This is a genomic window from Streptomyces sp. NPDC041191 (assembly GCF_055591945.1).
In genome coordinates this window covers 262087-315933 of the sequence record NZ_JBVIZC010000010.1, presented here as the reverse complement: position 1 = coordinate 315933, position 53847 = coordinate 262087, and the positions used below count along the sequence as shown (strand labels likewise).

53 protein-coding genes are annotated in these 53847 nt (G+C 73.5%); 27 read left to right on the top strand and 26 right to left on the bottom strand.

The genetic code is table 11. The features are described 5' to 3' along the window. Positions 1-65: 65 nt before the first annotated feature. Both ACZ6AQ_RS21685 and ACZ6AQ_RS21680 read right to left on the bottom strand, forming a co-directional pair. Complete coding sequence (locus tag ACZ6AQ_RS21685) at positions 66-803, bottom strand: Mut7-C RNAse domain-containing protein (protein WP_468761452.1); 738 nt, start codon at positions 801-803, stop codon at positions 66-68. A 128-nt stretch (positions 804-931) separates the two neighbouring features. Beyond that, positions 932-1783 carry an NAD(P)H-binding protein gene (locus ACZ6AQ_RS21680; RefSeq protein ID WP_468761450.1) on the bottom strand — a complete coding sequence of 284 codons (852 nt, stop codon included), beginning with the start codon at positions 1781-1783 and terminating at the stop codon, positions 932-934. Between the two features lie 162 nt (positions 1784-1945). On the opposite strand from ACZ6AQ_RS21680, the gene ACZ6AQ_RS21675 reads away from it, so the two are divergent. Continuing rightward, the gene (locus ACZ6AQ_RS21675; RefSeq protein WP_468761448.1) at positions 1946-2395 is read left to right on the top strand and encodes a GNAT family N-acetyltransferase; all 450 of its coding nucleotides are present in this window, start codon (positions 1946-1948) and stop codon (positions 2393-2395) included. On the opposite strand, the gene ACZ6AQ_RS21670 is transcribed toward ACZ6AQ_RS21675, so the two are convergent. Then, positions 2383-3006: a GNAT family N-acetyltransferase gene (locus ACZ6AQ_RS21670; RefSeq protein WP_468761446.1), complete on the bottom strand. Its 624-nt coding sequence runs from the start codon at positions 3004-3006 to the stop codon at positions 2383-2385. The two genes, ACZ6AQ_RS21675 and ACZ6AQ_RS21670, sit on opposite strands and share 13 nt — an antisense overlap. A 14-nt stretch (positions 3007-3020) precedes the next feature. Beyond that, positions 3021-3989, bottom strand: coding sequence for a DUF6597 domain-containing transcriptional factor (locus tag ACZ6AQ_RS21665; protein ID WP_468761443.1), 969 nt, complete (start codon positions 3987-3989; stop codon positions 3021-3023). 72 nt (positions 3990-4061) lie between these two features. On the opposite strand from ACZ6AQ_RS21665, the gene ACZ6AQ_RS21660 reads away from it, so the two are divergent. Both ACZ6AQ_RS21660 and ACZ6AQ_RS21655 read left to right on the top strand, forming a co-directional pair. Further along, positions 4062-4640 (top strand): TIGR03086 family metal-binding protein, encoded by a 579-nt coding sequence (locus tag ACZ6AQ_RS21660; protein ID WP_468761442.1) that lies wholly within the window; start codon positions 4062-4064, stop codon positions 4638-4640. Positions 4641-4766: 126 nt separating this feature from the next. Next, a complete protein-coding gene (locus ACZ6AQ_RS21655; protein ID WP_468761440.1) occupies positions 4767-5738 on the top strand; it encodes an ABC transporter substrate-binding protein in 972 nt (323 codons plus the stop codon). 12 nt (positions 5739-5750) lie between these two features. On the opposite strand, the gene ACZ6AQ_RS21650 is transcribed toward ACZ6AQ_RS21655, so the two are convergent. Both ACZ6AQ_RS21650 and ACZ6AQ_RS21645 read right to left on the bottom strand, forming a co-directional pair. After that, positions 5751-6152 (bottom strand): MerR family transcriptional regulator, encoded by a 402-nt coding sequence (locus ACZ6AQ_RS21650; protein WP_388699171.1) that lies wholly within the window; start codon positions 6150-6152, stop codon positions 5751-5753. A gap of 519 nt (positions 6153-6671) precedes the next feature. After that, positions 6672-7289 carry a hypothetical protein gene (locus tag ACZ6AQ_RS21645; protein ID WP_468761438.1) on the bottom strand — a complete coding sequence of 206 codons (618 nt, stop codon included), beginning with the start codon at positions 7287-7289 and terminating at the stop codon, positions 6672-6674. 269 nt (positions 7290-7558) lie between these two features. Here ACZ6AQ_RS21645 and hemL point away from each other — a divergent pair, with 269 nt between their 5' ends. From hemL to ACZ6AQ_RS21605, 8 genes are all read left to right on the top strand, one after another. Then, positions 7559-8866 carry a glutamate-1-semialdehyde 2,1-aminomutase gene (gene hemL, locus ACZ6AQ_RS21640; RefSeq protein ID WP_468761436.1) on the top strand — a complete coding sequence of 436 codons (1308 nt, stop codon included), beginning with the start codon at positions 7559-7561 and terminating at the stop codon, positions 8864-8866. Positions 8867-9012: 146 nt separating this feature from the next. Continuing rightward, a complete protein-coding gene (locus tag ACZ6AQ_RS21635; protein ID WP_468761518.1) occupies positions 9013-9675 on the top strand; it encodes a histidine phosphatase family protein in 663 nt (220 codons plus the stop codon). 203 nt (positions 9676-9878) lie between these two features. Beyond that, a complete protein-coding gene (locus ACZ6AQ_RS21630) occupies positions 9879-11189 on the top strand; it encodes a polysaccharide deacetylase family protein (RefSeq protein WP_468761434.1) in 1311 nt (436 codons plus the stop codon). Positions 11190-11266: 77 nt separating this feature from the next. Continuing rightward, positions 11267-11872: a TlpA family protein disulfide reductase gene (locus tag ACZ6AQ_RS21625; protein WP_388699057.1), complete on the top strand. Its 606-nt coding sequence runs from the start codon at positions 11267-11269 to the stop codon at positions 11870-11872. A 4-nt stretch (positions 11873-11876) separates the two neighbouring features. Then, positions 11877-12614, top strand: coding sequence for a cytochrome c biogenesis CcdA family protein (locus ACZ6AQ_RS21620; protein ID WP_468761432.1), 738 nt, complete (start codon positions 11877-11879; stop codon positions 12612-12614). 5 nt (positions 12615-12619) lie between these two features. Beyond that, complete coding sequence (gene resB, locus ACZ6AQ_RS21615) at positions 12620-14440, top strand: cytochrome c biogenesis protein ResB (protein WP_468761430.1); 1821 nt, start codon at positions 12620-12622, stop codon at positions 14438-14440. Further along, on the top strand, positions 14437-15513 hold the full coding sequence (ccsB, locus tag ACZ6AQ_RS21610) for a c-type cytochrome biogenesis protein CcsB (protein ID WP_468761428.1): 1077 nt from the start codon (positions 14437-14439) through the stop codon (positions 15511-15513). Before resB ends, ccsB begins: the two co-directional genes overlap by 4 nt. A gap of 46 nt (positions 15514-15559) precedes the next feature. Then, a complete protein-coding gene (locus tag ACZ6AQ_RS21605) occupies positions 15560-16093 on the top strand; it encodes an SRPBCC domain-containing protein (RefSeq protein ID WP_468761426.1) in 534 nt (177 codons plus the stop codon). A gap of 12 nt (positions 16094-16105) precedes the next feature. Here the strand turns inward: ACZ6AQ_RS21605 and ACZ6AQ_RS21600 are convergent, their stop codons facing one another. From ACZ6AQ_RS21600 to ACZ6AQ_RS21585, 4 genes are all read right to left on the bottom strand, one after another. Beyond that, a complete protein-coding gene (locus ACZ6AQ_RS21600) occupies positions 16106-17659 on the bottom strand; it encodes an ABC transporter substrate-binding protein (protein WP_468761424.1) in 1554 nt (517 codons plus the stop codon). 4 nt (positions 17660-17663) lie between these two features. Continuing rightward, positions 17664-19727 (bottom strand): hypothetical protein, encoded by a 2064-nt coding sequence (locus ACZ6AQ_RS21595; protein ID WP_468761422.1) that lies wholly within the window; start codon positions 19725-19727, stop codon positions 17664-17666. A gap of 109 nt (positions 19728-19836) precedes the next feature. Then, on the bottom strand, positions 19837-20289 hold the full coding sequence (locus tag ACZ6AQ_RS21590) for a nucleoside deaminase (protein ID WP_468761420.1): 453 nt from the start codon (positions 20287-20289) through the stop codon (positions 19837-19839). 400 nt (positions 20290-20689) lie between these two features. Beyond that, positions 20690-20857, bottom strand: a complete 168-nt coding sequence (locus ACZ6AQ_RS21585; RefSeq protein WP_468761418.1) for a hypothetical protein — start codon at positions 20855-20857, stop codon at positions 20690-20692. Between ACZ6AQ_RS21585 and ACZ6AQ_RS21580 the strand changes: the two genes are divergently transcribed. Further along, entirely contained in the window at positions 20850-21158 is a 309-nt protein-coding gene (locus ACZ6AQ_RS21580; RefSeq protein WP_468761416.1) for a hypothetical protein, read from the top strand. The two genes, ACZ6AQ_RS21585 and ACZ6AQ_RS21580, sit on opposite strands and share 8 nt — an antisense overlap. Before the next feature lie 19 nt (positions 21159-21177). Here ACZ6AQ_RS21580 and ACZ6AQ_RS21575 read toward each other — a convergent pair whose 3' ends face one another. Then, the gene (locus ACZ6AQ_RS21575) at positions 21178-21807 is read right to left on the bottom strand and encodes a flavodoxin family protein (protein ID WP_468761414.1); all 630 of its coding nucleotides are present in this window, start codon (positions 21805-21807) and stop codon (positions 21178-21180) included. 148 nt (positions 21808-21955) lie between these two features. Here ACZ6AQ_RS21575 and ACZ6AQ_RS21570 point away from each other — a divergent pair, with 148 nt between their 5' ends. Next, positions 21956-22891: a DMT family transporter gene (locus tag ACZ6AQ_RS21570; protein WP_468761413.1), complete on the top strand. Its 936-nt coding sequence runs from the start codon at positions 21956-21958 to the stop codon at positions 22889-22891. Here ACZ6AQ_RS21570 and ACZ6AQ_RS21565 read toward each other — a convergent pair. Beyond that, entirely contained in the window at positions 22788-23678 is an 891-nt protein-coding gene (locus ACZ6AQ_RS21565) for a LysR family transcriptional regulator (RefSeq protein WP_468761411.1), read from the bottom strand. The genes ACZ6AQ_RS21570 and ACZ6AQ_RS21565 overlap by 104 nt on opposite strands. A 79-nt stretch (positions 23679-23757) precedes the next feature. After that, a complete protein-coding gene (locus ACZ6AQ_RS21560) occupies positions 23758-24135 on the bottom strand; it encodes a PLD nuclease N-terminal domain-containing protein (RefSeq protein WP_468761409.1) in 378 nt (125 codons plus the stop codon). A 90-nt stretch (positions 24136-24225) separates the two neighbouring features. Here ACZ6AQ_RS21560 and ACZ6AQ_RS21555 point away from each other — a divergent pair, with 90 nt between their 5' ends. The 3 genes from ACZ6AQ_RS21555 to ACZ6AQ_RS21545 are packed head-to-tail and all read left to right on the top strand — an operon-like array spanning position 24226 to position 27288. Next, complete coding sequence (locus tag ACZ6AQ_RS21555) at positions 24226-25683, top strand: menaquinone biosynthesis decarboxylase (protein WP_468761407.1); 1458 nt, start codon at positions 24226-24228, stop codon at positions 25681-25683. Next, a complete protein-coding gene (gene mqnP, locus ACZ6AQ_RS21550) occupies positions 25680-26582 on the top strand; it encodes a menaquinone biosynthesis prenyltransferase MqnP (RefSeq protein WP_468761405.1) in 903 nt (300 codons plus the stop codon). The genes ACZ6AQ_RS21555 and mqnP overlap by 4 nt, the downstream gene beginning before the upstream one ends. Before the next feature lie 31 nt (positions 26583-26613). Then, positions 26614-27288 carry a UbiX family flavin prenyltransferase gene (locus tag ACZ6AQ_RS21545; RefSeq protein WP_388699017.1) on the top strand — a complete coding sequence of 225 codons (675 nt, stop codon included), beginning with the start codon at positions 26614-26616 and terminating at the stop codon, positions 27286-27288. Here the strand turns inward: ACZ6AQ_RS21545 and ACZ6AQ_RS21540 are convergent. Continuing rightward, positions 27285-27413, bottom strand: coding sequence for a hypothetical protein (locus tag ACZ6AQ_RS21540; protein WP_468761520.1), 129 nt, complete (start codon positions 27411-27413; stop codon positions 27285-27287). The two genes, ACZ6AQ_RS21545 and ACZ6AQ_RS21540, sit on opposite strands and share 4 nt — an antisense overlap. A gap of 125 nt (positions 27414-27538) precedes the next feature. Here ACZ6AQ_RS21540 and ACZ6AQ_RS21535 point away from each other — a divergent pair, with 125 nt between their 5' ends. Next, on the top strand, positions 27539-27994 hold the full coding sequence (locus tag ACZ6AQ_RS21535; RefSeq protein WP_388699014.1) for an Lrp/AsnC family transcriptional regulator: 456 nt from the start codon (positions 27539-27541) through the stop codon (positions 27992-27994). A 73-nt stretch (positions 27995-28067) separates the two neighbouring features. Then, complete coding sequence (gene mqnE / locus ACZ6AQ_RS21530) at positions 28068-29231, top strand: aminofutalosine synthase MqnE (RefSeq protein WP_388699010.1); 1164 nt, start codon at positions 28068-28070, stop codon at positions 29229-29231. A gap of 50 nt (positions 29232-29281) precedes the next feature. Here mqnE and ACZ6AQ_RS21525 read toward each other — a convergent pair whose 3' ends face one another. Both ACZ6AQ_RS21525 and ACZ6AQ_RS21520 read right to left on the bottom strand, forming a co-directional pair. Beyond that, on the bottom strand, positions 29282-30148 hold the full coding sequence (locus tag ACZ6AQ_RS21525) for an AraC family transcriptional regulator (RefSeq protein WP_468761403.1): 867 nt from the start codon (positions 30146-30148) through the stop codon (positions 29282-29284). Positions 30149-30245: 97 nt separating this feature from the next. After that, positions 30246-30779, bottom strand: a complete 534-nt coding sequence (locus tag ACZ6AQ_RS21520; protein ID WP_468761401.1) for a GNAT family N-acetyltransferase — start codon at positions 30777-30779, stop codon at positions 30246-30248. A gap of 126 nt (positions 30780-30905) precedes the next feature. On the opposite strand from ACZ6AQ_RS21520, the gene ACZ6AQ_RS21515 reads away from it, so the two are divergent. The 3 genes from ACZ6AQ_RS21515 (at position 30906) to ACZ6AQ_RS21505 (ending at position 33694) form a co-directional block, all read left to right on the top strand. After that, entirely contained in the window at positions 30906-31172 is a 267-nt protein-coding gene (locus ACZ6AQ_RS21515) for a DUF4229 domain-containing protein (RefSeq protein ID WP_388699166.1), read from the top strand. A gap of 402 nt (positions 31173-31574) precedes the next feature. Further along, entirely contained in the window at positions 31575-32936 is a 1362-nt protein-coding gene (locus ACZ6AQ_RS21510) for a dicarboxylate/amino acid:cation symporter (RefSeq protein ID WP_468761399.1), read from the top strand. 113 nt (positions 32937-33049) lie between these two features. Further along, positions 33050-33694, top strand: coding sequence for a TetR/AcrR family transcriptional regulator (locus ACZ6AQ_RS21505; protein WP_388698997.1), 645 nt, complete (start codon positions 33050-33052; stop codon positions 33692-33694). Positions 33695-33784: 90 nt separating this feature from the next. Here ACZ6AQ_RS21505 and ACZ6AQ_RS21500 read toward each other — a convergent pair whose 3' ends face one another. The 3 genes from ACZ6AQ_RS21500 to ACZ6AQ_RS21490 form a co-directional block, all read right to left on the bottom strand. Then, positions 33785-34033, bottom strand: a complete 249-nt coding sequence (locus ACZ6AQ_RS21500) for an SCO4226 family nickel-binding protein (RefSeq protein WP_468761397.1) — start codon at positions 34031-34033, stop codon at positions 33785-33787. Positions 34034-34065: 32 nt separating this feature from the next. After that, positions 34066-34728: a pyridoxine/pyridoxamine 5'-phosphate oxidase gene (locus ACZ6AQ_RS21495; protein ID WP_468761395.1), complete on the bottom strand. Its 663-nt coding sequence runs from the start codon at positions 34726-34728 to the stop codon at positions 34066-34068. 237 nt (positions 34729-34965) lie between these two features. Further along, entirely contained in the window at positions 34966-35613 is a 648-nt protein-coding gene (locus tag ACZ6AQ_RS21490; RefSeq protein ID WP_388698988.1) for a TetR family transcriptional regulator, read from the bottom strand. Between the two features lie 379 nt (positions 35614-35992). Here ACZ6AQ_RS21490 and ACZ6AQ_RS21485 point away from each other — a divergent pair, with 379 nt between their 5' ends. The 3 genes from ACZ6AQ_RS21485 to ACZ6AQ_RS21475 all read left to right on the top strand — a co-directional run bounded on the left by ACZ6AQ_RS21485 (position 35993) and on the right by ACZ6AQ_RS21475 (position 40276). Next, positions 35993-36793 (top strand): VOC family protein, encoded by an 801-nt coding sequence (locus ACZ6AQ_RS21485; RefSeq protein WP_468761393.1) that lies wholly within the window; start codon positions 35993-35995, stop codon positions 36791-36793. Positions 36794-36978: 185 nt separating this feature from the next. Further along, a complete protein-coding gene (gene afsK, locus ACZ6AQ_RS21480) occupies positions 36979-39405 on the top strand; it encodes a protein serine/threonine kinase AfsK (protein WP_468761391.1) in 2427 nt (808 codons plus the stop codon). 316 nt (positions 39406-39721) lie between these two features. After that, positions 39722-40276, top strand: a complete 555-nt coding sequence (locus tag ACZ6AQ_RS21475; protein ID WP_468761389.1) for a hypothetical protein — start codon at positions 39722-39724, stop codon at positions 40274-40276. Between the two features lie 209 nt (positions 40277-40485). Here the strand turns inward: ACZ6AQ_RS21475 and ACZ6AQ_RS21470 are convergent, their stop codons facing one another. Together ACZ6AQ_RS21470 and afsR are read right to left on the bottom strand one after the other, a co-directional pair. Next, entirely contained in the window at positions 40486-40701 is a 216-nt protein-coding gene (locus ACZ6AQ_RS21470) for a hypothetical protein (protein WP_468761387.1), read from the bottom strand. A gap of 215 nt (positions 40702-40916) precedes the next feature. Beyond that, on the bottom strand, positions 40917-43973 hold the full coding sequence (afsR, locus tag ACZ6AQ_RS21465) for an SARP-family global regulator AfsR (protein ID WP_468761385.1): 3057 nt from the start codon (positions 43971-43973) through the stop codon (positions 40917-40919). A 584-nt stretch (positions 43974-44557) separates the two neighbouring features. Between afsR and ACZ6AQ_RS21460 the strand changes: the two genes are divergently transcribed. Continuing rightward, a complete protein-coding gene (locus tag ACZ6AQ_RS21460; RefSeq protein ID WP_468761383.1) occupies positions 44558-46123 on the top strand; it encodes an APC family permease in 1566 nt (521 codons plus the stop codon). 119 nt (positions 46124-46242) lie between these two features. Here ACZ6AQ_RS21460 and ACZ6AQ_RS21455 read toward each other — a convergent pair whose 3' ends face one another. The 3 genes from ACZ6AQ_RS21455 to ACZ6AQ_RS21445 form a co-directional block, all read right to left on the bottom strand. Then, positions 46243-46455 carry a hypothetical protein gene (locus tag ACZ6AQ_RS21455; protein WP_468761381.1) on the bottom strand — a complete coding sequence of 71 codons (213 nt, stop codon included), beginning with the start codon at positions 46453-46455 and terminating at the stop codon, positions 46243-46245. 111 nt (positions 46456-46566) lie between these two features. After that, positions 46567-47037: a carboxymuconolactone decarboxylase family protein gene (locus ACZ6AQ_RS21450; RefSeq protein WP_388692488.1), complete on the bottom strand. Its 471-nt coding sequence runs from the start codon at positions 47035-47037 to the stop codon at positions 46567-46569. A gap of 257 nt (positions 47038-47294) precedes the next feature. After that, on the bottom strand, positions 47295-48038 hold the full coding sequence (locus tag ACZ6AQ_RS21445) for a GNAT family N-acetyltransferase (RefSeq protein WP_468761379.1): 744 nt from the start codon (positions 48036-48038) through the stop codon (positions 47295-47297). Positions 48039-48240: 202 nt separating this feature from the next. Between ACZ6AQ_RS21445 and ACZ6AQ_RS21440 the strand changes: the two genes are divergently transcribed. Then, positions 48241-50826, top strand: coding sequence for a bifunctional FO biosynthesis protein CofGH (locus ACZ6AQ_RS21440; protein ID WP_468761377.1), 2586 nt, complete (start codon positions 48241-48243; stop codon positions 50824-50826). A 135-nt stretch (positions 50827-50961) separates the two neighbouring features. Here the strand turns inward: ACZ6AQ_RS21440 and ACZ6AQ_RS21435 are convergent, their stop codons facing one another. Then, a complete protein-coding gene (locus ACZ6AQ_RS21435) occupies positions 50962-51987 on the bottom strand; it encodes a helix-turn-helix domain-containing protein (protein ID WP_468761375.1) in 1026 nt (341 codons plus the stop codon). 259 nt (positions 51988-52246) lie between these two features. Between ACZ6AQ_RS21435 and ACZ6AQ_RS21430 the strand changes: the two genes are divergently transcribed. Further along, complete coding sequence (locus ACZ6AQ_RS21430) at positions 52247-53401, top strand: ADP-ribosylglycohydrolase family protein (RefSeq protein WP_468761373.1); 1155 nt, start codon at positions 52247-52249, stop codon at positions 53399-53401. A 183-nt stretch (positions 53402-53584) separates the two neighbouring features. Here ACZ6AQ_RS21430 and ACZ6AQ_RS21425 read toward each other — a convergent pair whose 3' ends face one another. Further along, entirely contained in the window at positions 53585-53785 is a 201-nt protein-coding gene (locus tag ACZ6AQ_RS21425) for a DUF397 domain-containing protein (RefSeq protein ID WP_388692496.1), read from the bottom strand. Positions 53786-53847 lie beyond the last annotated feature (62 nt).

Here is a 53847-nt window from a genome sequence, read left to right as displayed (position 1 = left end):
CCCGAGGGCGAGCCGGCGGGCGCGGTGCTCCGGGGCCCGTCCGAGGTCCCGGTGCCGGACGCTCCCTAGCGTGCGGCGGTCCCGCCGAACTCCCGTACCGCGTCGGTGACGATCGCCTCCAGGCGGGCGTGGTGGGCGCCGCGCCAGTAGATCCGGTCGCACTCCACGCACCGGGCGAACACGTCGTACGTCTTCTCGGTGCCCTGTTCGAGGCGTTCGCGCACCGCGTCCTTGTCGGCGCCGCTCAGTTCCCCGTTGCACGCCGTGCAGCGGGTCCACGGCGCGAGCGGCGGCGCGAACCGTTCCAGGACGTCCCGGAGCTGTTCCTCCGGGCGGTCGCTGTAGACGTACGCGCCCGCCCACAGCTCCCGGCGGCGCAGCAGCCCCCGGTCCCGGGAGAGCATGACGCGCTGCTCCCGGGCGGAGAGGGCGGCCAGGGCCGGGTCGCCGATGTCCTCGCTCTCGTAGGCCGCGTCCACACCGAGCAGACGCAGCCGCCGGGCGAGGGTGCCGAGGTGCACGTCGAGCAGGAACCGGAGCGGGGCGCCGGGGACCCGCTGGGGGCGGGTGACGCTCTCCACCTCGACCGTCTCACCCGCGTCCGGGACGTGCGAGGTGTCGACGGGCCGCCCGTCGACCAGGAGCCGTCCGGCCTCGGTGAGGGGTACGCCCAGTGATTCCACGACGTGGCCGAGCGAGGAGGAGCCGTCGGTGATCACGGGGGTGCGGCCCGAGCGCCGTTCCGCCGAGACGAAGAGCCGCAGGCCGGGGGCGAAGCTGATGTGGATCTCCGGTCCGTTCACGGGGACAGGATGGCACCGGGGCCGGGCGGACGGCCAGGGATTTCGCCTCGCCCCGGCCCGGCTCGCCCTGTCCCGTCCCGTCTCGTCCCCGGGCGGGGAGGACGGGGCGAGGAGGCCGGAGGGCGCCGTCAGGGGCGGAACGCCTTCGCGTGGTCGGCGGCCCAGGTGGCGAAGGTGCGGGCCGGATGGCCGGTCAGTTCCTCGACGGTGCCGGTCAGGGGAACCGGTCGGCCGTCGTGGGAGGCCCAGTGGGAGAGGAGGGCGTCCGCGAACGCTTCCGGTATGTGGGCGGCCGTCGACTCCTTCCATGTCCCGGGCGCGACGGCGGTGTACGGCGCGGGGCGGCCCGTCGCCCCGGCGACGACCGCCAGTTGTTCGGTGAAGTCCAGCGATTCGGGACCCGTCAGCAGGTACGAGGAGCCGCGCAGCCGGGGCTCGGTGAGGACGGCGAGGGCGGCCTCGGCGACATCGCGCTCGTGGATCGGGTCGCTGTGGGCGTGCGGGTACGGCAGGGCCGGTCCGTGGCCGCTCCGGAGGGCGGGGGCCCACTGGAGGGCGTTGGTGGCGAAGGCGCCCGGCCGGAGGAGGGTGACCTCGAAGCCTCCGGCCCCGGCGGCGGCCGTCAGGGCCCGCTCGGCCATGAGGTGGGAGGCGGCGATCGCGTTCCCGGCGGCGTCCGGGGCGAGGACGGAGCTGGAGGAGAGGAGGACGACGTGCTCGACGCCGGTGGCTCGGGCCCGCTCGGCGAAGGCGGCGGCGTGTGTGGGGTCGGCGTACAGGAAGACGGATTCGGCGCCCTTCAGGGCGGTGTCGAAGGTGGCCGGATCGGAGAGGTCGCAGCGCACGGTGGCGGTTCCGGCGGGCGGGGACAGGCCGGCGGGGTCCTTGGAACCGGCCCTGGCGTCGATGCCGGCGGAGGCGAGGAGGCCGAGCAGGGCGGTGGCGACGCGGCCGCGGCCGCCGGTGACGAGAACGGTCATGGGGGTCCTTTCCGGAAGGGGGCGCCGGTGGAGGAGGGGCGCTGCCGACGGGCCGCGCGCCGTGAATCCACTGCGTCACGAATAGGTTGTGTTACGCAGATAACGATTCGTGACGAGGTCGCTGTTCGTCAACCCCGAAAAAACCTGGGGTACCGTCCCGGCATGAAGATCACCGACCTCGCACCGGAGGACCCCCGGCTGGAGAGCGACCTCCTGCCGGTGCTCTCCGAACTCCGCCCCCACCTCACCCCGGAACTCTTCCGGGAGGTCTACGGGGCCGGGCACGCCCAGGGGCTGCGGTTCAGCGCGGCCTACGCGGACGACGGCCGCTGCGTCGGTGCGGCCGGCTGGCGGATCGTCGTCAACACCAGCTCCCTGCGCAGCCTCTACGTCGACGATCTGGTGACGGCCGCAGCCGACCGCTCCACCGGCGTCGGGCACGCCCTCCTCGCCCACCTGGAGACCCGTGCCCGCGCGGCCGGCTGCCATGAACTCAACCTGGACTCGGGCACCCACCGCACCGGCGCCCACCGCTTCTACCTGAGGGAACGCTTCGACATCGTGGCCTTCCACTTCACCCGGCCGCTCACCGCGCCGGATCAGACCCCCTGATCCGGACCCGCCAGGCCGAACCGCCAGTCGTTGCACCGCATCGGACGGCCCGGCGGGTACGCGAGGTCCCGCTCGCCGCGCAGCTCGAACCCGGCCCCGCGGCACACCGCGTTCGAAGCGGCGTTGTCCGTCGACGGAAACGCGTGCAGGAAGCGGCGGAGGCCCGCCGCCCGTGCCCCTGCGGCCTCCATGTCCTCCGCGACCCCCGCGCCCTCCGCGACCCCCGCGCCCTCCGTGACCTTTGTGCCCTTCACGACCTCCGAGACCTCCGCGATCACCGCGCGCGCGGCGGCCGTCGCCACGCCCCGGCCCTGGAAGCCCGGCAGTACGGCCCACCCGGTCTCGTACACCGGTTCGTCGTCCCAGGTCCGCGGCCAGAAGCCGACGCTGCCCGCCGTGACCTCCTCCGGGAGCAGTACGACCCGGAACATGCGGCCCGCGTCCGGGGCGCCCGCGCTCATCCCCACGTACCGCAGGTGGCGCCGCGCGAGCTGTTCCCCGGTCTCCGGGCCGCCGAGGTGGTCCGTCAACTCCGGTGCGTTCAGGGCTCGCAGCAGACCGTCGTCCTCCGCGGACCAGGGTTCCAGGCGTACGCGTGTGGGCTCGTCCATGCCCGTACGGTAGGTCAGGGCTCCGACAACGCGCGGGCGTACGCCGTCGGCGGCACCCCGATGGTCGCCGTGAAGTCCCGTACGAGGTGGGCCTGGTCGCTGTAGCCCAGCTCGGCCGCGAGGGCCGCCCAGTCCGGGGGACCCGCCGCCCCGGCGGCCCCGGCGCGTTCCAGGGCCTCGTGCGTCCGGTAGCGCAGGATCACCCACTTCGGGCCGACCCCGACGTGGTCGGCGAAGAGGCGCTGGAGCGAACGCGGCGACAGGCCCGACGCGGAGGCGAGCCGGGACACCTTCCGGATCGTACGGTCCGCGCGGATCAGGTCCACCAGCTCCACGGCCCGGTCGGCGGCCGGATCGGGGACGGGGCCGTGGGCCAGGAGGAAGGCGTCGAGCGCCGCCACGCGCGCGTGGTCGTCGTCGGGGGAGAGGACGGAGGCCAGGACGTCGGGACTCGCGCCCCCGCTTTCGCTCCCACCCGGGAACGCGTCCGCGCCTTCACCCGCGCCCGGGAACGCGCCCGCGTCGTCACCCTCGTCCCCACCCGGGAACGCGCCCCCGCCCCCACCCGCCTCCGGGAACACCCCGTTCAGCGGGACCCTGCGGCCCGTCCACGCCGACGCCGGCCACGCGGGCGCGAAGGGGCGGAAGCCGCCGGGGCGGAACTGGATTCCGCAGACCCGGCCCGCCCCCGCCAGCTTCCGGGTGGACAGGCCGAGTCCGATCCCCGAGACCTCGGCCGACGAACGCGCGGTTTCCGCCGGGGCGCCGAGGGGGCCGTACCGCTGGAAGACGACGTTCACCGACGGGTGCGGGACGAGGTGGGCCGCGTACGGCTCGGACAGCTCCCAGTCGATCAGCCAGTAGTGCTCCAGGTAGGGCCGCAGTTCCGGCGCCGGTACGTGCCGGCGGAAGCGGACGCGGGAGAACAGTCCGGCGGGGTCGACGATGCCCCGGGTGTCCCGGCGGGGAGCGGAATCGGGCATGGTCCGCATGCTAGGCGCGTGCCGTCGCGTTTCTTCAAGACCCGCCCGCGCGCGCCTCCTAGCGTCGGTTCCATGACGAATGACGCCACACCCCGCATCGGTGACCTGCTCCGCATCGCGGCGGCCGACGCCGTCCCCGTGGTCGGGGGCACCGACGACGCGTCGCTCGGCGCACCCACGCCCTGCGCCGAGTACGACGTGCGTGCCCTGCTCAACCACCTCTTCAACGTCGTCGTGAACTTCCAGGTCCTCGCCGCCAAGGGGACGCCCGACTTCTCGGAGACTCCGGACCGGGTCTCCGGGGCCGACTGGCGCGAGCTGTTCGGGACGGAGACCGGGAAGCTGGTCGAGGCGTGGTCGGCGCCCGGCGCCGACGAGGGCACGTCCGGTGCGATGGGGCTGCCCGCGCGGACGGTCGGCGCCATGGTGCTGCTCGATCTGACCGTGCACGCCTGGGACCTGGCCCGGGCCACCGGCCGGACCTTCGAGCCCGACCCCGTCGTGGTGGCGGAACTGGCCGGGGAGGTGGAGCGGATGGCGCCGATGGGCCGCGAGATGAAGGTCTTCGGGGAGGCCGTCGAGCTGCCGGAAAGCGCCACCGCCTTCGAGCGCCTGCTCGCGACGACGGGCCGCGACCCGCGCGCCCGGTGAGCCCGGGACCGGCGCGCCGGCCGCCCCTCCCCGGCCCGGTGCGCGCCCACAGGCCCTCTTGTGCGGACCGCACAACCGTTCCAAGGTGACGGAAGAGGGAGATTCCGGCCGGGGAGGGAGCGGCGCATGTCCGGAGCACAGGCATGGGAGTTCACGGACGACAGGGGCGAGGAGCTGCGGGCGGACCACGTGCCGAGGCGGGTGGTCGCGTACGTACGGGCCGGGGCCGCCCTGTACGACCTGGGGGTGACGCCGGTCGCCGTGTACGGCTCCGGGCACGACGGCGACACGCCCGACCCGGCGAAGGCGGGCATCCTGGAGGCGGTCGGCGTGCCGTACCTCGGCCCCGGCCGGGGCCTGGACGAGGAGGGCCTGGGGGCGCTGCGGCCGGACCTCGTGGTCGACGTGACGTACGACGGGAAGGACCCGTACGCGCTGGACGGGGGGCTCGCCGCACGGATCGGGGTGCCGCTCGTCGTGCTCTCCGTCGGCGGCGGGTCCGGCCTGCGGGACATTCTCGGCCGGTTCGACGCGCTGGCCGCCGGCCTGACGTTCCTGGGGCCGCACGCCGAGCACGGGGAGGCGGGGGGACGGAAGGCCGCCGGTCCGCACACCGCGCACCCGGAGGGCGTCGGCCCGGAAACCGTCGGCCAGGAAACCGGGTACCCGGTGACCGCGAGCCCGGCGACCGGGCTCGGCCGGGGAGCCGCGCTGGCGGAGTTCGCGTCGGCGGAGGCCGCGCTCCGGGAGGCCGTCGTACGGACCGGGCTCGGGGTGCTCGCCCTCTCCGGGGCGGGGCCCGACGAGGTGCACCTGGCCCGCCCTCGGGCGTGGCCCGAGCTGGCGTGGCTCTCCGGGATCGGCGTCCGGATGATCGACCCCGGTCCCGGACCCGGGGCGAACTGGCTCACCACGGACTGGGAACGGCCGGCCGGACTCCGCCCGGATCTGGTCCTCTTCGACAACCGGGGGCACGCCACGCCCCCGTACGGCCTCCCGTCCGGGGTGCGGCTCGTCCCCTGGAACCCGGAGACCCCGCCCAGCCCCGCCGCGTACGCCCGGTTCCTCCGCGACCTCGCGGAGGTACTGGCGCCCTGACTCCGCTTCCGGTCAGGCCGGGGCCATCGCGAGGCGGGAGCGGAGGGACCGGGCGAACTCCTCCGCGCGGGCGAGCTGCGTCTGGAGTTCCGCGACCCGCTCGGCGGCGGCCTGCTCGTAGCGGTGGACGCGGGACACGAGCGCGGTCCGCTCGTCCGGGTCGAGCGCGGTGTCCGTCCCCGGCCGGTCGGCGGCCAGCAGGTCCATCGCCGTGAGGAGTTCACGGGACTCGTCGAGGGTGAAGCCGAGCGGCGTCATCCGGCGGACCACCATGAGCCGGGCCACGTCCTCGTCCGTGTAGAGGGGGAAACCGCCCGGCGAGGCCGCCGAGGGGGCGACCAGGCCGCTGTCCTCGTACTGCCGGATGGTGCGCAGGGGCAGCCCGGTCCGTGCGGCGACCTCGGAGATCTGCATGGGCTCGCCGGCCGTTCGTACTCCGCTCACGCGTCAGGTCCTTCCTCGTACGGGGCTCCCACAGGGCGTAAGGCGCTCCCATCGGGGGATGAGCACTCCGTGAGGAGGCGCTTCCGCGAGGGAGCGAGCCCCTCCCGGGGGCGCGGCTTCCACGTATGACATCCCATTCGTCCTAACTTCATCACTTATGCGCGCGAGAACGGCGGCGAAACGCCTGCTCGTAGACCGTCCGCAGGAGAATCCGTAGGCCGTCGGCGGGAGAACGGGAGAAGCCGTGGACCGTCGGCGGGAAGAAGGGGCGGAACGCGGACGGGACCCGCGGGACCGTCCGGGCCTCAGGGCGGCCCGGGACGAGAGGCCGGCCTCGGGGTCCTCGGGGGACGGCGGGGGAGCCTCAGGGGCGTCCGGGACGGCGAGCGGTTCTCCCCGGAACCGAAGCCGGAGCCAGCGCCGGGGCCAGGGCCGGAGTCAGCGCCGGCACCGGGGCCAGGCCCGCGCCCGGGCCCGCGCGGTCCCGGCTCAGGGCCACACCAGGCAGTACGGCTGGTGCCCCGCCTCGTGCAGCCGGTGGCTGAAGTCCTGCCATTCGTGGAGGAGCCGGTAGACGTCGAAGGCGTCGCGGGGGCCGCCCCGGTCGGGGACGGTGGACCAGATGAAGGCGGCGGCGCCGACCGACTCCTCGCCGATCGCGCGCAGGGGGTCGACGACGGTCATGGGCAGCTTCACGACCGCGTAGTCGGGGTGCAGCACGACCAGTTCCAGCGGGGGCACCTTGTGCAGGGGCATGCCCTGGATGCCGGTGAGGACCATGGCCGCTATGGTCTCCGGCTTGATCTTGGTGAACATGCCGCCCATGCCCAGCTCGTCGCCGCCCAGCTCCTCCGGGCGCATCGAGATGGGGACGCGGGCCGCCGTGGCGCCGTCGGGCGCTCCGAAGTACTTGTACGTCACCCCCAACCGGCTCCTCCCGCTTTCCGTGGCCGTTCCGTCCGGAGAGCCCGGACCTCCCGGCCGGGCCGGCTTGCCCGGATTTCCCGGGACCGGGTCCTCGGTCCGCCGGCGCCGGTGCCTTCCCCGCCGGGCAGACTCCGGACCCAGGTCTCCCGTCCCCTCGCCCGGTCCGCCACCGCGATGCATATCTCCACCCGACTGCTTTTTCTCGGCAGCACGACTCCGCCGCGCAACCCGATCATCGTGTCAGTGACCTCCCCCACGCACCCGCGGCGAAACACCCGTCCGCGAGAACGCCGTGGCCTCTGACACCATGGAATCCGTGAGTCATCCCTATGACGCCCCAGTTTCGCAGACGCGGAGGGCGGGCGCCCCGGCGTAACGCACAGGATGTCCACGCCGTCCCTCCGTTCCCGATGTCGTGACCGACGTCGTTCTCGCAGGTCAGGATCACAGTGCCGTATTCATACGAAGCCCCAGTCTCACAGACGCTTTTCGACCGCGCTTCCCTCGTGACGCCCGGCGGCGTGAACTCACCGGTGCGTGCCTTCCGGGCGGTGGGCGGAACGCCCCGGTTCATGGTGTCCGGTTCCGGTCCGTACCTCACCGACGCGGACGGGCGCGAGTACGTCGACCTGGTCTGTTCGTGGGGGCCGATGATCCTCGGCCACGCGCACCCCGAGGTCACCGCCGCCGTGCGGGAGGCCGTGGAGCGCGGCACCTCCTTTGGTACGCCCGGCGAGGGCGAGGTCGCGCTCGCCGAGGAGATCGTCGCGCGGATCGAGCCGGTCGAGCAGGTGCGCCTGGTCTCCTCCGGCACCGAGGCGACGATGTCCGCGATCCGGCTCGCGCGCGGGTTCACCGGGCGCGCGAAGGTCGTCAAGTTCGCGGGGTGCTACCACGGCCACGTGGACGCGCTGCTCGCCGCGGCCGGCTCGGGCGTGGCCACCTTCGGCCTGCCGGACACGCCCGGTGTGACCGGCGCGCAGGCCGGTGACACGATCGTGCTGCCGTACAACGACCTGGAGGCGGTGCGGGCGGCGTTCGCCGCGCACCCGGGTGAGATCGCCTGTGTGATCACGGAGGCGTCGCCGGGCAACATGGGCGTCGTCCCGCCGGCCGAGGGCTTCAACCAGGGCCTGGCGGACCTGTGCCGGGAGAACGGCGCGCTGTACATCTCCGACGAGGTGATGACCGGTTTCCGCACCTCGCGGGCCGGCTGGTACGGCGTCGACGGCGTGCGGCCCGACCTGATGACCTTCGGCAAGGTCATGGGCGGCGGCTTCCCGGCCGCCGCGTTCGGCGGCCGCGCCGACGTCATGGGGCACCTGGCCCCGGCCGGGCCGGTCTACCAGGCGGGCACCCTCTCCGGGAACCCGGTCGCCACCGCCGCCGGCCTCGCGCAGCTGCGGCTGCTCGACGACGCCGCGTACGAGAAGGTGGACGCGGTCTCGCGGGAGATCCAGGGCCTGGTCACCGGCGCGCTGGCCAAGGAGGGCGTGGCGCACCGGCTGCAGACCGCCTCCAACATGTTCTCGGTCTTCTTCACCGCCGACGAGGTGCGCGACTACGACGGGGCGAAGCGGCAGGAAGCTTTCCGCTTCAACGCCTTCTTCCACTCGATGCTGGCCGACGGGGTGTACCTGCCGCCGTCCGCGTTCGAGTCCTGGTTCGTGTCGACCGCGCACGACGAGCGGGCCGTCGAGCGGATCGCCGCCGCCCTGCCGGCCGCCGCCCGCGCCGCCGCGGAGGCCACGGCATGAGCGACGCGACGAACGGGCGCACCGGGGAGAAGCACCTGAGCGGGACCGGGCGCCCCACCGGCACCGAGGTCGCGACCGGCTCCGCGACCACGCCCGAGGACCGGGTCCGGGCGAAGAGCGACGACGACGTCACCGTCGTCCACCTGATGCGCCACGGCGAGGTGCACAACCCCGACGGCGTCCTCTACGGGCGCCGCCCCGGCTACCACCTCTCCGACCTCGGCCGGCGGATGGCGGACCGGGTCGCGGAGCACCTGACCGAGCGCGACATCACGTACGTCGTCGCCTCCCCGCTGGAGCGGGCGCAGGAGACGGCGGCGCCGATCGCCGCGTCCCACGGCCTGGACCTGGACAGCGACCCGCGTCTCATCGAGGCGGCCAACGTCTTCGAGGGCAAGACCTTCGGCGTGGGCGACGGGGCGCTGCGCAAGCCGGCGAACTGGAAGCACCTGACCAACCCGTTCCAGCCGTCGTGGGGCGAGCCGTACGTCGAACAGGTCGTCCGCATGATGGGCGCGCTGGACGCGGCGAAGGACGCGGCCCGGGGGCACGAGGCGGTCTGCGTCAGCCACCAGCTCCCGATCTGGATCGTCCGCAGCTTCGTGGAGAAGCGGCGCCTCTGGCACGACCCGCGGCGGCGGCAGTGCACGCTGGCCTCGCTGACGTCGTTCACGTACCGGGGGGACACGATCGTCTCGGTGGGGTACAGCGAGCCGGCCCGGGACCTCGTCCCGGCGCACCTCCTCGCGGGCGCGAAGCCGGCCAGGGGGAAGTCGGCCGCGGGGAAGTCGAAGGCTTTCGGCGCGTAGGACGTTCTCCGGCGCTTTCCGCACGGCACTGGACAGCGCCGCGGAGAAGGGCCACAGTTCGGGGCGTTCGGATGATGTTCCTGTCATTCGAACGCCCTGAAATCTTTGTGCCCATTCCCGGAACCTCCGTGTTCCTCCTCGCATCTCACTGATTGTCGGTTTGGATGACGTTTAGGTCATACGTCAGCGCGAATGGGGAAGACATGCGCGAAATCAGTGGGATCTCTCGAAGGGGGCTGCTCGGGGCGGGCGTTGGTGCCGCGGCGGCCGTGGGCGTCGCGGCGTGCAGCACCTCGAAGAAGGACAATACGGGTCATCCCGGACCCAACAGGCCCGGCGACGCCACGACGGGCTCCGGCACCCCCGCCCCGACGAAGGACGCCGTCCGGCTCATCGGCGACGGGTCCACCGCCGACACCGGCAAGCAGCCCCACCAGCCCGACGCCCCCGTCCCGCTCGAACCCGGCCAGACCCCGCCCCAGTTCGTGATCTTCTCCTGGGACGGCGCCGGCGAGGTCGGCAACGGCCTCTTCCCCCGCTTCCTGGAACTCGCCAGGAACCACGGCGCGGCGATGACCTTCTTCCTCTCCGGGATCTACCTCCTCCCCGAGTCGAAGAAGAACCTCTACCGCCCGCCGAACAACCGCGTCGGCGCCTCCGACATCGGCTACCTCACCGACCCCCACATCAAGGACACCCTGAAGTACGTCCGGCAGGCATGGCTCGACGGCCACGAGATCGGCACCCACTTCAACGGGCACTTCTGCGGCGGCTCCGGCTCCGTCGGGAACTGGACCCCGGCCCAGTGGCAGAGCGAGATCGACCAGGCGGTGAAGTTCGTCACCCAGTGGAAGACGAACAGCGGCTGGACCGACCTCGACCCGCTCCCCTTCGACTACTCCAAGGAGCTCGTCGGCGGCCGCACCCCCTGCCTCCTCGGCCAGGACAAGCTGCTCCCCACCGCCAAGCGGCTCGGCTGGCGCTACGACGCCAGCTCGCCCGGCGGCCGCCAGACCTGGCCCGAGAAGCGCCAGGGCGTCTGGGACCTGCCGCTCCAGGCCGTCCCCTTCCCCGGGCACTCCTTCGAGGTCCTCTCCATGGACTACAACATGCTCGCCAACCAGTCGAAGAACTCGACGAAGGGCATGCCCTCGCGCTACCCGGGCTGGCGCAGGCAGGCGACGGAGGCGTACCTCTCCGGCTTCCGGCGCGCGTACGAGACCAACCGCGCGCCCTTCTACATCGGCAACCACTTCGAGCAGTGGAACGGCGGCATCTACATGGACGCCGTCGAGGAAGCCCTCAAGGGGATGGCCGGGAAGAAGGACGTCCGGCTCGTCTCCTTCCGGCAGTTCGTGGACTGGCTCGACGTCCAGGACCCCAGGATCCTCGCCAGACTGCGCGGCCTGGGAGTCGGCCAGAAGCCGGCCGGCGGCTGGAACGCCTTCCTCCGGCCCGCCCCGGCGACCCCCACGGGCGCCGGGAGGACCCCGTCGGCCCCGCCGTCCGCTTAGCCGGTCTTGACAAGGGGCTTTACGGGCACGTAGGGGGGTGGCCAAGATCCCCCAAACGCTCATGCGAAACTTTTCACATGAGCCCTAGCCGCGCCCCTCGACGCACCCTGCTCGCCGTCGGAGTGCTGACCGCCGCCCTCGCGCTCTCGGCCTGCGGCGGCGACGGCGGCGGCACCTCCGGCGGCGGCGGCAACACCAACTTCGTCACCAGCAAGGGCGGCGTCTCCACCGCCGCCAAGGGCAGCCGGGCGGCCACCGGGAAGCTCGCGGGCGAGACCCTCGACGGCAAGCGGCTCGACGTCGCCGACCTCAAGGGCAAGGTCGTCGTCCTCAACGCCTGGGGCTCCTGGTGCGGCCCCTGCCGCGCCGAGGCCCCCCACTTCGCGAAGGTCGCCGCCGACCTCGAGGGCAAGGGCGTCGCGTTCGTCGGCCTCAACACCCGCGACTTCAACAAGCAGCAGGCGCTCACCTTCGAGCAGGACTACAAGGTCCCCTACCCGAGCCTCTACGACCCCGACGGCAAGCTGATCCTCTTCGGCTTCCCCAAGGGCACCCTCAGCCTCCAGGGCATCCCCTCCACCGTCGTCCTCGACAAGGAGGGCAGGATCGCCGCCCGCGCCCTGCTGGCCCTCGACGAACAGAAGCTCCGCTCGATGATCGACCCGCTTCTCAAGGAGAAGTGACCCGGTGAACGAGACGGTCACCAGCGGAGCCCTGCTGCTCGCCCTCCCCCTCGCGGTCCTCGGCGGCCTGGTCTCCTTCTTCTCGCCGTGCGTCCTGCCGCTCGTCCCCGGCTACCTCAGCTACGTGACCGGCGTCACCGGCACCGACCTCGCGGACGGCCGCCGCGGCCGGATGACCGCCGGCGCCGCCCTCTTCGTCCTCGGCTTCACCGCCGTGTTCGTCTCCGGCGGCGCCCTCTTCGGCTACTTCGGGTCCACCCTCCAGGAGTACCGGGGGACGCTCACCACGGTCCTCGGCGTGCTCATGATCCTCATGGGCGCGTTCTTCCTCGGCCTGATGCCCTGGATCACCCAGCGCGAGTTCCGCTTCCACCGGAGGCCCGTCGCCGGCCTCGTCGGCGCCCCCCTGCTCGGCGCCCTCTTCGGCATCGGCTGGACCCCGTGCATCGGCCCGACCCTCGCCTCCGTCAACGCGCTCGCCCTGGAGCAGGCCAGCGCCGGGCGCGGCGCGGTGCTCGCCTTCGCGTACTGCCTCGGTCTCGGCGTACCGTTCGTGCTCGCGGCCGTCGCCTTCCGCAAGGCGCTCGGCGCGTTCGGCTGGGTCAAGAGGCACTACGCGTGGGTCATGCGGATCGGCGGCGGCATGATGGTCCTCACCGGGGTCCTGCTCCTCACGGGCGCGTGGGACAGCATGGTGGCCACGATGCAGGGCTGGTCCAGCGGTTTCACGGTGGGGATCTGAGTTCCATGAGCAAGGCCGGTACGACCGACATGACCGACACCACGGAGAACGCCGCGGCCGCCGACGAGGCGGCCGGCGCGCGGCTGTCGACCGCCCCCCGGGAGGACCGGCCGGACGCCCCCGCGGGCGGCCCCGTCCTCGGGGCCGTCGGCTGGGTGCGCTGGTTCTGGCGCCAGCTGACCTCCATGCGGGTCGCCCTGATCCTCCTCTTCATGCTCTCCCTGGGCGCCGTCCCCGGCTCCCTCGTCCCGCAGAACAGCGCGGACGAGCTGAAGGTGCGGGCCTTCAAGGAGGCCCACACCACCCTCGCGCCGCTCTACGAGAAGCTCCAGTTCTTCGACGTCTACAGCTCGGTGTGGTTCTCCGCGATCTACATCCTGCTGTTCGTCTCCCTCATCGGCTGCATCGTGCCGCGCACCCTGCAGTTCGTCGGCCAGCTCCGCGGCCGGCCGCCGGGTGCGCCCCGCCGCCTCGACCGGCTCCCCGCGTACGCCACCTGGCGCACCGACGCCGAGCCCGAGCGGGTCCGCGAGGCCGCGCTCGCGCTCCTCAGGGGCCGCCGCTTCCGCTCCCACACCGCCGGGGACGCGGTCGCCGCCGAGAAGGGCTACCTGCGCGAGGCCGGCAACCTGGCCTTCCACGTCGCCCTGATCGTGATGCTCGTCGCCTTCGCCTGGGGCCAGCTCCTCAAGTCCGAGGGCGGCAAGCTGATCGTCGAGGGCGACGGCTTCTCCAACACGCTCACGCAGTACGACGACTTCAAGTCCGGCTCCTGGTTCGGCACCGACGAGCTGGAGCCGTTCAGCTTCCGGCTGGACTCCTTCGAGGGCACGTACGAGAAGAACGGCCCGCAGCGCGGCACCCCGCGCACCTTCGAGGCGGCCGTCACCTACTCGCGGGGCGGCGCGGACCGGAAGGCGGTCGTCCGGGTCAACGAGCCGCTGAGGGTCGGCGACTCCAAGGTCTACCTGATCGCCCACGGCTACGCCCCCGTCGTCACCGTCAGGGACGGGCGCGGCAAGACCGTCTTCCACGGCGCCGTGCCCCTGCTGCCGATCGACAACAACATCACCTCGACCGGCGCGATCAAGGTCATGGACGGCTACCGCGACAAGAACGGCAGGAAGGAGCAGCTGGGCTTCCAGGCGTTCTTCGTGCCGACCTTCGCGGGCGCCGGCAAGGGCACGATGTTCTCGCAGTTCCCGGCGCTCGACTTCCCGGTCATGGCGCTCACCGGCTACCACGGCGACCTGCGCGTGGACTCGGGCCTCCCGCAGAACGTGTACCAGCTCGACAAGTCCAAGATGAAGCAGTTCACGGACGCGTCCGGCAACAAGCTCGCCCAGCGCGTGCTGCCCGGCGAGACCATGACGCTCCCCGACGGCGCCGGCTCGATCACCTTCGAGAAGGACATCAAGGAGTGGGCGAGCTTCCAGATCTCGCAGCAGCCGGGCAACGGCCTCGCCCTCGCGGGCGCGATCGCCGCGATCGCCGGCCTGGCCGGTTCGCTCTTCATCCAGCGGCGCCGGATCTGGGTCCGGGCCGTACGGGGCGAGGACGGCGTGACCGTCGTCGAGGCGGCCGGGCTCGGCCGCAGCGAGTCCGCCCGGCTGCCCGAGGAGCTGGGCGACCTCACGGCCGCGCTCGCGGCCCTGGCCCCGCCCGCCCCGGAACCCCCGCCCGGCGGTGAGACGTCGCCGGCCGGTCCGCGCACCGATCCGGAGGCCGCACCGGACACCGCGGACGGAACCGCCGCGTCCGGCGGAACCGCCGCACCCGCCGTACCCGCGGCAGACCCCGCCCCTTCTGGAGAGGCTGACAAGTGATCCTCGCCGCCACGACCGACGAGAGCCTGGCGCGGATGAGCGACGTGCTCATCTACTCCTCGATGGCCGTCTACACGCTGGCCTTCTTCGCCCACATCGCCGAGTGGGTCCTCGGCAGCCGCAGCAAGGTCGGCCGCACCGCCGCCGCGCTCACCCGGGGGGCCCCGGCCCCCGCCGTGACCGTCCGGACCAAGAAGGCCGGGACCACCGCCGTCCTGGACCGGCCGGAGGTCGTCACGCGCTCCGCCGCCGGCACCCGGGACGTGCCGGACGGCCCCGGCGCGGCCGGCGGCACGGTCAAGGGCGACCTGTACGGCCGGGTCGCCGTCTCGCTCACCGCCCTCGCGTTCCTGATCGAGGCGGCGGGCGTGGTCTCCCGGGCGCTCGCCGTGCAGCGGGCCCCCTGGGGCAACATGTACGAGTTCTCCACCACCTTCTCCACGGTGGCGGTCGGCGCGTACCTCGGCTTCCTCCTCGCCAAGAAGGATGTCCGCTGGATCGGCCTCCCCCTGGTCACCACCGTCCTGCTCGACCTGGGCGTGGCCACCACCTGGCTGAAGACCCCGAGCGACCAGCTCGTGCCGGCGCTCGACTCGTACTGGCTGTGGATCCACGTCTCCACCGCGATCTTCTGCGGCGCGGTCTTCTACCTCGGCGCGGTCGCGACCCTGCTGTACCTCTTCCGCGACTCGTACGAGAACAAGCTCGCGACCGGCGGGAACCCCGGTTCCTTCGCCCGCTCGGTCCTGGAGCGGCTGCCCTCCGCGGCCTCGCTCGACAAGTTCTCCTACCGGGTCAACGCGGCGATCTTCCCGCTCTGGACCTTCACGATCATCGCGGGCGCCATCTGGGCCGGTGACGCGTGGGGCCGCTACTGGGGCTGGGACGCCAAGGAGGTCTGGTCCTTCATCACGTGGGTGGGGTACGCCGCGTACCTGCACGCGCGCGCGACGGCCGGCTGGAAGGGGCGGAAGGCCGCGTACATCGCCCTCGTCGCCTTCGCCTGTTTCCTCTTCAACTACTACGGCGTGAACATCTTCGTGACCAGCAAGCACTCCTACGCCGGGGTCTGACCCCGCCGGGCTGGCACCGCTCCCGCCCCGGGGCGACGCTGGAGGGATGAGCGAGATGCCACGGGGCAGGAGCGAGACCCGCGACGACGGCACCCACCTGGTGCGGTACGCCGTCGAGCTGCCCCATCCACCGCCCGAGGTGTGGACGGCCGTCGCCACCCCCGAGGGCCTGGCGGGCTGGCTGTGCGCGGCCGACCCGCTGGAGCCCCGGCTCGGCGGGCGGGTCGTCCTCCACCGGCTGACCAGCGGCGACACCGAGGACCCCGGGCGGGTGACCGCCTGGGACCCCGGGTCCGTCGCCGAGTACACGGTCGATCCGACGCACGGACGCATCCGGTTCCACCTGGAGCCGGGGCCCGGCGGCGACGGATCGACCGTGCTGCGCCTCACCAACGAGTTCCGGGGGCCGCGCGAGCACCTCCTGGACCGGCTCGCCGCCTGGCACGACCACCTGGAGTGCCTCGCCCGCGCCCTGGACGGCCGTCCCGCCGACTGGCGGGAGCGGACGTCCGAGCGCTGGCTCCACCTGCGGGAGCTGTACGAGCGGGACCTGGCGCCCTGGCCGACATGGGAGCCGTAGGCCCCCGTACGGTCAGTCCCGGTTCGGCGGCAGGCACGACGCCTCCGGCGGGTGCCCCTCCGGCCAGGCGATCTGCACGAAGCGCTGGGAGCCGTCCGGGGCGAGTTCCACGATCGGCACCGCCTTGTTGTACGGGTTGCCGTAGTTGTCCAGGCAGATCCAGCCGCTCGCCCCCCACACCCGCAGCGACGCCTTCACCTGCGGCCACTGCCGGGCCACGTCCTCCGCCGACGGGCGGCGGGCCCCCTGCGGGGTGGCCTGGCGGATCGCGTGGACCGCCGTCGCCATCGCGTCGTACGCCACGATCGCCTGCCCGTCCGCGAGCGCCACCGGCTGCTTCGGGTCACGGCCGATGTCCTTCAGGAAGGTCGCGTACGCCTCCGGGGAACCGCCCGTGGCCGGAATCCGGCGCCCCCCGGCCGGCGTCCAGGCGTCCGGGTGGGCGAGCGACGCGTACCGCACGGTCAGCTTCGCCTTCAGGGCGTTCCGGTCGAGCTTCGTGTCCGCGCCCAGGTACGAGCCCTCGTCCCCGGTCAGGACGGTCAGGGGCCGGTCGGAGCAGCCGCGCGCCCCCAGCGCGTTGATGAACTGGCGCAGCTGGGTGTGGCGGCCCGCGAAGAACACGGTCTCGGGACGGGCGTCGCAGATCAGGTGGGTGATCTGGCGGAAGGTGTTGGCGGTGGTGCCCTCCTCGTTGGGGTCGGGGGGCGAGGTGAAGAGCTCCGGCTGGTGGGGGATGCCCTTGAGGATGGCGGAGAAGGCGGCCTTGAGGGTGTCCGTGTAGTGGTCGCCGCTGCGGGTGTCCTGGACGAGGATCGCCTTCGTGGCGTCCACGCGCCCGAAGTGGGCGAGGGCCCTCGCCTCGTCGCTGTTGGTGGGCGAGACGCGGGCGAGGCCGGGGAAGCGCTCGTTGCCGGGGGAGTTGGCGATGTCGTCGGCGGTGATGGTGGTGCCGACCACGGCGATCCCGGCCCCGGTGAGGGCCGCGACCGCCTCCCGCACCTCGGCGGAGGAGGTGGCGACGCCGGAGACGGCCCGGAGCCGGTCGCCGGAGTCCTTCATCGCGACGAGCCGGTCCACGGTGGCGCGCCAGTGGGCGTTGGCCTTCCCGGTGTTGGCGAGGACGAGCCGGATCCTGGGGAGTTCGTCGTTGGAGTCGTGGTTGGCGCGGTACTGGTAGGCGTAGGCGCCCCGCAGCTCGTGCAGCACCTTGACGCGCATGCCCCCGTCGGTGGAGGTCAGCGGAAGCAGCAGGGCGACGGTCACGTACTCGTCGGGCTTGAGCGTGGCGTTCTCGGCGCCGATGGCCCCGGCGATCCCGCTCAGGTCGCCGATCCCGAAGTCGTGGCCGTCGCCGTTGACGCCGACGCACTCCTCGCTGCCCACCGGGCGTTCGACGCCCGCCGCGCAGGAGCGGTCCTCCGGGGTGGTCAGCCGGGCGACGCCGTACCCGCCGAGGCCGAGGACGACGACGGCCGCGACGAGGAGGGCGGCGAGCTTCTGGCGGGGGGTGCGGACGCGGCGGCGCAGCCGGTCGAACGGCCGGTCGGAGAGTCGGTCGGGCATGGCGTCAGACTCCGTCCTCGCGGCCCGGCGGCAGCGAGGGCTCCCGCCAGGCGCGGATGTCGCGCGGCCAGTGGGTGGCAGCGTCCCAGAGCGAACCGCTGCCCGACAGGTGGCGGCCGGACAGCCTGCGCAGTTCGTGCGCGAGCAGGTCGGCCACCTCCTCGTCGGGCAGCGCGAGCGGATCGGTGAGCAGCCATACGGCGTGCAGCAGCCGGCGTATGGAGAGGTGCAGTTCGACGCCGTCGGCGTCGAGCCCGGCCGGCAGGTCGCCGGCCGGGGCCCGGCCGAGGGCGACGGCCCGGCGCGGATCGTGCCCCACCGCGCTCCGCTCGCGCGGGTACGGGGCGGAGGCGACGAACCGCAGCCGCCCGAGCCAGTCGAGGACGTCCGGCTCGGGGAAGGTCTCCCGCAGGTGCGTGACGGCCTCCTCGGTGCGGCCGAGCGCCAGGTCGTGGTGGAGCCGGTACGGCCCGGGCCCGTAGTGGCGGTGCAGGGTCTCGTGGACGGCGTGCCAGGCGGCGTAGCGCGGGTGGTCGCCGTCCTCGAAGCGCAGCCGGTGCAGGAGCAGGGCGCGCAGCAGCGGGTCGGCGACGAAGTGGTGCGAGCCCGCCGCCGACGCGGACCAGTCCTCGGCGCGCAGCCGGTCGCGGACGCGCAGCGCCACGTCGCCGTCCAGGGACTCGCCCTGGAGCCGGGTGCGGGCCAGCTTCCGCGCGGACTCCTCGTCGTGGGCGGCGGCGAGCACGGCGTACGGGCCGAGCCGGGGCACCGGGAGGAGCGCGGCGAGGAGCGCGGGGGCGACCGGCACCGGCGGGGCGTCCTCGCGCAGTTCCACCGTCAGGTCGAGCAGCCGGCCCGGGGTCAGCCCGGGCCGCAGGTGGGCGGGCGCCTCGCCGGCGGCCCGGCCGAGGAGGGCCACGCCGAGGGGACGGCCGCCGGTCAGCCGGTGGACGGCGCGGGCGAGTTCGGCGGGGGCGCGGCCCGCCGGTTCGTAGTGGTCGAAGGCGGTACGGGTCTGGGCCGGGGAGAGCGGCGTCAGTTCGACGGCGAGGATGCCGGAGCCGACGCTTGTCCCGCGCGGGCACGGGGCCCGGTGCGCGGTCTCCGGCAGCCGGGTCCGGGTGGCCTGGCGCAGCCCCTCGTGGTCGCGGACCCGGGAGGCGGCCAGGACGACGATCCGGTCCCGGCGGCCCTCGGCACGGGCGCGCAGGACCGGCTCGATCAGCTGCCGGCCCAGCGGTTCGTGGGCGTTGTCGAGGAGGAGCAGCGGCCGGCCGACGCGGCTGCCGCGCCGGAGCCCGGTGTAGGCGCGGAGCAGGTCCTCGGTCAGGGAGCCGACGAGGAACGCCTCGGCCTCCTGGCGGCGCCGGCCGCCCTGCTCGAAGTCGTTGGCGAGCTGCTGGAGCCCGGCCTTCCCGCGCCCGCCCGCGTTGCGGTAGGTGCCGTACCAGCTCTCGGAGGTGCGCTGGAGCCGCCCGAACACCTCCTCGAGGACGGTCTCCACGGTCGCCTCGGCGAGCAGCCCGGCGAGCGGGGCGGCGGTCTCCGCGAAGGTGGCGGCGAGCTTGGTGAGGACCTTGCCGACCCAGTGGGCGGCGGCGCCCCGGGTGGCGTCGACGGTCGCGAGGAGCGGCCCGAGCCGCTGGAGGTCGTGCCGGGCCCGCTCGTCGTCCTCCAGGGACCAGGAGATCGAGGCGACGGCGACGAGCCCGAGCGAGAGCCGGGGGAACCGCACGGGCCGCGCCCCGAGCACCTTCGGCGAGAACTGCACGGCCAGCTCGGCCAGCGCCCCGATGAGCGGGGTCCAGCCCTGTCCGTGGTCGTCGGGCGGCTCGACGCGGGCGCAGTCGAGCAGGGCGAGTGGCGTGTACCCCTTGTAGCGGTTGCGGACCTCCTTGAGCAGGGCGGTCTTCCCCATCCCGCGCCCGCCGGTGAAGACCGTCACGGGCGGATCGTCCCCGTGCTCGTACGCCACCCGGGAACCGCCGTGCCGGGTGAGCCCGCCGAGCCGCGCGATCAGGCCACCGTCGTCCAGGACCGCTTCGCGGCCGTACAGCTCCCTGTCCATGCCCCGCCACCCCCGTCACAGTCAACGCAAGGATATAGACGGTGTGTTGGTAAAGCGTTCGGCTTTTCGAGTCTGTTGCGAGTCCGTAGCGGGCCTGCGGCCCGGGGGCTCACGCGTCGCCGATGTCCTCGCTCCACAGCTCGGGGCGTGCGGCGACGAACTCCCGCATGAGCGCGGCGCACGCGGGATCGTCGAGGACGACGACCTCGACGCCGTGCCCGGCGAGCCAGTCGTGCCCGCCGCGGAAGGTCTCGGCCTCCCCGACGACGACCCGCGAGATCCCGAACTGCCGGACGAGTCCGGAGCAGTACCAGCAGGGCGAGAGGGTGGTGACCATGGTCGTCCCCCGGTACGAGCGCTGCCGCCCGGCGTCCCGGAACGCGGCGGTCTCCGCGTGCGCGGAGGGGTCCCCGTCCTGCACGCGCCGGTTGTGCCCGCGCCCGAGGAGGGTGCCGTCGGCCGCGTAGAGGGCGGCCCCGATCGGGATCCCGCCCTCACGGAGCCCGGCGCGGGCCTCGTCGAGGGCGGTGGCGAGCCATGAGCGGGCCTGGTCCGTGTCCATGGGCGAACCTTCCCCGGGGGCCGCCCGCGCCACGCGCCGGGGGGCGGGTTCTCTCCCCGGCCGCCCGGGTGGGCCGCCCCGTGCTCCCCGGCGGGGTCGCGCCCGGCGGCGCGGGGGTGGTACGCCCGGTGGGGGCCGGGCCGTGTGTTCGCCGCCGGGCACGGGGCCCGCACCGTTCGCCGCCGGGCATGGGGCCCGCACCGTTCGCCGCCGGGCACCGGGTCCCGCATCATTCGCCGCTCAACTCCCTTGCCTGGCAAGGTTTTTCATCCGGCGACCGGGATTTCTCCCATGGGGGTCCGGACAGCTCGTCGCGGCGGTACGCTCGGGGCGCTTCCGTGGTCGCGCGGGGGCGGGGCGGGAAACCACGGGGGGTGGACGAGTTGCCACTGGATCACCGCTATGCCCTCACCGTCGGGTGCCGGGTCGGCGTGGAGAGCAGCGTGGGCGTGACGACGGTGACCTGGAGCGTCGCCACGCTGTCGTCACCGGAGATGCGCCGGCCACCGGCGAAGGAGGCGACGGTCGACTTCGCGTGCCCCCGGTGCGGGAAGCCCTTCGTGGCCACCGTGGAGAGCGCGGCCAGGGCCCGGCGCAAGCGTCTGGTCTACGTGACGATCGGCCTGCTGCTGTTGCTCTCGCTGCTCGTCACGCTCCCCCTGGCCTTCCACTTCGGGGGCCAGGTCCGGGAGGAGAACGACCCCTCGACGAACCCCCTGGCCTTCCTGGTGCCGCTCGTCGCCGTGGGATTCGTCGCCGGGCTGACCTTCTTCCGGGTCGGCCGCCGCTACGAGGGCGTCAAGAAGTACCGTCTGGTCCTGCCGAACGGGAAGCGGACGGCACTCGTCCAGGGCCACCGCTTCGACTGACCCGCCGGGGCCCGCCCGCTCACACGGCCGCTCCCGCCCCCTCCTCGTAGGGGAACCGCGCGAACGGCGTCTCCTCCTGGAAGAAGGTCTTCGCGCGGATCAGGGCCTCCGTGTCGGCGCGGACCTGGCCGGGGCGGGAGCCCGTGCCCGTCAGGACGCCGCCGAAGCGCATGCGGAGGTAGGCGGCCGAGTGGTTCAGGGAGGTGACCAGGCCCCCGGCGACGACGTGCTCCTCGTGGGCCAGGGCCGTCACGCCCCACAGGGTGCCGCCCGCCATGCGTTCCTTGAAGTCCGAGCCGGGGACGTTCAGCCAGCCCGACCAGTGGTCGAGGTAGCGCTTGGTCTGGGCGGAGAGGCTGTACCAGTACAGGGGCGAGACGATGACCACGTCGGTGGCCTCCACCGTCGCCTCCAGGAGCGTCCTCTCCGTCTCGTTCGCCGGCGGGCCCGTGAGCTCGTGCCGTCCGTCCCGGAAGTCCGGCAGCGACAGTCCGTTCAGGTCCACCCAGCGCTGCGCGACGCCGGCCGGCAGGTGCGCCGCCGCCTCGCGGGCCAGGATCTCCGAGTTGCCGTCCGGGCGGGAGCTGCCCAGGACGAAGAGGAACGAGCGGTTCGAGAAGTCCGTTCCGGACAGGGCGCCGAGGTTCATGTCTGCTCTCCGTCTCAGGGGTTCCCCGGTGCCAACTCCCTTGCCCATGAGGGTATTCCGGCCCCATCGGTTCCGTCGATGGGGCCCATCGGCAGGACGCCCCACGAGGCCGTGGACCGTTCCCGTCCCCCTCCGTAGCGTCGTCGGCATGAGAAGCGAAACGCGCGGCACCGTCGAACTCACCCTCGCCATGGTCCTCTCCGGCACCCTCGGCGTCTTCGTCGTGGAATCGGGGGCCCGGCCCTTCGAAGTGGTCTTCTTCCGGTGCCTCTTCGGGGCCCTCGCGCTCGGGGCGTACAGCCTGGCCCGGGGGTTCCTCACCGGGCACGGGTTCACCCCCGGGAAGCTGGGGCTCGCCGTGCTCGGCGGGGTGTTCATCGTCCTCAACTGGGTCTTCCTCTTCGAGGCGTACGAGGCCGCCTCGATCTCCCTCGCCACCGTCGTCTACCACACGCAGCCGTTCTTCCTGGTGCTGCTGGGCGCGCTGTTCGCGGGGGAGCGGATCTCCGCCGGGAGGCTGGGGTGGCTCGCCGTCGCCTTCGCCGGGCTCGTCCTCGTCTCGGGGGTGCGGCCGGGCGCCACCGGCTCCCTCCGGGGGCTCGGTTTCGCGCTCGCCGCCGCCGTCCTCTACGCCCTGGCGACCTTCGTCACCCGGCGGATCGTCGGGGTGCGGCCCCATCTGATCGCCCTCGTGCAGGTGCTCGCCGGGCTGCCGCTGCTGCTGCCCTTCGTGGACTTCGGGGCGGCGGCCGGGCTCGGCACCGGGTGGGCGTGGCTCGCGGGCCTCGGCCTGATCCACACCGGGCTCATGTACGTGCTGATGTACGCGGCCTACGCCAAGCTGCCCACCGCCAAGGTCGCCGTGCTCGCCTTCGCCTACCCGGCGGTCGCCCTGGGCGTCGACTGGGCCGTGTACGGGCACCACATCGGGCTCGTCCAGGCGCTCGGCGTCCCGCTCATCGTCCTGGCGAGCCTCCGGGTCACCCTGTCGGGGTCTGCTCCCGCACGAGCCGTCGCGCCTGCTCCGCGAACAGCCGCGCGGGGGCCGGAAGCCGCTTCCCCCGCCGCCACGCGAGCTGTGTGAAGAGCGTGAACGGCGCCTCCCAGTCCAGCGGGGTCAGGACACCGGACGCCAGCTCCTCCGCGACCGTCACCCGGGGCAGCAGCGCCGCCCCCAGACCGGAGGCCACCGCGCGCTTGGTCGCCTCGACCGTGCCGAACTCCAGGAAGACCGGCGACCACTCCCGCAGCTCCGCCTCGAACAGGTCGCGGTACGCGCAGCCCGGCTCCGGCCCCGCCGGCGGCGCCCCGGCCACGTCCGCCGCCGTCAGGCCCGTGCGCCCCGCCAGCGGATGGCCCGGCCCCGCCACCAGGACCAGCGGCTCGGGCGCGAGGACCTCCGACTCCAGGCCCTCGTGCTCCGTCCCTGCCTCCATCAGGAAACCGACGTCGTACGTGCCCTGCCGCAGTGCCCGCCGGGTCTCGTCGCCGAGCGTGGGCCGCAGGGCGATCCGCACCTTCGGGTGGCGGTGGTGGAAGTACTCCAGGAGCGGCGGCAGCCGGTAGGAGGTGAGCGACTCCATGGTGCCGACGGCGACCGTCCCGGCCGGTTCCCCGGTGTCCGCGACGGCGGCCCGGGCCTCCTCCGCGAGACCGGTCAGCCGGCGGGCGTACGGCAGGAGACGTTCCCCGGCGTCGGTGAGCCGGATGCGGCCGCCGAGCCGTTCGAAGAGTTCCGTGCCGAGGGAGGTCTCCAGGGACCTGATCTGTGCGGTGACGCTGGACTGCGCGTAGCCCAGCTCGGCGGCGGCCCGGGTGAAGGAGAGGACGTCCGCGACCTTCTCGAAGGTGGCCAGGAGTCGCAGCTCCATCAGTTCTCCGTCCTCATCCCCGGGCCCCCGGGCCCCGTCGGCTCCCCGTTCCCGTCCCCGGGCCCGCGGACCGGCCCCGTCAGCTCTCCGTCCCCGACCCCGGCTCGCCCCGCTCGCGCCGCTTCAGCTCCTCCTCGCGGCGGCGGAGGTCCGCCTCCCAGTCCTTCAGGAGGTCGTCGTCGCTCTTCGGGGCGTTCCCGCCGCTCTTGAGGGAGTCCAGGAACTCGGGGTTGTCGTCCGGCGCCACCCAGGCGCCCGCGCCGCCCCGGTTCCTCGGCCTCCGCTCCTTGCCCGCGACGATCCAGCCGACCGCGCCGACGATCGAGAACAGCAGGACCACGATGGCCCACACCGGCTTCGGGAGGTGCTTGACCTCTTCCTCCGGGGTGTTGAGGCAGTCGATGAAGGCGTAGATCATCAGCGCCAGCGGCAGGATGAACAGCAGCGCCCTGAGCATGTGGGACAGCCCCCCGGAAGCGGTGGCGGGGGCGCGCTTCGGCGGCCCCGGTGACAGGTCCAGGGTAGCCGGTGACCGATACTTGCCCCTATGGCTTACGACGATCTCCGCTCGCTGCTCAGGGCTCTGGAACGCGAAGGCGACCTCAAGCGCATCAAGGCCGAAGTCGATCCGTACCTGGAGGTCGGGGAGATCGTCGACCGCGTGAACAAGGCGGGAGGGCCGGCGCTCCTCTTCGAGAACGTCAAGGGCTCCTCGATGCCGCTCGCGATGAACGTCTTCGGGACGGACCGCCGGCTGCTCAAGGCGCTCGGCCTGAAGTCGTACGGCGAGATCAGCGAGAAGATCGGCGGCCTCCTCAAGCCCGAGCTGCCGCAGGGCTTCGTCGGGGTCCGCGAGGCGTTCGGCAAGCTGGGCTCGATGGTCCACGTGCCGCCGAAGAAGGTGAAGTCCGACGCGGCCCCCGTGCAGGAGGTCGTCCTCACCGGCGACGACGTCGACCTGGACGCGCTGCCCGCGCTCTTCACCTGGCCGAAGGACGGCGGCTCCTTCTTCAACCTGGGGCTCACCCACACCAAGCACCCCGAGACCGGCGTCCGGAACCTCGGCCTCTACCGGCTCCAGCGCCACGACAGGCGCACCATCGGCATGCACTGGCAGATCCACAAGGACAGCCGGAACCACTACGCGGTGGCGGCCGAGCGCGGCGAGCGACTGCCGGTCGCGATCGCCTTCGGCTGCCCGCCGGCCGTGACGTACGCCTCGACGGCCCCGCTGCCGGGCGACATCGACGAGTACCTGTTCGCCGGCTTCGTGCAGGGCAAGCGGATCGAGATGGTCGACTGCAAGACCGTGCCGCTCCAGGTCCCGGCGCAGGCCGAGGTCGTGATCGAGGGCTGGCTGGAGCCGGGCGAGATGCTGCCCGAGGGCCCCTTCGGCGACCACACCGGCTTCTACACGCCGCAGGAGCCCTTCCCCGCCCTGAGGATCGACTGCGTGACGATGCGGAGGCGTCCGCTGCTCCAGTCGATCGTGGTCGGCCGTCCGCCGACCGAGGACGGGCCGCTCGGGCGGGCCACGGAGCGCTTCTTCCTGCCGCTGCTGAAGATCATCGTGCCGGACATCGTGGACTACCACCTGCCGGAGTCCGGCGGCTTCCACAACTGCGCGATCGTCTCGATCGACAAGAAGTACCCGAAGCACGCGCAGAAGGTCATGCACGCCATCTGGGGCGCGCACATGATGTCGCTGACCAAGCTGATCGTCGTGGTCGACAAGGACTGCGACGTGCACGACCTGCACGAGGTGGCCTGGCGGGCCCTCGGGAACACCGACTACGCCCGTGACCTCACCGTGGTCGAGGGTCCGGTCGACCACCTCGACCACGCCTCCTACCAGCAGTTCTGGGGCGGCAAGGCGGGCATCGACGCCACGAGGAAGCTCCCCGAGGAGGGGTACACCCGGGACGGCGGCTGGCCGGACATGGTCGAGTCGGACCCGGCGACGGCGGCCCTGGTGGACCGGCGCTGGAAGGAGTACGGGCTGTGACCACCGCCGCCGTGCCCGGCGCCCGGCCCGGACGTACGAAAGCCTTCCTGCGGCTCGTGATGATCGAGCACTCGGTCTTCGCGCTGCCCTTCGCGTACATCGCCTCGTTCACCGCGATGTTCCGGACGGACGAGAAGATCCACTGGTGGACGCTGCTGCTCGTCACCGTCTGCATGGTGGGGCTCCGGACCTTCGCCATGGCCTGCAACCGGATCATCGACCGGGAGATCGACGCGCGCAATCCGCGCACGGCCGGCCGGGAGCTGGTGACCGGCGCGGTGTCCGTGCGGTCCGCGTGGACCGGGGCCGGGATCGCCGTCGTGGTGTTCCTGGGGGCCGCCGCCCTGCTGAACCCGCTCTGCCTGGCGCTCGCGCCGCTCGCCGTCGTCCCGATGGTGGTCTATCCGTACGGCAAGCGGTTCACGAACTTCCCGCACGCCATCCTGGGGCTCGCCCAGGCGATCGGGCCGATCGGCGCCTGGATCGCGGTGACCGGGGAGTGGTCCTGGGACGCGGTGATCCTGGGGGTCGCGGTGGGCGTCTGGATCGGTGGCTTCGACCTGATCTTCGCCTGCCAGGACGTGCGGGCGGACCGGGCGCACGGCGTGAAGTCGGTCCCGGCCCGCTTCGGCATCCCGGCCGCCCTGTGGGGCGCGCGGGCCTCGGCGGTCGTGACGACCGGTCTGCTCGTCTGGTACGCGCTCGCCACCGGCGCCGGGCTCTTCTTCTGGATCGGCCTGGCGGTCGTCGTGGTGGCGTTCTGCTACGAGCACACCATCGTGAAGCCGCACGACCTGTCCCGGCTGAACCGGGCGTTCTTCACGACGAACGGTTTCATCGGCGTCAGCCTGTTCGTCTGCGCCCTCCTCGACCTGCTGGTCCGCGGGCTCGCCCCGTAGCCCCGGACCCCTCACGGATAGGCTCGACGGCATGAACGACGGCAAGCGCGCCCCCTGGATCGTGGGGGTTTCCGGGGCGTCCGGCACGCCGTACGCCGCCGCCGTCCTGAGGGGGCTGCTCGCCGCCGGGGAGAGCGTCGACCTGATCGTGTCGCGGGCCTCGCGCCTGACGCTGCTCGACGAGACCGGGATCTCCTTCCGGGACGCCCACTGGCGCGAGGACCTGGCGGCCTGGCTGGCGCGGGGCGCCGACGGGCGGCCGGACGCCTTCGACGTGGCGGGGGCCCTGGACGGCGTGCGGTACTGGCCGGCCGGGGACCTCGGCGCGGGGCCGTCGTCGGGGTCGTACCCGGCGAAGGGGATGCTGGTGGTGCCGGCCTCGACCGCCTCGGTGGCGGGAGTGGCGCTCGGACTCTCGAAGGACCTGCTCCAGCGGGTCGCGAGCGTGACGCTGAAGGAACGGCGTCCGCTGGTGGTCGCCGTGCGGGAGACCCCGCTGAACGGGCAGACGCTGCGGCACATGGTGACGCTGGACGAGGCGGGCGCGGTGGTGCTGCCCGCCTCTCCGGCGTTCTACGCGGGGGCGACGCACATCCAGGACCTGGTGGACTTCGTCGCCGGGCGGGTGCTGGACGCGGCGAAGGTGCCGCACCGGTTGTACCGCCGGTGGGAGGGAGAGCTGGGTGCGGCTCTCCGGTCCGGTTAGCGCTTCGCGGCGCGCTTCCCCCGGGGGGCGCGCTTCGAGGCGGGGACGGGCTGGTGGGCACGCGAGCGGTTGGCCAGGTCCTGCAGCTCGCGCATGCGGGCGTAGGCCATCTCGATCGTGTACACGCTGAACACCACTCCTGAGGGATCGTCTTCGATCTTCTGAAAGATTCACAGGGGGTTTTCCCTGTGCGCCTTAGATTCTATACCTATACTCGCGGTATCGCTGGACAATGGAAGGCTTCATACCTATGGACGCCGTGGACAGGCAGCTCATTCAGGCCCTGCGCGAGAACGGGCGTGCCTCGTACGCCGAACTCGGCCGGCTCGTCGGGCTCTCCGGCCCCTCCGTCACCGACCGCATCAACCGTCTGGAGACGGCCGGGGTCATCACCGGCTACCGCGCCACCGTCGACGCCGCCTCGCTCGGCCTCGGCGTCACCGCCCTCATCGGCATCTCCCTCTCCGACGCCGCCGACCACGAGGACGTGGCCCGCCGGCTCAAGGACCTCGCCGAGATCGAGGACTGCTGGTTCATCGCCGGCGACGACTCCTTCATGCTCAAGGTGCGCGCGAGCGACGTCGACGGCCTGGAGAAGACGATCCGCCGCCTCAGCGGCACCCGGGGCGTCTCCCGCACCCGTACGACGATCGTGCTCTCCACGAAGTGGGAGAACCGGGTCGGAGAGCTGCCCGAAGAGGTCTGAGAGTACGGTGGACGACGTTCGGTTCCGGGGGACCGACGTCTGGATTCCGGAGATCAAAGGGAGGCGGCCGCACATGGACGCGGGACTCAAGCGCGAACTTGAGCAGAAGGTCCGGGACGGTGAGCGGCTGAGCCGTGAGGACGGCATCGCCCTGTACGAGTCCGACGACCTGGCCTGGCTCGGCGGTCTGGCCCACGAGGTCCGGACCCGCAAGAACGGCGACGTGGTCCACTTCAATGTCAACCGGCATCTGAACATGACCAACGTCTGCACCGCCTCCTGCGCCTACTGCTCCTTCCAGCGCAAGCCGGGCGAGAAGGACGCGTACACCATGCGCATCGAGGAGGCCGTGCGCCTCGCGAAGGCGATGGAGAACGAGAACCTCACCGAGCTCCACATCGTCAACGGGCTCCACCCCAACCTGCCCTGGCGCTACTACCCGCGCTCCCTCTCCGAGCTGAAGAAGGCCCTCCCGAACGTCTCCCTCAAGGCGTTCACGGCCACCGAGATCCACCACTTCGAGACGATCTCCGGGATGTCGGCCTCCGACATCCTCGACGAGCTGATCGAGGCCGGTCTGGAGTCGCTGACCGGCGGCGGCGCCGAGATCTTCGACTGGGAGGTCCGCCAGCACATCGTGGACCACCGCACCCACTGGGAGGACTGGTCCCGGATCCACCGGCTCGCCCACGAGAAGGGGCTCAAGACCCCGGCGACCATGCTGTACGGGCACATCGAGGAGCCCCGGCACCGCGTCGACCACGTGCTGCGGCTGCGCGAACTCCAGGACGAGACCGGCGGCTTCCAGGTCTTCATCCCGCTGCGCTACCAGCACGACTTCGTGGACATGAAGGACGGCAAGATCCGCAACAGGCTCCAGGCGCGCACCACCATGGCGACCGGCGCCGAGGCCCTGAAGACCTTCGCGGTCTCCCGGCTGCTCTTCGACAACGTGCCGCACGTCAAGGTCTTCTGGGTCATGCACGGCGTCCAGACCGCGCAGCTCGCGCTCCAGCACGGCGCCGACGACATGGACGGCTCGGTCGTCGAGTACAAGATCACGCACGACGCCGACAACTACGGCACGCCGAACAAGCTGGGCCGCGAGGACCTGCTCGAACTGATCAGGGACGCCGGTTTCCGGCCGGTCGAGCGGAACACGCGGTACGAGATCATCCGCGAGTACCCGGGCCCGGACGCGGAGCGGCGCGAGTCGCCGCAGCCGATGCGGGTCTGACGTCCGCACGGGGAGGGCCGGCGGGGGACGATCCCCCCGCCGGCCCTTTCTCACGTCTCCGTGCGCTCCACCGGGATCCACAGCTCCGCCCGCGCCGTCGTCCGGTCCTCCGACGGCCGCACGCCGAGCAGTTCGGGACCCGGCCGGCTCGCGTAGGGGTTGGACGGGAACCACTGGGTGAAGACGTCCCGCCACAGGTACTGGAGCGCCTGCGGGTACGGCCCCTCGTTCTCGAAGACGGCCCAGGCCCCGGCGGGCACGTCGAGGGCGTCGAACTCCTCCGGCACGTCCGCGCCGCTCACCACCCCGTGCCAGTAGTCCAGCTCGGCGCCCTCCTCGCGGCTGTCCGAGAGGTGGGTCACCGCCGACAGGACGCCCCCGGGCTCCCCGTCCGACAGGCGGGCGAGCCGGTCCAGGGCCTCCCGGCCGACGGACCGGACGTGCGCGGTGATCGCCGGGTTCTCCCCCTCGTGGACCAGGGGGACCCGGGCTCCGCGCCCGATGATCCGGAAGGCGTCCTTCTCCACGATCCTGTACCGCATGGTGCTGTTCCCTTCGACGACGAGGCGGAAGGACATCCGGGGCTGGGAGCGCAGGGCCGCGCCGGTGCGGCGGGCCTCGCCGGGGCCGATCCCGTGCACCGCGCGGAACGCGCGGGCGAACGCCTCCCCGGAGCCGTAGCCGTGGCGCACCGCGATCTCCAGGAGCGTCCGCCCGCCGTCGAGCACCTCGGCGCCCGCGACGGTGAGCCGCCTGCGCCGTGCGTACTCCGACAGGGGCATCCCCGCGAGTGCGGAGAACAGGCGCCGGAAGTGGTACTCCGACGTCGTCGCGATCCGGGCCAGCTCGGCCGGGTCGAGGTCGCCGCGCAGGCGTTCCTCGATGTGGTCGAGCGCCCGGTTCAGTCCCTCCAGCACGTGGTCCGTCCTTCCTTTTCCGTGTCCTCACCGTAGGAAGGGACCGGGGGGCCGGACCCGACATCCCGTGCCCGGTCCGGTCGGGTCCCCCGCCGGCTCACCCCAGCGGGAGCAGCATGACGACGTCGTCGCGGTCGTCCCCGGGGGCGACCCGTATCGCGCCGGGGACGCGGCCGACCTCCTTGTAGCCGCACCCGGCGTAGAAGGCGTCGACGCCGGTGCCGCCCCGGCAGGTCAGCCGGATCGCCTCGATCCCCTCGAAGCCCGGCGCGGTGCGGGCGGTGCGCTCGGCCGCCGCCATGAGGTCGCGGCCGTACCCCCTGCCCTGGTGCCGGGGGTGGACCATCACGGTGTAGAGCCACACCCAGTGCCGCATCAGCGGGTGGGTGTTGAAGGTGAGGAAGGCGGTGGCGGCGACCTCGCCGTCCCCGTCGCGGCCGACGAGCAGGCGGGTGCGGCCTTCGGCCATGTCGACGAGGTGCCTGAGCAGGGCGGGGCGGATCTCCTCGGCGGTCACGGGCGGGACGAAGCCGACGGCCCCGCCCGCGTTGGAGACGTCGGTCCAGAGGGAGAGCACACCGTCGCGCAGGGCGGGACCGACAGCCGGGTCCACCTCGAAGGTAAGGGTCATGTATAGAGTCTAGTCATTACGAACGGGGGCGGGGGAGGGCCGGTCCCGGAGAGCGTGCCGCCCCGTGCTTCACTGGGGGGACGCTCGTCCCATAGAGGATCTTTTCGGAACGGAAGAGTGACTGACATGCTCCGCTACACGGTGCTGCGGCTCGGCATCTTCGCCGGGTGCTTCCTCGCCCTGTGGGGTCTCGTCACCGTCGGCGTGCTGCCGCGCGGTCTCGGCGACTCGAACCTGCTCTGGGTCCTGGTCCTCGCCATCGTCGTCTCCGCCCCGCTCAGCTTCGTCCTCCTGCGCCGGCAGCGCGACGAGATGAGCGTCGAGATCGTGGAGAAGGTCGACCGCGCGAAGGGCCGCCTGGACGCCAACCGGGCCCAGGAGGACGCGCTCTAGCCGGTCGTCCGGTAGTCGTGGACCTCGCGTAAAGAACGCGTAAGTTTCCTCACACGTACACCCCCGGGTTCGGAGCTTCCAAGGCTCCGGCCTGGGGGTTTCCGCGTTCCCGAGGTTGCGGGGCGCTCCCGCCTCCCAAAGAAGAGCTTTGAGCTTCTCAAAGTACAAGTGTTAACGTATTCACCATGAAGACAGCAGCGCGCACCTCCGACGCCACGGGCACCCCGCTCGTGGCGCGCCTGCACGTCGATCTGTGCCGCTGTATGTCCGCGGTCTGTTGCCGCGAGCTCTGACCTCCCCGGCATCCATGCGGCGGCCCCGCGCCCGAGCGCGTTCCCGTGGCCGCACCCCCGTCCCCGTACTTCCCGGTTCTCCCGGTACGCACCTGTGGAGTGTGTCTCTGTGTCCGCGCCCGCTTCCGCCTCCAAGACTTCCGAGGCCCCCGAGTCCCCCGGGTCGGGGTCCTCGTTCCGGATACCCAAGGTCCCCTTCTGGGCCCAGATCGTCGCCGGTCTCGTCCTCGGCGTCCTGCTCGGCTGGATCGCCCGCAGCCAGGACGTCTCCTGGCTGAAGGAGACCCTCGGCCAGGTCGGCGACATCTTCGTCCAGCTCCTCAAGCTGGCCGTCGCCCCGCTCGTCTTCTTCGCGATCCTGGTCTCGATCACCAACCTGCGGAAGGTGAACAACGCCGCCCGGCTCGCCACCCGCACCCTGCTCTGGTTCATGGTCACCTCCCTGATCGCGGTCGCCATCGGCCTCGCGATCGGCCTGATCACCAACCCGGGCTCCGGCACCGGCCTCACCCCGCAGGACGGCAAGCTGCCGAAGCGCGAGGGCTCCTGGATCGACTTCCTCACCGGCATCGTCCCGACGGACGTCATCACGCCCTTCACCGAGCTGAACGTCCTCCAGATCGTCTTCATGGCCGCCGTCGCCGGCATCGCCGCCCTGAAGCTCGGCGACCGCGCCAAGCCGATCCTCACCCTCTCCGAGTCGGTCCTCGAACTGCTCCAGAAGGCGCTGTGGTGGGTCATCCGACTCGCCCCGCTCGGCACCGTCGGCCTCATCGGCTTCGCCATCGCCGACTACGGCTGGGACCTGATCGGCAAGTACGCCACCTTCACCGCCGACGTCTACGTCGGCTGCGCGATCGTCCTCTTCGGCGTCTACCCGCTGCTGCTCGCCACCGCCGCCAAGGTCAGCCCGCTCCACTTCTTCAAGGGCGCCTGGCCCGCCATCCAGCTGGCCTTCGTCTCCCGCTCCTCGGTCGGCACCATGCCGGTCACCCAGAAGGTCACCGAGCGCCTCGGCGTCCCGAAGGAGTACGCCTCCTTCGCCGTCCCGTTCGGCGCCACCACCAAGATGGACGGCTGCGCCGCGATCTACCCGGCGCTCGCCGCGATCTTCATCGCGCAGATCTTCGACGTGCAGCTCGGCATCCAGGACTACCTCCTGATCGCCTTCGTCTCGGTGGTCGGCTCGGCCGCCACGGCCGGCCTGACCGGCGCGACCGTCATGCTGACCCTGACCCTCTCCACCCTGGGCCTCCCCCTGGAGGGCGTCGGCCTGCTCATGGCGATCGACCCGATCATCGACATGATGCGCACCGCCACCAACGTCGCGGGCCAGGCCCTCGTCCCGGTGATCGTCGCCGCCCGCGAGAAGATCCTGGACCGCGCCGCGTACGAGAACGCCTCGTCGTCCCCGATCGACGAGCCGGCCGGGGAGCGCACCGAGGACGAGAAGGTCCTGGTCGCCGCCTGACCCTCCGGCGGGCAGCGCCCGCCCGAGCCCACGTGCCCCCCGCCCCGCACGGGCGGGGGGCACGTAGGCTTTCGCGGGGCACCCGGTGGATCTTGGGAACGGAGGGGGACGCCATGGCCGACGCCACGAGGGCACGGCGGCTTCCGCGCGCCGTGCGGGAACGGCAGATGCTGGACGCGGCCGTGCGGAGCTTCGCGCGGCACGGGTACCAGACGGCCTCCATGGACGAGATCGCGGAGCTGGCGGGGGTCTCCAAGCCGCTGGTGTACCTCTACCTGAACTCCAAGGAGGAGCTGTTCACCGCCTGCATCCGGCGGGAGGCCGGGGCGCTGCTCGCCGCCGTGGCCGCCGGGGTCGGTGACGCGGAGCTGCCGCCCGACGAACGGTTGTGGGCGGGGCTGCTCGCCTTCTTCACGTACGCCGCCGAGCACCCCGACTCCTGGGTGGTCTTGAGCCGGCAGGCCCGGACGCAGGGGGAGCCGTTCGCGACCGAGGCGTCCCGGATGCGGGAGGAGATCGTGGCCTTCGTGGCGGGACTCATCGGCGAGGCGGCGCGGGAGGCGCACGGGAACTCCGGGATCACGGAGCGGGACGTGAACGCGCTCGCGCAGGCCCTGGTCGGCTCGGCCGAGTCGCTGGCGAGCTGGGCCAACGAGACGCCGGGCGTGACCGCGAGGGAGGCGGCCGCGACGCTGATGAACTTCGCCTGGGCCGGACTCGGGAACCTCATGCGGAGCGAGCGGTGGTCCCCCCGCTGAATCCCGCCGGGGGACCGCCGCCCGGTGGTCCCGCCACCGGGCCGGGCACGCCCGGCCGTGCGGGCCGGGAGCCGCGCCGCGCGCCCTCCCTCACACGGTGAGGGGCACCTCGTGGATCTCGTCGGCCGTGTGCCCGGCCCGCTCGTGGACCCGCTGCACGGCCTCGGCGGACGGTCCGGTCGACAGGCAGTAGACCGTGCCCGTCGCGGGGTCCGCCCACGCCTTCTCGAAGTGGACGTCCTCCTCCTTCTCGACGGCGAGATCGGCCTCGTGCGCCGCGCGGAGCTGGTCCCCGGTGATGCCCGTCATGCCGTGGTGCACGTCCATGTACATACCCATGTTCCTCGCACCTCCTCTTCCATCATGCGCCCTCAGGGCCAGAGCAGCTCCCTGGTCCAGCCACCGCCGGGCACGGGGTCGCGGCGGTAGCGGAGGCGGACGTGGCGGCGGCGGGCGTCGCCCTGGAAGAACTCGACCTCCGACGGCTCGACCACGTAGAGGGTCCAGGTCGGGACCGGGGCGTCCGGCTCCGCCTCCGCCCGCCGCCACGCCTCCCCGCTCGCCCCGGCGAGGGTGCGGAGGGAGTCCAGGACCTCGCTCTGCCGGCCGGTGAGCGCCGAGGCGAGGGCGCCGGTGGAGCGGGCGTGGAGGTCCGCGTGCGCCTCCTCGGGGGAGCCGGTGGTGACGCGGCCCCTGACCCGGACCTGGCGGCCCTGGACCGGCCAGTAGAAGCCGAGCGCCGCCTCCGGACGGGCGGCGAGCTGACGGCCCTTGGCGCTGGTGGAGTGCGAGGCGAAGTGCCAGCCGCGCGCGTCGGCGTCGTGCAGCATCACCGTCCGCACGTCGGGCCTGCCGTCCCCGTCCGCCGTGGCCAGGGAGAGGGTGTGCGGCTCGGTCTGGCCGGCCGCGACGGCCGCCGTGAACCAGGCGTGGAAGAGGGGGAGCGGTTCGGACGGGGCGTCCGCCGGGTCGAAGGACGGGAGGTCGGTGTCCCAGACCCGGAGGGAGCGGAGGGCGCGGTGGAAGTCGGTCACGGGGCCACGGTAGGGCGCGGGGCGGGGAGGCGGGGGAGGCGGGAGAAGCGGCGGAGGCGGGGGAGGAGGGAGAAGCGGCGGAGGCGGAGGCGGGGGAAGCGGCGGAGGCGGGGGCCGGGGCGGGCCGGGGCCGGGGGCGTTCCGCCCCGGAAGACGGCGACGCCGGCGGCGGCCCGGGGGAGCGGGCCGCCGCCGGCGCCGGCGACAGGACGGAGAGGGCGGACGGGGCCGACGGGGCTACCTGGTCGGCTTCTTGCCGGTGACGCCCAGGTGGACCAGGAGGGCCAGGTTCGGCTTGAGCTCGTTCTGCTTCACGCCCCAGGCCTGGAACCCCTTCTGGTGACCCGCGACCGCCGCCAGCATCGTCACCAGGGAGCCGGCCATCGCCGCCGGGCTGACGTCCTTGTCGACCTTGCCCTTGGCCTGGAGCCCCTTCACCGCCTCCGTGAGGGAGGTGGTGACCGAGTTGAGGATCTTCGAACGGATCTTGTTGAACCGCTTGTCGCCCTCGGCGGCACCGAGGTCCACGACCCGGAGGATCGCGTCGTGCTTCCGCCAGAAGTCCAGGAAGCCCTCGACGAGTTCCTCGGAGGTCTGCCATCCGGCCTTGCCGACCCAGGAGCGGCCGGAGGTCAGGTCGGCAAGGCCGGCGCCCTCCTTCGCCATGTCCTCCGCGATCTCCAGAACCGCTCCCTCGACATCGGGGAAGTACTGGTAGAACGTCGCGGGTGACGTACCCGCCTTCCGGGCCACGTCGATGACCTTGACGTCCCGGTAGGGCGAGGAGTTGAGCATCTCACCGAGACAGTCGAGCAGTTTCTGCCGCGTCGCCTGACCGCGCCGACCGGCCACGCGGCCGTCGACGGTGCGTACTTGTCCTGTCATGCCGTCAGCTTACCGACGGGCCGTGGGGGCGCGATTCGGCCGACTGCAAATGGGGTGTGCCCCTCGCGCATCCGTGTTCTGCGAGGTTGGCGCGGGTGTGGGGGAGGAGAGGGCGGAGCGCGGGAGGGTCGGTATTCGGACAGAATGACGAGAGGTCCGGAGGTGTCGGCGCTGGCCGAAAAGCGTCCGGGCGTCACCCGGACGACCCCCGGGGTCCGGGTTCACCCGGAGGGGTCCCGCACTCGAATAGGCTTATGAACAGCCTGTGGACAACTTCGGTGGACAACGCAGGCGCCGCAAGGGTTCCGGCCCGGCGCATCGGCTCTTCGTTCACATTCCGGGGCGTGCGGAGCCCGCTCCGCCGCCCTAGCGTGAGGCCATGGCCGTACGTACTGAAGGCACCCCGTGCTGGGTGGACGCACAGCTTCCCGACCTCCGGGCGGGCAAGCGCTTCTACGGCGGGCTCTTCGGCTGGACCTTCGACCCCGACCGCGACGAGGCCCTGCTGCGGGGACGGCGCGTCGCCGGACTGCTCCCCAAGCGCGACGGCCGCATGCCCACCACCTGGACCGTCTATCTCGCCACCGGGAACGCCGGCACCCTCGCCGCCCGGATCGAGGCCGCCGGCGGACGGATGGTCATGGCCCCCTACCCCGTCGGCCCCTTCGGGGTCCTGGCGCTCGCCGCCGACCCCGGCGGCGCCGTCTTCGGCCTCCGCCAGGCGGGCGACGACGACGGCTTCGAGGTGACGGGCGAGCCGGGCACCTTCTGCCGGATGGAGGTGTACACGCGCAGGCCCGGCGCCGTGGACACCTTCTACGCCGCCGTCTTCGGCTACTCCGGCGGCCGGGGCGGCCCGGGGGAGGAGGCCGGGGACACCGGCCCCGGCTCCGGCCGCCGCGCCTGGTCGCTCCCCGGTTCCCGCTCCGGTGACGGAACCTCCGCCGGACGGACCGTCATCACCGACGACTTCCCCGCCGAGATGCCGGGGCACGTCCTCGTCCACTTCGCCGTGGCCGACTGCGACGAGGCGTGCGCCGCCGCCGTCCGGCTCGGCGGCCGGATCGCCTCCCCGGCCCGCGACACGCCGCACGGCCGCGTCGCCGTCCTCCACGACGACCAGGGCGCCCGCTTCGCGGTGCTCGCGGAGGCGGGCTCGAAACCGTCCGGTACCGCCTGAGAAGTCCACCCCGTACCCGGCCCCCGCACCGCCCCCGTGCCGCCCGGCGCGCACCGCGCCGGACCACCCCCTCACGACCCGTGACACCCCGATCCGCCCCCGGGTTCGCCACCGGGCCGCCGGACAGGAAGAATCAGGGCCACGGGGCCGTACCCTCATGGCCCGTACGGGGAGGTGGCAGGCAAGTGGAGCAGCTGACGCAGCACGACCCGAGACGCATCGGGCCCTTCGAAGTGCTGGGCCGGCTCGGCGCGGGCGGAATGGGCCTGGTCTATCTCGCGCGGTCGGCCTCGGGCCGGCGCGTGGCGATCAAGACCGTGCGCACGGAGCTCGCGGAGGACCAGCTGTTCCGGGTCCGCTTCACCCGGGAGGTGGAGGCCGCGCGGGCCGTCTCCGGCTTCTACACGGCCGCCGTCGTCGACGCCGACCCCCGGGCCGCCGTGCCCTGGCTGGCCACCGCCTACGTGCCGGCGCCCTCCCTCGAAGAGATAGTGAACGAGTGCGGGCCGCTCCCGGCCCAGGCCGTGCGCTGGCTGGCCGCCGGCGTCGCCGAGGCCCTCCAGTCCATCCACGGGGCGGGCCTGGTCCACCGCGACCTCAAGCCCTCCAACGTCCTCGTGGTCGAGGACGGCCCCCGGGTGATCGACTTCGGCATCGCGTCCGGCGTCTCCAACACGCGCCTGACCATGACCAACGTCGCCGTCGGCACCCCCGCCTACATGTCGCCCGAGCAGGCCCGCGACTCGCGCAGCGTCACCGGCGCCAGCGACGTCTTCTCGCTCGGCTCGATGCTGGTCTTCGCCGCCACCGGGCACGCGCCCTACCACGGCGCCAACCCGGTCGAGACCGTCTTCATGCTGCTCCGCGAGGGCCCCGACCTGGAGGGCCTGCCCGACGAGCTGCGCCCCCTCATCGACTCCTGCATGCAGACGGACGTCTCCCGGCGGCCCACCCCGGCCGACCTCCAGGCCCAGCTCGCCCCGCACCTCTTCGGCCCCGGCAGCGACGACAGCGGCACGGCCTCGGCCTGGCTGCCGGAGAGCGCCACCGCCATGATCGAGCGGCGGCGCGGCGGCGGCCGTACCGCGCCCGCCCCGTCCGTACCGCCGCCCCCGCCCGGTCCGCCGCCCGGGGACCCGCGCTTCCCGGACGCCGGGCCCGGCACCGGCCGCGCCCTGCCCGCGCCCGCGCCCGCCCCCGGCGGCCGGCACGCCGGTCCCGACGGGGGCACGGGCGGCCCCGTACGGCTCGGCGACGGGAACGTGCCCATCGGTCCCGGCCCCCGGGTCGCCGACACCCGGGCGGCGCTCGCCGTCGGCCGGGGCGCCGACGCGGGCCCCGCGACCGGCTGGATCCGCCCGCCCGGCGGCGGCCCGCACGGCGCCGAGCCCGGCCCGCCGCCCGGCTCCCGCCCGCTGAACGTCCCCGCGCAGGGCGGCACGGGCGCGGCTCCGCCCCCGCCGGAGCCCGGCCACTGGCGGCCCTGGCGCTTCCGCATGTCGAACGACGTCTGGGGCACCCCGGTCGTCGAGGGCGACCTGCTCTACGTCACCTCCTTCGAGGTGCACGCCCTGGACACCGGCAGCGGCCGGCGCCAGTTCAAGACCCGGGACGTGGCCTGGTCCATGGCCGTCGCCGGGGGCCGCATCCACGCCTCCGACGGGCCCACCCTCTACGCGCTCGACGCCACCGACGGCGGCGAGCGCTGGCGGCTGCGCACCGACGCCTGGGTGTACTCGCTCAAGGTCGACCGGGGCACGGTGGTCACCGGGACGCGCGGCGGCGGGGCCCAGGGCTGGGAGGCGTCCAACGGCGCCAAGCTGTGGGAGGTCACCGGCGTCCAGACCGACTTCGAGACCCCGGAGGCGGGGCCCGCCGTGCACGACGGCACCGTGTACGTGTGGCGGGACGCCCGGCTCCGGGCCCTCGACGCCCGGACCGGCGTGGAGCGCTGGTCGTACCCGGTCGGGGACGCCGCCTCCTGCGGGGGCGTCCCCGTACGGGTGGCCCCGGCCGGGGACGGCTGCGTGTACGTGTCGGCCGGCACCCGGGTCCTGTCGATCGACATCGCCGCCGGGCACGTCCGCTGGCACTTCGAGGCCCCGGCCGTCTTCCTCTCCCCGCCCGTCTTCGTGCCCGGCCCGGCCGTCACCGGCGGCGGCGTCTACCTCGCCGACCACCTGGGCACGGTGTACGCGATCGACGCCACCACCGGCCAGGACCGCTGGCGGATCGCGACCGAGCCGCGCCAGTCGGCCGAACCGGTCCTCGTCGCCGACGGCAACGTGCACGTCGGCAGCGGCAGCGCGCTCTACACGCTCGACGCGGTCACCGGCACCCCCCGCTGGCGGTTCGCGGCGGGCGGCGCGCTGGTCGGCTCCCCGGTCGTGGCGGACGGCCGCATCCACTTCGGCTCGGCCGACCACGTCCTCTACACCCTGGACGCGAACGGCGGCCAGCTGCGCTGGAAGCTCGCGACCGGGGGCGAGATCACCGGCTCGCCGGTGGTGAGGGGCGGGGTCGTGTACGCGTGCAGCAAGGACCGCTGCGTGTACGCGCTCGACGCGGTGAAGGGCACGGCGACGGGCCGCGGCGCGGCGGCGGGCCGCTGACCCCTTCCCGTACGGGCCGGGGCGAGCGGTCCCGTACGGGAAGGGGCGGACGGTCCCGTACCGGCCGGGCCCCGCGGGAGACCGGCGCCGTCGCGGCCGTGACGGCCGTCGCACCGGGCACGGAAGGGGCTTCGGACGGCGGCCGTCGTTCCGGGGAGAACGCGGACGGCGCGGGCGCCGCGGCGGTCCGGCGGCGCGGCCCCCGGGCGGTCCGGCTCTCGTTCCCGACGCTACGCCGGGTCCGGAGGGGCCGCCACGCGGCGCGGGAACGGCGTTAGTGTGGCGCGAACACGACAGGAGTGACGGGGGAACGACGATGGTACGGACGCGGCTGAAGCTCGCGGCGACGCTCACGGCGGTGGTGCTCGCGCTGACCGGTTTCCAGACCGGCGGCCACGGCGGCAGCGGCGGTGGCAGCGGGAAGAGCGGCAAGAGCAGGAGCCACTCCTCTTCCTCCGACGACGATTCCGGCGGCGGCTGCTCCAGCTCCGAGAAGGACAACGACGACTACGGCTCCGAGAACGGCCCGGGCGGCGGGTCCACGGCCACGGCGAGCCCGTCCCCGACATCGGCCCGGGTCGACGTAGAGGTCGTGGACTGCGTGGAACCGGCCCGCCGGAAGACCGGGAAACGGCCGGCCCGCGCGGCGGACACCACGGCGACGCTGCGGATCGACTCGCACGACGCCGTCGACGGGACGTACACCATCACCCTGGAGTTCAAGGACGCCACGGGCAGGGCGGTCGACTCGGTCGGGACCACCGTCACCGTCGGGAGCTACGAGAAGAAGACCGTCGAGGTCGCGATGGAGCACCCGAAGGCCGTCGACCGGGTGAAGGACTGCTGGGTCTACGACGTCCGCAAGCAGTAGCCCGGGACGTGCGAAGGGCCGGGCGGATGCCCGGCCCTTCTTCGTGCGACGGTCCGGTCGCGTTGCGCACGGGCCCCGCCCGGACGGATCCCCCCTGGTTCCGTCCGGACGTCCCCCGGCCCGTGCGCTCCCCCGTCGACCGGTTCCGTCCGGCCCCGGCGACTCCCCCGAAGTCGCCGCCGCGGCCGTCTCCCCCCGTCGGGAGTGGACTAGTCGACCGGCCGCGCCGTGTGGACCTCGTCGCCCGTGACCTTCTCGGTGATCGCGCCGATCGCCGGCTCCGAGGTGGCGTGCATGTCCTTGGTCACGAGGGTCTCGCCGGCCGGGGCCGTGATCTTCGCGGTGATCGCGCCGATCGCGGGCTCCGAGGTGGCGTGCATGTCCTTGGTGGTGATGAGCGGGTCCTGCTGGATCGGGTCGGTCATGCTCGTCAACTCCTGCGTGTGGTGTCCGTGGTGTGAGGAGGTCCGTCCGGCCGTTCCCCCGTGGACGACCGGACGGATCTCCGGGGCCGGTCACCCCGGTGCCCGGAACGACGACCCTCACTGGCGGTCCGCCTGCCCCCCGACGCGACGGACCGTCATGGGAAGAGCATGCCGGACGGCGATAAACGAACGATGAACGCCCCGGCGGGGGACGCCTACGCGGCCGTCGCGGGGGCCAGCAGCGCGCGGACCTCGTCGGCCTCCGGGGCGCCCAGGCCCTCGAAGATGCCGAGCGCCTCCCGCCAGCAGACCACCGCCCGGCCGCTCTGGCCGATGCCGAAGAGGCCCCGGCCCAGGACGGTGAGGACGTTGCCCCGCCGCCATTCGCCCCCGATGCCCCGCAGCACCGTGAGGGCCATCTCGGCGTTCGACGCCGCCTGCGCGTGCCGGCCGGCGGCGAGGTCCACCTCGGACAGCCGGAAGAGGGTCATGCCCTCCCACAGCCGCTGCCGGCTGTCGGCGAAGACCGCCAGCGCCTCGCGGAGGTGCTCGGCCGCCGAGTCGAGCCGGCCGTCCTGGGTGAGGGCGAGACCGAGGGCGTACCGCCCGTTGGCGCCCCGGAGGGCGTGCCCCATCGCGTCGTAGATCTCGGTGCCCCGCCCGGCGAGGGCTATGGCGCTCGGCGTGCGGCCCGTGGCCAGGTGGATGCGCGACAGGTTGCAGAGGGCGCTCGCCTCCCCCGGCTCGTCCCCGATGCCGCGGAAGCGTTCGATCGCCTCGGTGAGGTAGTGCTCGCCCTCCGCGAAGCGGTTCTGGTACAGCGCGATGATCCCCCGCGCGTTGGCGGACCAGCAGGCCGGTACCGGATCGCCGGCCCGGTCCGCGTGGGGCAGGGCCAGCTCGGCGTCGCGGTCCGCCTCCGCGAAGCGGCCCGCCGTGTGGTGGACGCCCGCCAGGACCATGAGCGCGCGCCCCTCGGCCCTGGCGTCCCCGTGGGCGCGGGCGGCGTCGCGGACGACGACGCCCGTCGCCTCGAACTCCTTGGAGTTCGCCCCCGACTCGCCCAGGTCCAGGGACGCCCACAGCAGGTCCACGCCCCGGCGCAGGGTCGCGGGCGAGGCGGCGGACCGGCGGACGGTGGCCAGGAGGCAGCCGGCCTCCGCGTACAGCCAGTCCTGTGCCTCGTGCCGGTCGGTGAAGGTCAGGCCGTCGTACGCGGTGGGTTCCAGGTGGTCCACGAGCCGGTCGCCGGGGCGCTCGATGGCGTACACCCGGGCCGCCGTCGACAGGTAGAAGTCGAGGAGCCGGGAGAGCGCCGCCTCCTTCTCCGACGGGGGCTGCTCGTCGCGGTCGGCGCACGCACGCGCGTAGAGGCGGACCAGGTCGTGGTACCGGTAGCGGCCCGGGGCCGCCGATTCCACCAGGGACGTGTCGACCAGGGCTTCGAGCAGGTCCTCGGTGTCCCACAACGGCAGGTCGAGGACGGCCGCCGCCGCCGGGAGGGAGATGTCCGGACCGTCCGCGAGGCCGAGCAGCCGGAAGGCGCGGGCCTGGGCCGGTTCGAGCTGGCCGTAGCCCAGCTCGAAGGTGGCCTTGACCGCGAGATCGCCCGCCTGGAGTTCGTCGAGGCGCCGTCGTTCGTCCGCCAGCTTGGCGGCGAGGACCGAGACCGTCCAGGTGCGGCGGGCCGCGAGCCGGGAGGCGGCGATGCGGATGGCCAGCGGCAGGAAGCCGCAGGCGGCGACCACGTCGAGCGACGCCTCCCGCTCGGCCCCGACCCGCTCCTCGCCCACGATCCGGGTGAAGAGCTGGAGCGCCTCCTCCGGGGACATCACGTCCAGGTCCACCAGGTGCGCGCCCGCCAGGTCCACCATCCGGATGCGGCTGGTGACCAGGGCCGCGCAGCCCGCCGTGCCCGGCAGCAGCGGGCGGATCTGGGCGGCGTCGCGCGCGTTGTCCAGGAGGACCAGGACCCGGCGGCCGTCGAGCGTGGAGCGGTAGAGCGCGGCCCGGTCGTCGAGGGAGTCGGGGATGGCCGAGTCCGGGGTGCCGAGCGCCCGCAGGAAGGAGCCGAGGACGGTCTCGGGCGCCGCCGCGCGCGATCCCGCGCCCTGGAGGTCCACGTACAGCTGCCCGTCGGGGAAGTGCGGGCGGGCCTCGTGGGCGACGTGCACGGCGAGCGTGGTCTTGCCGACGCCGCCGATGCCCGCGAGCGCCGAGACCGCCATGACGTGCCCCTCGGCGGTGGCGAGCCGGTCGCCCAGCTCCCGCACGAAGGCGGCGCGGCCCGTGAAGTCCGGCACGGTCGCCGGGAGCTGGGCCGGGCGGGCGGCGGGCGCGGCGGCCGGGGCGGGTTCCTCGACCGGGCGGGCGAGTTCGGCGTCGGCCCGGAGGATGCGCTGCTGGAGCCGGGACAGTTCGGGGTTCGGGTCGACGCCCAGTTCGTCGGCGAGGAGCCGGCGCGTGTCGGCGTACACGGCGAGCGCCTCGGCCTGCCGTCCGCTGCGGTAGAGGGCCAGCATGAGCAGTTCGCGCAGCCGCTCGCGCAGCGGGTGCGCGGCGGTGAGCGCGGTCAGCTCGGAGACGGCCTCGGCGTGCGCGCCGACCTCCAGGTCGATGTCGAGGCGGGTCTCCAGGAGGGTGAGCCGCCACTCCTCCAGGCGGATGCGCTGGGCTTCGGCGTACGGGCCGGGCACGGAGGCCAGGACCTCGCCGTCCCACAGGTCGAGGGCGCGGGCGAGCCGTTCCCGGGCCGCCGCGCGGTCCCCGCCGGACCGCAGCTTCTCGGCCTCGGCGGCGAGGTCCCGGGCGGTGGCGAGGTCGAGCGCGGCGGCGGAGGCGCGCAGGGCGTAGCCGCCGGACTCGCTGACGAGGACGTCGGGGCCGAGGGCCTTGCGGAGCCGGGAGGCGTAGGTGCGGACGGCCGCGAGGGCCTGGGAGGGCGGCTCCTCGCCCCAGAGCGCGTCGATCAGCTCGGAGGCGGTGGCGGTGCGCCCGCCGCGCAGGAGCAGGGCGGCGAGCAGGGCGCGCTGCTGGGGGGAGCCGGTGGGCACGGCCTCGCCGTCCCGCCAGGCCCGTACGGGGCCGAGCACGGCGAAGCGCAGCGGACCGCCGGGTCCGCCTTCCGCCTCCGCCGGGGTCTCCGGTTCCACCGGGGCGTCCCCGGCCGCCGCGGCCTCCGGTTCCACCGGGGCCGTCGGGTCCGCCGGGATGTCCCCGTCCGCCTCCGGAGCCCGCTGTGCCGGAACGCGCGGCCCGTCCTCACGGTGCATAGCTCCCCCTGCCCGTACCGCTGGTTTCGCCCGGGACAGTCTGCCTTGTCCGGAGGGAGTCCGTCAGCATCGGGCCGTTGTCGCCCGGGACGTAGCGAGGCCGTAGCCGGGCCGTTGCGGGACCGTTGTACGGGCGGCGGGCGCGAGGGGCGGCGTACGACGACGGCCGGTGACGGGCGGGGGGTGCCGGACGCCGGATTCCGGGGCGGGAGGGGCGGACGGCGGATTCGGGAGGCGGGTGTGCCGGACGGGTTTCCGCGCCGGACACGCTCCGTAGGCGTTCCGCTCCCGCCGGGGCCCCGGGCGTTGGCACGTCCGGTCCGGGGACGGTCCGGGGGCGGCCCGGCGGCGGTCCGGAAAATTTCTCGGGAAAATTTTGAAACGGACATTTGGGGACGCGCTGCGGTTCCCGCATACCGGACACCGTCGAGCTGACCTACCGCTTGGTCGGGTGGCGTGGCGGCTCGATCTTTCAATCATTGGCGAGCGGCCCGAACGACCCCCGCAATGCAAGGAGTCTGTCGATCAAGTGAGCGGATTCTGATCTTCCAGATATGGAAACCGCAGCATTTAACGTCCTGTTCATGACTCAGGTGGAAGCTCGGCCGCAGGCCGGAGACACGGTAAGGGGCGTCGACGCCCCGGGCGACGCCCACGGTGTACGCGCCAAGGGCCTGGGCGGCAATTCCGTCGGCCTCCTCGGCAGCGCCGTCATCGGCGTCTCGACCGTCGCCCCCGTCTACTGCCTGACCTCCACGCTCGGCTCCACGGCCGGCGAGGTCGGGCTCCAGATGCCCGCCGTCTTCCTCGCGGGCTTCCTCCCGATGCTCCTCGTCGCCTTCGCGTACCGGGAGCTCAACAAGGCCATGCCGGACTGCGGCACCTCCTTCACCTGGACCGTGAAGGCGTTCGGCCCCAAGATCGGCTGGATGTGCGGCTGGGGCCTCGTCATCGCGACGATCATCGTCCTCTCCAACCTGGCCGGCGTCGCGACCTCCTACTTCTGGCTCCTGGCGGGCGAGATCAGCGGCAGCGGGTCCGTCGCCGCGCTCGACGACAACAAGGCCGTCCACATCCTCACCTGCCTCGCGCTCATCGCCGCCGCCACCGCGATCAGCTACCGGGGCATGACCGCCACCAAGGGCGTGCAGTACGCCCTCGTCGGCCTCCAGCTCGTCGTCCTCGCCGTCTTCGTCGCCATGGCCCTGACCAAGGCCGGGTCGTTCGAGACCTCGATCGACTTCTCCTGGTCCTGGATGAACCCCTTCGCCGTGCAGTCCTTCGCCTCCTTCACGGCCGGACTCTCGCTCTCGATCTTCATGTACTGGGGCTGGGACGCCTGCATGGCGAGCAACGAGGAGACCACCGGCAGCGAGAAGACCCCCGGCCGCGCCGCCCTCATCGCGATGGTCGTCCTGGTCGGCTCCTACCTGGCCACCGGCATCGCCGCCCAGATGGCCGTCGGCTCCGGCGAGGACGGCCTCGGCCTCGCCAACCCGGAGACCTCCGACAACGTCTTCGCCGCCCTGGCCGGCCCCGTCATGGGTCCCACGCTCGGCATCCTGCTCTTCGTCGCGGTCCTGGCCTCCGCCGCCGCGAGCCTCCAGACGACCTTCATCCCGGTCGCCCGCACGGTCCTCGCGATGTCCACGTACGAGGCGCTGCCGGAGTCCTTCACCAAGGTCCACCCGGTCTTCAAGACCCCGGGCAGGGCCACGGTCGTGGCGGGCGTCGCCACCGGTGCCTTCTACACCGTGATGACCCTGGTCAGCGAGCACGTCCTGGTCGACACCATCTACGCCCTCGGCCTGATGATCTGCTTCTACTACGCGCTCACGGCCTTCGCCTGCGTCCGGTACTTCCGCGGGGAGCTGTTCCGCTCCTTCCGCGACTTCGCCTTCAAGGGCCTGATGCCGCTGCTCGGCGGCCTCATGCTCACGGCGGTCTTCGGCAAGACCCTGTACGACATGTGGGACCCGGCGTACGGCTCCGGCTCCGCCGTCCTCGGCATGGGCTCGGTCTTCGTGATCGGCGTCGGGCTGCTGCTCCTCGGCGTGGTGATCATGCTGGTCATGCAGCGCCGCAGCCCCGCCTTCTTCCGGGGCGAGGTCCTGACCCGGGAGACCCCGTCCCTGGTGATGGAGGACTGACCGGCCCCCCGGGGCACCGGAACGCGGAGGTGGCGGGTCCCCGGGGACCCCCCACCTCCGCATGTCCGCCCGGAAAGGCCACGAAAGGCCACGGAAAGGCCCCGGAGGGCCCCGAGGGCTCAGCGCCCGGGCAGCAGGCGCCCCACCGCCGCGCCGGCGTCCGGCAGGCCCGGCGCGCCGGCCGGCTTCGCCCCGGGGGACAGGACGCCGCTGAGCGGGACGACCGAGGGCAGGTTCACCCCGCCGGTGTCGGCGGCGGCGGTTCCGGCGGCGCCCGCGGCACCGGCGGAGGCGAAGGCGGTCAGGACGACTGCGGTGAGCATCTTCTTCATGCCCGCTCCAACGCGGAGGAGGCGGGTCCGGTTACGACCTTCCCGGCCCCCGTCCACGGGAGCGCCCGGGTCCGCGGGCGCCCGCCCCGCCCCGCCGGGAGAACCGTACGGTCAGAGGCCCGTGCCGGCCGGCTGCCGGACGGTGACGTTGATCCGGTTGAAGAGGTTCGTCAGGCCGATCATCAGCACCAGCGAGGCGAGCTGCTTCTCGTCGAAGTGGTCGGCCGCCGCGTCCCACACCGCGTCCGGCACCGCGTCCGGGGTGTCGGCGATGCGGGTCGCGTACTCGGCGAGCGCGAGGGCGGCCCGCTCCTCGTCGGAGAAGTACGGCGCCTCGCGCCACGCGGCGACCGCGAACAGCTTCTCGTCGCTCACGCCCGCCTTCCTGGCGCCCTTCGCGCCGTAGTCCACGCAGAAGCCGCAGCCGTTGATCTGGCTGGCCCGCAGGTGCACCAGCTCCAGGAGCGCCTCCGGGACCCCGCCCTGGCGGGTGGCCTTCAGGAGCCCCTGGATCGCGGGGCCCGCGTCGGGCAGGACGTGGGCGGGGTTGGTCATCCGGGCCTCGGGGGTGTGCGTCGCCATGGTGATCGCTCCTCGGTGTCGCGTGTGCGTGCGTCGCTTTCACCTCATGGACGGAACGCGGGCCGCGAATGTGACACGGGCGCGGAAAATTCTTCCGGGAAGCCCGCGTCGGCGTCCCCGGCGATGCCTGCTACCGGGCCCGCCGCCGTGTCCGCCGTGTCTGCCGTGTCCGGCACGTCCGGCGCGTTCGCCGCGCCCGCCGCCCCGGGGCCGCCCGCCCGTGACCCGCCCCCGCGACCCGCCGGGCGGGCCCGCGCCTACGCCTCCGCGATGAGGGCGGTCGCGACCGTGCGGAAGCCGAGCCGCCCGTAGAGCCGGGCCACGTTCGCGTCCGAGGCCGACAGGAACACCGTCCCGGCGCCCCGGGCGCGGGCGTCCGCGGCCAGGGCGGCCGTGACCGCGAGCCCGCACCCCCGGCGCCGGGCCGCCGGGACGGTGCCGACGCCGACGATCTCGGAGACGTCCCCCACGGGCTGGTGCTGCCCGGCCGAGAGGGCGGTGCCGTCCACCCCGTCGAAGGCCGCCGCGAGCCGGGTCAGACCCGCCGCGATCCGCTCGGCGGTCCGCTCGGCGGTCCCGGGCGCGGGCGGGAAGCCGAAGGCGCCGTACGGGGCGGCGACGGCGCTCTCCAGGCCGGGGTCGTCCGCCTCCACCATCCGTACGGCCGCTCCCACCGGCTCCGGCACGGCGAGCCCGTCGCCCTCCAGGACCATCAGCGGGTGCGCGTGCACGGTCAGCCCGCTCGCCTCCACGGCCGCCCGCAGCCCCGGCGTCGTCTCCGCGACCCACTCGAACGCCTCGGGCGCCCCCAGCTCCCGCTGCCGGGCCCGCACCCGCTCCACGGCCCCGGCCGTGATCTCCCCCTCGTACCCGAGCGAGGGCCGCGCGTAGAAGGGCCAGCCCTCCCCCTCCCGTACGAACAGGGTCAGCGGCCCGAAGTCCTCGGCGCGGGCGGAGGAACGGGGAACGGCGTCGTAGTACGTCTCGATTCGCTTCAGCACCGGGCCACGGTAGGGGCAGGGGCGGGCGGGACGCAGGTACGTTTCCGGGAACGCGAACCGGCGGACGCGGTCCGGAGGCGCGAACCGGCGGACGCGGTCCGGGAACGCGGTCCGGGAACGCGGTCCGGGATCGCGACTCCGGGAACGTGAACCGGCGGACGGCGCTCCCGGCTCTCCCCGTACCCGCTCGTATGCTCGGTCCATGACGGATCACCAGGCAGGACGCCCCACCGAGAACGCCATGCGCCGTGCCCTCAGGCGGGCCAGGGACGGGGTCGCGCTCGACGTCACGGAGGCCGCCGTGCTGCTGCGGGCGCGCGGGGCGGACCTGGCGGACCTGGTCGCGACCGCCGGGCGGGTGCGGGACGCCGGTCTGGAGGCGGCCGGGCGGCCGGGCGTCATCACGTACTCGAAGAGCGTGTTCATTCCGCTCACCCGGCTCTGCCGCGACACGTGCCACTACTGCACCTTCGCCACCGTCCCCGGCAAGCTGCGGCGGGCCGGGCACGGGATGTTCATGTCGCCCGACGAGGTCCTCGACATCGCCCGGCGCGGCGCCGAACTCGGCTGCAAGGAAGCCCTGATCACCCTCGGGGACAAGCCCGAGGACCGCTGGCCGGAGGCGCGCGAGTGGCTCGACGCGCACGGTTACGACGACACGATCGCGTACGTGCGGGCCATGGCGATCCGCGTCCTGGAGGAGACCGGGCTCCTGCCGCACCTCAACCCCGGGGTGCTGTCCTGGACCGACTTCCAGCGCCTCAAGCCCGTGGCGCCCTCCATGGGGATGATGCTGGAGACGACCGCGACCCGGCTGTGGTCCGAGCCCGGCGGCCCCCACTACGGGTCCCCGGACAAGGAACCGGCCGTGCGGCTCAGGGTCCTGGAGGACGCCGGCCGCTCCTCCGTCCCCTTCACCTCGGGGCTGCTGCTCGGCATCGGGGAGACCCCGGAGGAGCGGGCCGAGTCGCTGTTCGCGCTGCGCCGGATCGCCCGCGCGTACCACGGCATCCAGGAGCTGATCATCCAGAACTTCCGCGCCAAGCCGGACACGGCGATGCGCGGCATGCCCGACGCCGAGCTGGACGACCTGGTGGCCACCGTCGCCGTCGCCCGCCTGATCATGGGCCCCTCCGCCTGCCTCCAGGCCCCGCCGAACCTGGTCGACGCGGAGTACGAGCGGCTCATCGCGGCCGGCGTCGACGACTGGGGCGGGGTCTCGCCGCTCACCATCGACCACGTCAACCCCGAGCGGCCCTGGCCGAAGATCGGGGAACTGGCCGAACGGTCCGCCGCCGCCGGCTTCGAGCTGCGCGAACGCCTCTGCGTCTACCCCGAGTTCGTCACCCGGGGAGAACCCTGGCTCGACCCCCGGCTCCTCCCGCACGTCCGCGCCCTCGCCGACCCCGAGACGGGCCTGGCGAACCCCGACGCGCCCGTGCGCGGCCTGCCCTGGCAGGAGCCCGACGAGGTCTTCACCGCCACCGGCCGGACCGACCTGCACCGCACCGTCGACACCGAGGGCCGCACGGGCGACCGGCGCGAGGACTTCGACGAGGTGTACGGGGACTGGGAGGCGCTGCGCGAGGCCGCCGCCCCCGGGATGGTCCCGCAGCGCATCGACACCGACGTGCGCGAGGCGCTCGCCGTCGCCGCCGACGACCCGACGAGGCTCACCGACCCGCAGGCCCTGGCCCTCCTCCACGCCGACGGGCCCGCCCTGGACGCCCTCGCCCGCGTCGCGGACGACCTGCGCCGTGACGTGGTCGGCGACGACGTCACGTACGTCGTCACGCGGAACATCAACTTCACCAACGTCTGCTACACCGGCTGCCGTTTCTGCGCCTTCGCCCAGCGGCGCACCGACGCCGACGCGTACACCCTCTCCCTCGACCAGGTCGCCGACCGCGCCCAGCAGGCGTGGGAGGTCGGCGCGGTGGAGGTCTGCATGCAGGGCGGCATCCACCCCGATCTGCCCGGCACCGCCTACTTCGACATCGCGCGCGCGGTGAAGGAGCGCGTCCCCGGCATCCACGTGCACGCCTTCTCCCCGATGGAGGTCGTCAACGGCGCCTCCCGCACCGGCCTCTCGATCCGGGAGTGGCTGACGGCCGCGAAGGAGGCCGGACTCGACTCGATCCCGGGCACGGCCGCCGAGATCCTCGACGACGAGGTCCGCTGGGTCCTCACCAAGGGCAAACTGCCCACCGCCACCTGGACCGAGGTGATCACCACCGCCCACGAGCTGGGCCTGCGCTCCTCCTCCACGATGATGTACGGACACGTGGACCAGCCCCGGCACTGGCTCGGCCACCTCCGTACCCTGGCCCGCATCCAGCGGGAGACCGGCGGCTTCACGGAGTTCGTGACGCTCCCCTTCATCCACACCAACGCGCCCGTCTACCTCGCCGGCATCGCCCGCCCCGGCCCCACCGCCCGCGACAACCGCGCGGTCACCGCCATGGCCCGGCTCCTGCTCCACCCCCACATCCCGAACATCCAGACCAGCTGGGTGAAGCTGGGGGCGGAGGGCGCCGCCGAGATGCTCCGCTCCGGCGCCAACGACCTGGGCGGCACCCTGATGGAGGAGACCATCTCCCGCATGGCGGGGTCGGGTTACGGCTCGTACCGCTCGGTCAAGGACCTGGAGGCCATCGCGGAGGCGGCGGGTCGTCCGGCGAAGCCCCGGACGACCCTGTACGGGGAGGTCCCGGAGGAGCGCCGGCGCGCGGCCGCCGCCTCGGACGGGCACCTGCCGGAGCTGCTGCCCGTCCTGCCCGCGGAGTGAGGACGGGCCGTCCGCGGCGGCCGGGACCCCGGGCCGCCGCGGACGCTCCGTCCGTTCCCGCTCCGTCCGTTCCCGCTCCGTCCGTTCCCGTTCCGTCCGTTTTCGCGGCGGCCGGACCCGCGGCGGCCGGGCCCGCTACGACAGCCAGCCCCGCCGCGCCGCCTGCCACACCAGCTGTGTCCGCGTCGTGGCACCGGCGCGCCGCATCAGCTCCTGGACGCGGCGCTGGACGGTGCGCTGGCTGACCGAGAGCTGCGAGGCGATCGCCTTGTCCGCGACCCCGGCGACGATCAGGGAGAGCAGGTACCGCTCGTCGTCGGCGATGTACGCGCCGGGCCGCGGACCGCCGCCGAAATCGGCCAGCTCGCCGGAGTCCGTGAGGTGCAGCGGCGTCGCCGTCGCCCACTGGATTTCGAACAGCGCGATCAGCGCGTCGAGCAGACTGCTGGTGCGCACCACGGCGGCCGTCGGCTCGCCCGCCGGGCCGCCCGTGCTGTCCGGACGCCGGGTCAGCAGGGGGCAGATGGCGGTCGAGTTGTCCGCGATCACCAGCCGTACCGGCAGCGTCCCGGTGGCCCGCGCCTGCTCGCCCGCGCGGATGCTGCGGGCAACGTTGTCAACCATGCCGGGCCCCTCCAGCAGCTCGCGCTCGTAGATCACCTTGTAGCGGACCCCCCGGGCGAGCAGCTCCCACTCCTCGTTGTTCTCCTCCGCCGGCAGGGCCACGGGATCGGCCTTGGAGAGCCAGCGCATCTCCCCGGCCCCGTGCGCCAGGTGACGCAGCCGCTGCCGGATCACGTTCGCGCCCGTGATCACCTCCACGAGCTGCTCGGCGTCGTGCCGGCGCCCCCCGGCCCGGTACTCCTCGGCGAGCTGCTCCACCCCCCGCCGCGCCCACTCCAGCGCCTCGTGCCCGCGCAGCAGGAGGGGCCGCAGCGCCGTGTCGGGCGCCACCGGCACGTAACGTTCCGCGTCCCCGGCCGCCACCGCGTCCATCCGCCCCGCCAGGCCCTTGTCGTGGAGCGAGGCCAGCACCTCGCGCGCCCGGTCCGCCCCGAGGCCCAGCCGCTCCGCGACCTCCGCGGCGCAGGCCTCCCGCACCTCGACGAGGAAGCGGTACACCCGCTCCTCCTCGGCCCCGACCCCCGCCGCCTCCAGCATGTGTCCTTCTCCCACGACGCCCCCGCCCACCCCGGCTGCTGCAACGCCCCCGAACACGGCAAGATCCAATCACATCCGCCCCTCCGGACGGGTGCCGTGACCGCCGGGCACGGCCTCCGGGCCCCGGGCGGACCGTGGTCACCACAGGCCCGGAAAGCGTCGGAACGCACGACGTTCCGGCCCCCGGACGCACCTTCCCGGTCCATTACAGTGCGGCGGAGGAACCGTCAGCGAACCGCCGACCGGGGGAGGGCACGTCGTGGCCACGACAGCCGCAGCCGTGTGGGGCCGTGCCGAACAGCAGGACTTCCGGGCCCGGGTACGGGGCTGTCTGCTCGGCGGGGCGCTCGGCGACGCGCTGGGAGCGGGCGCCGACGGCCTCACCCTCGCGGAACTGCGCGCGGCCCACGGACCTGACGGACTCGCCGACCCCGTCCCCGCGTACGGCCGCCGGGGCGCCGTCACCGCCGCGACCCAGATGACCCTCTTCACCGTCGACGGTCTGATCCGCGCCCAGGTCCGCCGCGACACGGGCGCCTGGCACCCGCCCACCGACGTGCACCGGGCCCATCTGCGCTGGGCCGCCACCCAGCGCGACTGGGGCCCCGACGAGCGCCGCGAGGACAACGGCTGGCTCGCCCGCGAGGAGTGGCTGTACGCCCGCCGCAACCCGCCCCGCGCCTGCCTCACCGGCTTCGGCGACGAACGCCCCGGCACCCCGGCCGCGCCCAAGAACCCCACCGCCGGCGACTCCGGCGCCCTCGTCCGCTCGGCCCCCTTCGGACTGCTCGTCGGCTGGGAGGCCCACCTCGTCCACCGGCTCGCCGTGGAGTGCGCCGCCCAGTCGCACGGCGCCCCGGCCGCCGTCCTCGCCGCGGGCGCCCTCGCCGTCACCGTCCACGGCCTCGCCCGGGGCGGCCCGGTGGAGACGGCGGTGGACGGGGCCCTGGACCGGCTCGCGGAGCACCCCGGCCACGAGCCGGTCACCGAGGCGCTCGGCCGCGCCCTCGGAGCCGTACGGGAAGGAGCGCCGGACCCGGAGCGGGTGACCGCCCTCGGGGCCGGCGAGGACCGGGCGGAGGGGCAGCTGGCGGCGGCCGTCTACTGCGCCCTGGTCGCCGAGGACGTACGGCACGGGCTGCGGCTCGCGGTGAACCACGACGGGCCCTCGTCGATGACCGGCGCGCTCGCCGGGGCCCTGCTCGGCGCCCTGCACGGCGAGACGGCCCTCCCGCCGGCCTGGCTGGCCGACCTGGAGGGCCGCGGGACGGTCCTGGAACTGGCGGACGACTTCTCGATGGAGATGACCCAGGGCACCGCCCTGCACACCCCCGGGGGAGCCGCGCCGGGCTGGCTGGCGCGCTACCCGGGGTACCCCGCGTACCCGGGACACCCGGGGTACCCGAGGGGCTGACCGGCCCGGGGCGCCGGGCGCGGGGGCCGGGCGGGAGGGCCCCGGAACAGCATCGAGCCCTCTCGGCCAGGACGGCGGGACCGGACGAGAGGGCTCTTTCGTACTGCTGACGTCGTCTGCCGTCGACGACGTCTCCTGCTGACGACGCGTGCGGCCGGTGTCGTACGGCCGGCGGGGGAGGGGCTAGCGGGCCCCGCCGCCCACCCCGCCGACGAAGGCGCTCCAGGAGCCCGGCCCGAACGAGAGGGACGGGCCCTCGGGGGCCTTGGAGTCCCGCACCGCGATCGCGGTCATGACGGGGGACTTCACTTCGACGCACGCCCCGTTCCCACCCGAGTAGGAGGACTTCGTCCAGGTGTCCGTGCCACCCTGAATAATCGCCATGCTGCTCAGCTCCGGTTCTGCCAGTTTCTGCCAGTGGTGTGCCGCGCCAACGTTCTTGACGG

What these genes read in the sequence shown, in the direction of transcription:
- ACZ6AQ_RS21505 (WP_388698997.1), top strand. Translation starts at nt 33,050, where the DNA reads ATGGCCGACGCCACGAGGGCACGGCGGCTTCCGCGCGCCGTGCGGGAA.
- ACZ6AQ_RS21670 (WP_468761446.1), bottom strand. Translation starts at nt 3,006, where the DNA reads ATGGACGAGCCCACACGCGTACGCCTGGAACCCTGGTCCGCGGAGGAC.
- ACZ6AQ_RS21565 (WP_468761411.1), bottom strand. Translation starts at nt 23,678, where the DNA reads ATGGAGCTGCGACTCCTGGCCACCTTCGAGAAGGTCGCGGACGTCCTC.
- ACZ6AQ_RS21635 (WP_468761518.1), top strand. Translation starts at nt 9,013, where the DNA reads ATGCGCCACGGCGAGGTGCACAACCCCGACGGCGTCCTCTACGGGCGC.
- ACZ6AQ_RS21560 (WP_468761409.1), bottom strand. Translation starts at nt 24,135, where the DNA reads ATGCTCAGGGCGCTGCTGTTCATCCTGCCGCTGGCGCTGATGATCTAC.
- ACZ6AQ_RS21460 (WP_468761383.1), top strand. Translation starts at nt 44,558, where the DNA reads ATGACTCAGGTGGAAGCTCGGCCGCAGGCCGGAGACACGGTAAGGGGC.
- ACZ6AQ_RS21675 (WP_468761448.1), top strand. Translation starts at nt 1,946, where the DNA reads ATGAAGATCACCGACCTCGCACCGGAGGACCCCCGGCTGGAGAGCGAC.
- afsR (WP_468761385.1), bottom strand. Translation starts at nt 43,973, where the DNA reads ATGCACCGTGAGGACGGGCCGCGCGTTCCGGCACAGCGGGCTCCGGAG.
- ACZ6AQ_RS21520 (WP_468761401.1), bottom strand. Translation starts at nt 30,779, where the DNA reads ATGACCCTTACCTTCGAGGTGGACCCGGCTGTCGGTCCCGCCCTGCGC.
- ACZ6AQ_RS21660 (WP_468761442.1), top strand. Translation starts at nt 4,062, where the DNA reads ATGACGAATGACGCCACACCCCGCATCGGTGACCTGCTCCGCATCGCG.
- ACZ6AQ_RS21665 (WP_468761443.1), bottom strand. Translation starts at nt 3,989, where the DNA reads ATGCCCGATTCCGCTCCCCGCCGGGACACCCGGGGCATCGTCGACCCC.
- ACZ6AQ_RS21490 (WP_388698988.1), bottom strand. Translation starts at nt 35,613, where the DNA reads ATGACAGGACAAGTACGCACCGTCGACGGCCGCGTGGCCGGTCGGCGC.
- ACZ6AQ_RS21535 (WP_388699014.1), top strand. Translation starts at nt 27,539, where the DNA reads ATGGACGCCGTGGACAGGCAGCTCATTCAGGCCCTGCGCGAGAACGGG.
- ACZ6AQ_RS21485 (WP_468761393.1), top strand. Translation starts at nt 35,993, where the DNA reads ATGGCCGTACGTACTGAAGGCACCCCGTGCTGGGTGGACGCACAGCTT.
- ACZ6AQ_RS21645 (WP_468761438.1), bottom strand. Translation starts at nt 7,289, where the DNA reads ATGCATCGCGGTGGCGGACCGGGCGAGGGGACGGGAGACCTGGGTCCG.
- ACZ6AQ_RS21630 (WP_468761434.1), top strand. Translation starts at nt 9,879, where the DNA reads ATGCGCGAAATCAGTGGGATCTCTCGAAGGGGGCTGCTCGGGGCGGGC.
- ACZ6AQ_RS21590 (WP_468761420.1), bottom strand. Translation starts at nt 20,289, where the DNA reads ATGGACACGGACCAGGCCCGCTCATGGCTCGCCACCGCCCTCGACGAG.
- ACZ6AQ_RS21470 (WP_468761387.1), bottom strand. Translation starts at nt 40,701, where the DNA reads ATGACCGACCCGATCCAGCAGGACCCGCTCATCACCACCAAGGACATG.
- mqnE (WP_388699010.1), top strand. Translation starts at nt 28,068, where the DNA reads ATGGACGCGGGACTCAAGCGCGAACTTGAGCAGAAGGTCCGGGACGGT.
- ACZ6AQ_RS21600 (WP_468761424.1), bottom strand. Translation starts at nt 17,659, where the DNA reads ATGCCCGACCGACTCTCCGACCGGCCGTTCGACCGGCTGCGCCGCCGC.
- ACZ6AQ_RS21545 (WP_388699017.1), top strand. Translation starts at nt 26,614, where the DNA reads ATGAACGACGGCAAGCGCGCCCCCTGGATCGTGGGGGTTTCCGGGGCG.
- ACZ6AQ_RS21555 (WP_468761407.1), top strand. Translation starts at nt 24,226, where the DNA reads ATGGCTTACGACGATCTCCGCTCGCTGCTCAGGGCTCTGGAACGCGAA.
- ACZ6AQ_RS21595 (WP_468761422.1), bottom strand. Translation starts at nt 19,727, where the DNA reads ATGGACAGGGAGCTGTACGGCCGCGAAGCGGTCCTGGACGACGGTGGC.
- ACZ6AQ_RS21575 (WP_468761414.1), bottom strand. Translation starts at nt 21,807, where the DNA reads ATGAACCTCGGCGCCCTGTCCGGAACGGACTTCTCGAACCGCTCGTTC.
- ACZ6AQ_RS21475 (WP_468761389.1), top strand. Translation starts at nt 39,722, where the DNA reads ATGGTACGGACGCGGCTGAAGCTCGCGGCGACGCTCACGGCGGTGGTG.
- ACZ6AQ_RS21435 (WP_468761375.1), bottom strand. Translation starts at nt 51,987, where the DNA reads ATGCTGGAGGCGGCGGGGGTCGGGGCCGAGGAGGAGCGGGTGTACCGC.
- ACZ6AQ_RS21425 (WP_388692496.1), bottom strand. Translation starts at nt 53,785, where the DNA reads ATGGCGATTATTCAGGGTGGCACGGACACCTGGACGAAGTCCTCCTAC.
- ACZ6AQ_RS21500 (WP_468761397.1), bottom strand. Translation starts at nt 34,033, where the DNA reads ATGGGTATGTACATGGACGTGCACCACGGCATGACGGGCATCACCGGG.
- ACZ6AQ_RS21605 (WP_468761426.1), top strand. Translation starts at nt 15,560, where the DNA reads ATGAGCGAGATGCCACGGGGCAGGAGCGAGACCCGCGACGACGGCACC.
- ACZ6AQ_RS21655 (WP_468761440.1), top strand. Translation starts at nt 4,767, where the DNA reads ATGTCCGGAGCACAGGCATGGGAGTTCACGGACGACAGGGGCGAGGAG.
- ACZ6AQ_RS21450 (WP_388692488.1), bottom strand. Translation starts at nt 47,037, where the DNA reads ATGGCGACGCACACCCCCGAGGCCCGGATGACCAACCCCGCCCACGTC.
- ACZ6AQ_RS21440 (WP_468761377.1), top strand. Translation starts at nt 48,241, where the DNA reads ATGACGGATCACCAGGCAGGACGCCCCACCGAGAACGCCATGCGCCGT.
- ACZ6AQ_RS21680 (WP_468761450.1), bottom strand. Translation starts at nt 1,783, where the DNA reads ATGACCGTTCTCGTCACCGGCGGCCGCGGCCGCGTCGCCACCGCCCTG.
- ACZ6AQ_RS21570 (WP_468761413.1), top strand. Translation starts at nt 21,956, where the DNA reads ATGAGAAGCGAAACGCGCGGCACCGTCGAACTCACCCTCGCCATGGTC.
- ACZ6AQ_RS21650 (WP_388699171.1), bottom strand. Translation starts at nt 6,152, where the DNA reads ATGCAGATCTCCGAGGTCGCCGCACGGACCGGGCTGCCCCTGCGCACC.
- ACZ6AQ_RS21515 (WP_388699166.1), top strand. Translation starts at nt 30,906, where the DNA reads ATGCTCCGCTACACGGTGCTGCGGCTCGGCATCTTCGCCGGGTGCTTC.
- ACZ6AQ_RS21625 (WP_388699057.1), top strand. Translation starts at nt 11,267, where the DNA reads ATGAGCCCTAGCCGCGCCCCTCGACGCACCCTGCTCGCCGTCGGAGTG.
- resB (WP_468761430.1), top strand. Translation starts at nt 12,620, where the DNA reads ATGAGCAAGGCCGGTACGACCGACATGACCGACACCACGGAGAACGCC.
- ACZ6AQ_RS21455 (WP_468761381.1), bottom strand. Translation starts at nt 46,455, where the DNA reads ATGAAGAAGATGCTCACCGCAGTCGTCCTGACCGCCTTCGCCTCCGCC.